At 64.8% G+C, this 57,671-nt stretch carries 47 protein-coding genes (2 of these 47 only partly in view); 32 read left to right on the top strand and 15 right to left on the bottom strand.

What is annotated here, in order from left to right; genetic code table 11:
• From narH to IGS58_RS14270, 8 genes are all read left to right on the top strand, one after another.
• Positions 1-802: the 3' portion of a nitrate reductase subunit beta gene (gene narH, locus IGS58_RS14305; RefSeq protein ID WP_034781611.1), read on the top strand. The gene continues 749 nt to the left of window position 1, outside the view; 802 of the gene's 1,551 nt are visible here — the last part of the coding sequence; the start codon falls outside the window, past its left edge; its stop codon occupies positions 800-802.
• 9 nt (positions 803-811) lie between these two features.
• The gene (narJ, locus tag IGS58_RS14300; RefSeq protein WP_230521804.1) at positions 812-1,468 is read left to right on the top strand and encodes a nitrate reductase molybdenum cofactor assembly chaperone; all 657 of its coding nucleotides are present in this window, start codon (positions 812-814) and stop codon (positions 1,466-1,468) included.
• A gap of 27 nt (positions 1,469-1,495) precedes the next feature.
• Positions 1,496-2,182 (top strand): respiratory nitrate reductase subunit gamma, encoded by a 687-nt coding sequence (narI, locus tag IGS58_RS14295; protein WP_070256335.1) that lies wholly within the window; start codon positions 1,496-1,498, stop codon positions 2,180-2,182.
• Between the two features lie 15 nt (positions 2,183-2,197).
• Positions 2,198-2,944, top strand: a complete 747-nt coding sequence (locus IGS58_RS14290) for a peptidylprolyl isomerase (protein WP_034781603.1) — start codon at positions 2,198-2,200, stop codon at positions 2,942-2,944.
• A gap of 102 nt (positions 2,945-3,046) precedes the next feature.
• Complete coding sequence (moaA, locus tag IGS58_RS14285; protein WP_230521803.1) at positions 3,047-4,033, top strand: GTP 3',8-cyclase MoaA; 987 nt, start codon at positions 3,047-3,049, stop codon at positions 4,031-4,033.
• Positions 4,034-4,077: 44 nt separating this feature from the next.
• The gene (locus IGS58_RS14280) at positions 4,078-5,964 is read left to right on the top strand and encodes a type IV pili methyl-accepting chemotaxis transducer N-terminal domain-containing protein (protein ID WP_329957990.1); all 1,887 of its coding nucleotides are present in this window, start codon (positions 4,078-4,080) and stop codon (positions 5,962-5,964) included.
• 23 nt (positions 5,965-5,987) lie between these two features.
• On the top strand, positions 5,988-6,650 hold the full coding sequence (locus IGS58_RS14275; RefSeq protein ID WP_034781594.1) for a response regulator: 663 nt from the start codon (positions 5,988-5,990) through the stop codon (positions 6,648-6,650).
• A gap of 133 nt (positions 6,651-6,783) precedes the next feature.
• Positions 6,784-7,995 (top strand): NnrS family protein, encoded by a 1,212-nt coding sequence (locus IGS58_RS14270; protein ID WP_230521801.1) that lies wholly within the window; start codon positions 6,784-6,786, stop codon positions 7,993-7,995.
• Here IGS58_RS14270 and IGS58_RS14265 read toward each other — a convergent pair.
• From IGS58_RS14265 to IGS58_RS14245, 5 genes are all read right to left on the bottom strand, one after another.
• Positions 7,992-11,438 (bottom strand): response regulator, encoded by a 3,447-nt coding sequence (locus IGS58_RS14265; RefSeq protein ID WP_230521800.1) that lies wholly within the window; start codon positions 11,436-11,438, stop codon positions 7,992-7,994. The two genes, IGS58_RS14270 and IGS58_RS14265, sit on opposite strands and share 4 nt — an antisense overlap.
• Positions 11,439-11,535: 97 nt before the next feature.
• Complete coding sequence (locus IGS58_RS14260; RefSeq protein WP_230521799.1) at positions 11,536-12,984, bottom strand: response regulator; 1,449 nt, start codon at positions 12,982-12,984, stop codon at positions 11,536-11,538.
• Complete coding sequence (locus IGS58_RS14255) at positions 12,981-13,343, bottom strand: Hpt domain-containing protein (protein ID WP_230521798.1); 363 nt, start codon at positions 13,341-13,343, stop codon at positions 12,981-12,983. The genes IGS58_RS14260 and IGS58_RS14255 overlap by 4 nt, the downstream gene beginning before the upstream one ends.
• Positions 13,344-13,378: 35 nt before the next feature.
• Positions 13,379-14,005 (bottom strand): response regulator, encoded by a 627-nt coding sequence (locus tag IGS58_RS14250; RefSeq protein ID WP_230521797.1) that lies wholly within the window; start codon positions 14,003-14,005, stop codon positions 13,379-13,381.
• 128 nt (positions 14,006-14,133) lie between these two features.
• Positions 14,134-14,778 carry a hypothetical protein gene (locus tag IGS58_RS14245; protein WP_230521796.1) on the bottom strand — a complete coding sequence of 215 codons (645 nt, stop codon included), beginning with the start codon at positions 14,776-14,778 and terminating at the stop codon, positions 14,134-14,136.
• Positions 14,779-15,103: 325 nt separating this feature from the next.
• Between IGS58_RS14245 and IGS58_RS14240 the strand changes: the two genes are divergently transcribed.
• Complete coding sequence (locus IGS58_RS14240) at positions 15,104-17,554, top strand: membrane-bound PQQ-dependent dehydrogenase, glucose/quinate/shikimate family (RefSeq protein ID WP_230521795.1); 2,451 nt, start codon at positions 15,104-15,106, stop codon at positions 17,552-17,554.
• Between the two features lie 78 nt (positions 17,555-17,632).
• Here the strand turns inward: IGS58_RS14240 and IGS58_RS14235 are convergent, their stop codons facing one another.
• Positions 17,633-18,724: a hypothetical protein gene (locus tag IGS58_RS14235; protein ID WP_230521794.1), complete on the bottom strand. Its 1,092-nt coding sequence runs from the start codon at positions 18,722-18,724 to the stop codon at positions 17,633-17,635.
• Between the two features lie 21 nt (positions 18,725-18,745).
• Positions 18,746-22,225 (bottom strand): DUF748 domain-containing protein, encoded by a 3,480-nt coding sequence (locus IGS58_RS14230; protein ID WP_230521793.1) that lies wholly within the window; start codon positions 22,223-22,225, stop codon positions 18,746-18,748.
• 247 nt (positions 22,226-22,472) lie between these two features.
• Between IGS58_RS14230 and IGS58_RS14225 the strand changes: the two genes are divergently transcribed.
• From IGS58_RS14225 to IGS58_RS14185, 9 genes are all read left to right on the top strand, one after another.
• The gene (locus tag IGS58_RS14225) at positions 22,473-24,617 is read left to right on the top strand and encodes a TonB-dependent siderophore receptor (RefSeq protein ID WP_230521792.1); all 2,145 of its coding nucleotides are present in this window, start codon (positions 22,473-22,475) and stop codon (positions 24,615-24,617) included.
• Positions 24,618-24,671: 54 nt separating this feature from the next.
• A complete protein-coding gene (locus IGS58_RS14220) occupies positions 24,672-25,067 on the top strand; it encodes a DUF2946 domain-containing protein (RefSeq protein WP_230521791.1) in 396 nt (131 codons plus the stop codon).
• A gap of 89 nt (positions 25,068-25,156) precedes the next feature.
• Positions 25,157-27,241 (top strand): TonB-dependent receptor, encoded by a 2,085-nt coding sequence (locus IGS58_RS14215; protein ID WP_230521790.1) that lies wholly within the window; start codon positions 25,157-25,159, stop codon positions 27,239-27,241.
• 219 nt (positions 27,242-27,460) lie between these two features.
• On the top strand, positions 27,461-27,682 hold the full coding sequence (locus IGS58_RS14210) for a hypothetical protein (protein WP_070256308.1): 222 nt from the start codon (positions 27,461-27,463) through the stop codon (positions 27,680-27,682).
• 99 nt (positions 27,683-27,781) lie between these two features.
• The gene (locus tag IGS58_RS14205; RefSeq protein WP_230521789.1) at positions 27,782-28,687 is read left to right on the top strand and encodes an EcsC family protein; all 906 of its coding nucleotides are present in this window, start codon (positions 27,782-27,784) and stop codon (positions 28,685-28,687) included.
• Between the two features lie 156 nt (positions 28,688-28,843).
• Entirely contained in the window at positions 28,844-29,149 is a 306-nt protein-coding gene (locus IGS58_RS14200) for a hypothetical protein (RefSeq protein ID WP_139144138.1), read from the top strand.
• 290 nt (positions 29,150-29,439) lie between these two features.
• Positions 29,440-30,759, top strand: coding sequence for a D-serine ammonia-lyase (locus tag IGS58_RS14195; RefSeq protein ID WP_230521788.1), 1,320 nt, complete (start codon positions 29,440-29,442; stop codon positions 30,757-30,759).
• On the top strand, positions 30,759-31,670 hold the full coding sequence (gene dsdC, locus IGS58_RS14190) for a DNA-binding transcriptional regulator DsdC (protein ID WP_230521787.1): 912 nt from the start codon (positions 30,759-30,761) through the stop codon (positions 31,668-31,670). The genes IGS58_RS14195 and dsdC overlap by 1 nt, the downstream gene beginning before the upstream one ends.
• Before the next feature lie 43 nt (positions 31,671-31,713).
• A complete protein-coding gene (locus IGS58_RS14185) occupies positions 31,714-32,529 on the top strand; it encodes a ferritin-like domain-containing protein (RefSeq protein ID WP_230521786.1) in 816 nt (271 codons plus the stop codon).
• Between the two features lie 6 nt (positions 32,530-32,535).
• On the opposite strand, the gene IGS58_RS14180 is transcribed toward IGS58_RS14185, so the two are convergent.
• The gene (locus IGS58_RS14180; RefSeq protein ID WP_230521785.1) at positions 32,536-35,922 is read right to left on the bottom strand and encodes a hypothetical protein; all 3,387 of its coding nucleotides are present in this window, start codon (positions 35,920-35,922) and stop codon (positions 32,536-32,538) included.
• Positions 35,923-36,187: 265 nt separating this feature from the next.
• Here IGS58_RS14180 and IGS58_RS14175 point away from each other — a divergent pair, with 265 nt between their 5' ends.
• Positions 36,188-36,418: a hypothetical protein gene (locus tag IGS58_RS14175; RefSeq protein ID WP_230521784.1), complete on the top strand. Its 231-nt coding sequence runs from the start codon at positions 36,188-36,190 to the stop codon at positions 36,416-36,418.
• On the opposite strand, the gene IGS58_RS14170 is transcribed toward IGS58_RS14175, so the two are convergent.
• Positions 36,372-37,487 (bottom strand): DNA topoisomerase IB, encoded by a 1,116-nt coding sequence (locus tag IGS58_RS14170; RefSeq protein ID WP_230521783.1) that lies wholly within the window; start codon positions 37,485-37,487, stop codon positions 36,372-36,374. The two genes, IGS58_RS14175 and IGS58_RS14170, sit on opposite strands and share 47 nt — an antisense overlap.
• Before the next feature lie 92 nt (positions 37,488-37,579).
• Here IGS58_RS14170 and IGS58_RS14165 point away from each other — a divergent pair, with 92 nt between their 5' ends.
• A complete protein-coding gene (locus IGS58_RS14165) occupies positions 37,580-37,963 on the top strand; it encodes a YkvA family protein (protein ID WP_052140069.1) in 384 nt (127 codons plus the stop codon).
• On the opposite strand, the gene IGS58_RS14160 is transcribed toward IGS58_RS14165, so the two are convergent.
• From IGS58_RS14160 to IGS58_RS14145, 4 genes are all read right to left on the bottom strand, one after another.
• On the bottom strand, positions 37,960-38,130 hold the full coding sequence (locus tag IGS58_RS14160) for a hypothetical protein (RefSeq protein WP_230521782.1): 171 nt from the start codon (positions 38,128-38,130) through the stop codon (positions 37,960-37,962). The two genes, IGS58_RS14165 and IGS58_RS14160, sit on opposite strands and share 4 nt — an antisense overlap.
• Positions 38,131-38,221: 91 nt before the next feature.
• Positions 38,222-39,403, bottom strand: a complete 1,182-nt coding sequence (locus IGS58_RS14155) for a serine hydrolase domain-containing protein (protein WP_230521781.1) — start codon at positions 39,401-39,403, stop codon at positions 38,222-38,224.
• Between the two features lie 107 nt (positions 39,404-39,510).
• On the bottom strand, positions 39,511-40,806 hold the full coding sequence (locus IGS58_RS14150; RefSeq protein WP_099387623.1) for a cation:proton antiporter: 1,296 nt from the start codon (positions 40,804-40,806) through the stop codon (positions 39,511-39,513).
• Between the two features lie 49 nt (positions 40,807-40,855).
• A complete protein-coding gene (locus IGS58_RS14145; protein WP_230521780.1) occupies positions 40,856-41,971 on the bottom strand; it encodes a mechanosensitive ion channel family protein in 1,116 nt (371 codons plus the stop codon).
• 259 nt (positions 41,972-42,230) lie between these two features.
• On the opposite strand from IGS58_RS14145, the gene IGS58_RS14140 reads away from it, so the two are divergent.
• The 3 genes from IGS58_RS14140 to IGS58_RS14130 are packed head-to-tail and all read left to right on the top strand — an operon-like array spanning position 42,231 to position 47,092.
• Positions 42,231-44,498: an alpha,alpha-trehalose-phosphate synthase (UDP-forming) gene (locus IGS58_RS14140; RefSeq protein ID WP_230521779.1), complete on the top strand. Its 2,268-nt coding sequence runs from the start codon at positions 42,231-42,233 to the stop codon at positions 44,496-44,498.
• A complete protein-coding gene (otsB, locus tag IGS58_RS14135) occupies positions 44,498-45,259 on the top strand; it encodes a trehalose-phosphatase (protein ID WP_230521778.1) in 762 nt (253 codons plus the stop codon). Before IGS58_RS14140 ends, otsB begins: the two co-directional genes overlap by 1 nt.
• 3 nt (positions 45,260-45,262) lie before the next feature.
• Entirely contained in the window at positions 45,263-47,092 is a 1,830-nt protein-coding gene (locus tag IGS58_RS14130; protein ID WP_230521777.1) for a glycoside hydrolase family 15 protein, read from the top strand.
• 72 nt (positions 47,093-47,164) lie between these two features.
• Here IGS58_RS14130 and IGS58_RS14125 read toward each other — a convergent pair whose 3' ends face one another.
• The gene (locus IGS58_RS14125; protein ID WP_070256268.1) at positions 47,165-48,085 is read right to left on the bottom strand and encodes a LysR family transcriptional regulator; all 921 of its coding nucleotides are present in this window, start codon (positions 48,083-48,085) and stop codon (positions 47,165-47,167) included.
• Between the two features lie 119 nt (positions 48,086-48,204).
• Between IGS58_RS14125 and mdcA the strand changes: the two genes are divergently transcribed.
• From mdcA to mdcH, 9 genes are read left to right on the top strand one after another with little or no spacing between them, the layout of a single operon-like run.
• Positions 48,205-49,878 (top strand): malonate decarboxylase subunit alpha, encoded by a 1,674-nt coding sequence (mdcA, locus tag IGS58_RS14120; RefSeq protein ID WP_092604754.1) that lies wholly within the window; start codon positions 48,205-48,207, stop codon positions 49,876-49,878.
• On the top strand, positions 49,878-50,768 hold the full coding sequence (locus tag IGS58_RS14115; protein WP_442908364.1) for a triphosphoribosyl-dephospho-CoA synthase: 891 nt from the start codon (positions 49,878-49,880) through the stop codon (positions 50,766-50,768). The genes mdcA and IGS58_RS14115 overlap by 1 nt, the downstream gene beginning before the upstream one ends.
• Entirely contained in the window at positions 50,755-51,063 is a 309-nt protein-coding gene (locus tag IGS58_RS14110) for a malonate decarboxylase subunit delta (RefSeq protein ID WP_230521776.1), read from the top strand. Before IGS58_RS14115 ends, IGS58_RS14110 begins: the two co-directional genes overlap by 14 nt.
• Positions 51,060-51,914, top strand: coding sequence for a biotin-independent malonate decarboxylase subunit beta (locus IGS58_RS14105; RefSeq protein WP_230521775.1), 855 nt, complete (start codon positions 51,060-51,062; stop codon positions 51,912-51,914). The genes IGS58_RS14110 and IGS58_RS14105 overlap by 4 nt, the downstream gene beginning before the upstream one ends.
• The gene (mdcE, locus tag IGS58_RS14100; RefSeq protein WP_230521774.1) at positions 51,911-52,723 is read left to right on the top strand and encodes a biotin-independent malonate decarboxylase subunit gamma; all 813 of its coding nucleotides are present in this window, start codon (positions 51,911-51,913) and stop codon (positions 52,721-52,723) included. Before IGS58_RS14105 ends, mdcE begins: the two co-directional genes overlap by 4 nt.
• Positions 52,724-52,777: 54 nt before the next feature.
• Positions 52,778-53,206, top strand: a complete 429-nt coding sequence (gene madL, locus IGS58_RS14095; RefSeq protein WP_230521773.1) for a malonate transporter subunit MadL — start codon at positions 52,778-52,780, stop codon at positions 53,204-53,206.
• Positions 53,199-53,963 carry a malonate transporter subunit MadM gene (gene madM / locus IGS58_RS14090; RefSeq protein ID WP_034781494.1) on the top strand — a complete coding sequence of 255 codons (765 nt, stop codon included), beginning with the start codon at positions 53,199-53,201 and terminating at the stop codon, positions 53,961-53,963. Before madL ends, madM begins: the two co-directional genes overlap by 8 nt.
• A complete protein-coding gene (locus IGS58_RS14085; RefSeq protein ID WP_230521772.1) occupies positions 53,963-54,580 on the top strand; it encodes a malonate decarboxylase holo-ACP synthase in 618 nt (205 codons plus the stop codon). Before madM ends, IGS58_RS14085 begins: the two co-directional genes overlap by 1 nt.
• Positions 54,577-55,515, top strand: coding sequence for a malonate decarboxylase subunit epsilon (gene mdcH / locus IGS58_RS14080; protein WP_230521771.1), 939 nt, complete (start codon positions 54,577-54,579; stop codon positions 55,513-55,515). The genes IGS58_RS14085 and mdcH overlap by 4 nt, the downstream gene beginning before the upstream one ends.
• On the opposite strand, the gene IGS58_RS14075 is transcribed toward mdcH, so the two are convergent.
• On the bottom strand, positions 55,512-57,671 hold the 3' portion of the coding sequence (locus tag IGS58_RS14075) for a TonB-dependent receptor (RefSeq protein ID WP_230521770.1). The gene runs 171 nt beyond the window's last position; the window shows 2,160 of its 2,331 coding nt (coding positions 172-2,331); the start codon falls outside the window, past its right edge; the stop codon is at positions 55,512-55,514. The two genes, mdcH and IGS58_RS14075, sit on opposite strands and share 4 nt — an antisense overlap.

The raw sequence follows: 57,671 nt of genomic DNA, 5'->3' as shown, positions 1-57,671 counted from the left end.
CGAAGCGGGCCAGCCGACCGTGTGCTCGGAAACGTGCGTGGGCCGCATCCGCTACCTGGGCGTGCTGCTGTACGACGCCGACAAGATCGAGGCTGCCGCCTCCGTGCCGCAAGAGCAGGACCTGTACCAGGCGCAGCTCGATCTGTTCCTCGACCCGCACGACCCGGCCATCATCGCCGAGGCGCGCCGCCAGGGCATCCCGGACCTTTGGCTGGAAGCGGCCGTCAAGTCGCCCGTCTACAAGATGGCCGTCGAGTGGAAAGTGGCGTTCCCGCTGCATCCCGAGTACCGCACCTTGCCGATGGTGTGGTACGTGCCGCCCCTGTCGCCGATCCAGGCGGCCGCCGAATCGGGCAAGCTGGGCGTGAACGGCATGCTGCCGGACACGCAAAGCCTGCGCATTCCCGTGCAGTACCTGGCCAATCTGCTGACGGCCGGCGACCAGCCGCCCATCGTCACGGCACTGGACCGCATGCTGGCCATGCGTGCCTACATGCGCAGCAAGACCGTCGAGAAGGTGGAGAACCTCACGGTTCTGAAACAGGTGGGCTTGACCAAGGCGCAGGTGGAGGACATGTACCACATCATGGCCATCGCCAATTACGAAGACCGCTTCGTCATCCCCAGCAGCCACAAGGAAATGGCCGAGGACAGTTTCAACGAGAAGGGTTCGTGCGGCTTCAGCTTCGGCAATGGCTGCTCGGACGGCACCAGCGAGCCGACCTTGTTCGGCAAGAAAAAGCACGGTTCGGCCATCTTCATGCAGATGCCGAAGTCGCGCAAAACGGCGCCAGGCGCTTAAGGAGCTCATATGGAACACGCTATGCATCACTACCAAGTCCTTTCTCGCCTGCTGCTGTATCCCGAGCCAGAGCTGATCGCGCACCTGCCGCAGCTCGGCGCCGCGCTGGCGGCCGTGCCGGAGCAGCACGCGCTGCTGCGGCCCTTGCTGGCGCACCTGGAAAGCAGCAGCCTGATCGACCTGCAGCAGCAGTACGTGGCCACCTTCGACCGCAATCCGTCGCACTCGCTGCACCTGTTCGAGCATATCCACGGCGAATCGCGCGACCGGGGCCAGGCCATGGTCGACCTGATGGAGGAATACAAGCGCCACGGCCTGCAAATGGTGGGCGACGACTTGCCCGACTTCGTGCCCCTGTTCCTGGAGTTTCTGGCACAGCTCGACGAGGAAGTCTCGGCACCGCTGCTGGGCGATGCCGTCCACGTGCTGGCGCACATCGGCCGCAAGCTGACGGCCAACGGCAGCCCGTACGCGCCCGTCTTCACGCTGCTCGAACGCCTGAGCCCCGTGGCGGCAGAAATGCTGGCCGAACCGCCGGTGCGCGACATGGACGAAGCGCTGGAAACCTTCGGTCCCGGTGCGGACGGCGTCGAGCCGTTGCTGCGCCAAGCGCCGGGCGGCGTCCATCCCGTGCATTTTCACCCGCAGCTGCGGCGCGCCGCTTGAATCGCGTCCGCATGAGGAGAGTACATCATGAGTAATTACTTGCATCAATTTGTGTATGGCATTTATCCATACATCGCGCTGGCCATCTTTTTCCTGGGTAGCCTGATCCGTTTCGACCGCGAGCAATATACGTGGAAGTCCGATTCCAGCCAGCTGCTGCACCGCGGCAGCCTGCGCCTGGGCAATATCCTGTTCCACATCGGCATCATCGGCCTGCTGTTCGGCCATGCGGCCGGCTTGCTGACCCCCGTCTGGGTATGGGATACCCTGGGCGTGTCGCATAGCCTGAAGCAGGGCGTGGCCATGGCGGCCGGCGGCGTGATGGGCGGCCTGTGCCTGGTCGGCATCCTGATCCTGCTGGCGCGCCGCTTCGGCAATGAACGGCTGCGCGCCGTCACCACGGCCGGCGACAAGCTGGTGATGGTGTGGATATTGCTGACCTTGCTGCTGGGCCTGTCGTCGATCTTCGTCTCGGCTTCGCACATGGATGGCCACATGATGGTCTTGCTGATGAACTGGGCGCAGCACATCGTGACCTTCCGCGGCGACGCGGCCAGCTTCATCGTCGATGCGCCGCTGGTGTTCAAGCTGCACCTGTTCATGGGCATGTCGCTGTTCGTCATCTTCCCGTTCACCCGCCTGGTGCACGTGTGGAGCGGCTTTGGCGCCATTGGATATCTGGGCCGCGCCTATCAACTGGTGCGCCGCCGCTAAGAAAGGAGCTACATCATGGGAATCTCCGTCAATGGCATCGATATCGACGATGCCGACATCGCGCAGGAGCTGCCGCATCACGACGGCGCCGGCAATCCGCTGAAACAGGCCGTGCATGAACTGGTGCTGCGCCGGCTCCTGCTCGACGAGGCCGAACGCCTCGGCGTGCAGGGGGGCAGTACTGACGACCGCATCGAAGCGCTGTTTGCGCAGGAAGTGCGCGTGCCGCCCGCCGACGATGCGGCTTGCCGCACCTTTTATGCGCAGCGCCCGCAGTTGTTCAGCAGCGGGGCGCTGGTCGAGGCGCGCCATATCCTGTTCCAGGTGACGCCCGAGGCGCCGCTGGAGCTGCTGCGCACGACGGCGCAAGCCGTGCTCGACGCCCTCAAACTGGCGCCCGAGCGCTTCGGCGAACTGGCGGCGCAGTATTCGAACTGCCCGTCGGGCGCCCTGGGGGGCAACCTGGGCCAGCTGTCGCCGGGCCAGAGCGTGCCGGAATTCGACGCGCTGCTGTTCCGCCTGGAAGAGGGCGCGCTGGCCGGCCATTTGCTGGAAACGCGCTTCGGCTACCACATCGTGCAAGTGTTGCGCCGGGTCGAAGGCCAGGCCATCGCCTATGAGGCGGTGCAGGCGCAGATCGCCGACCGCCTGTCGCGCGCCGCGTGGCAGCGCGCCGTGCACCAGTACCTGCACTTGCTGGTGGGGCGCGCCGAGATCGCCGGTGTCGAGCTGGAAGGCACAGCCAGTCCGCTGGTTCAGTAAGCTGAAAGGCGTAGTCCGAAAGGCGTAGGCCGCTAGGCCTTCTGGGGCACAGCCAGATCGTGCCCCAGCCTTTACAATCAAGAAAGAAACAGGAGTAGCGTCATGGGTAGCGTCAAGTTGCAGGACCGTTTTGGCCGTTCGATCGATTATGTGCGGCTGTCCGTTACCGACCGTTGCGATTTGCGCTGCAGTTACTGCATGCCCAAGGGCTTTCGCGGCTTCGAGGAACCGAAGGACTGGCTGACGTTCGACGAGATCGAGCGCCTGCTGGGCATCTTCGTTCGCCTCGGCACGCGCCGCGTGCGCCTGACGGGCGGCGAGCCCCTGTTGCGGCGCAACCTGCCGCAACTGGCGCAGCGGCTGACGGCGCTGCCTGGCCTGCAGGACCTGTCGCTGTCGACGAATGCCACCCAACTGGGCAAACATGCCGTGGCCTTGCGCGCGGCGGGCGTGGACCGCATCAACGTCAGCCTGGATTCGCTGGACCGCGCCTGCATGCAGCAGATCACGGGGCGCGACAGCCTGCAACCGATTCTGGATGGCTTGATGGCGGGCAAGGCGGCCGGTTTCGACCCGATCAAGATCAATATGGTGGCCATGCGCGGCGTCAATGACGGCCAGATCGAGGCCATGGCGGCGTTCTGCATCGAGCAGCAGTTCATCCTGCGCCTGATCGAAGCCATGCCCATGGGCAGCACGGGCCGCAATGCCTGCTACATGCCGCTGGGCCCCGTGCGCGAGCGCCTGGCGGCCCGCTTTGGCCTGGTGCCGCAGGCGATGGAGCTCGGTGGCGGGCCGGCGCGCTACCTGGCGACAGCCGACGGGCGCTCGAACATCGGCTTCATCACGCCCATGTCGCAGCATTTTTGCGCCACCTGCAACCGCGTGCGCCTGTCCGTCGATGGTACCCTGTATCTGTGCCTGGGCCAGGAAGAGAAATTCGCCTTCGGCCCCATGCTGCGCGGCGGGGCCACGGATGCGGAGATCGAAGCGGCGATCCGCGCCGCCATCGAACTCAAGCCGCAGCAGCATGATTTCAATACGCAGCCCGATAAAATCATCCGGTTCATGGCACAGACGGGCGGCTGAGGCAGTTTGCATTTACATTCAAGGGCGGTATGAAATTCAAGGCGATGTTTTCCTCCTGGCAGAAGCTGTCGACCAAGATCGTCGGCGCGCTGCTGCTCATGCTGGTGCTGGCCCTGAGCGCCATCGGTTGCACCCTGTTTTTGTCGTGGCAGCTGGAAGGCAGTTCGGCCGCCATCAACGAGACGGGCCGGCTGCGCATGCAGACCTACCGCCTGACCCTGCTGCTTGCCAGCGACGCCCGCGAACAGGCGCGCCAGCAAGTGATGCTGATCGACGAGACCCTGGCCAAGATAGGCCACGGCGACCCGCAGCGCCCCTTGTTCCTGCCTCCCAGCACGGCCATCAAGTCGGAATTCGAGCGCATCGGCGTTGCCTGGCGCGGCGCCCTGCGTCCGGCTGCGCTGGCAGCCGATTCCACCGCGCGCGCGCGCCAGTTCGAGCATGACGCCGATACCTTCGTGGGGCAGGTGGACCAATTGGTGCGCCTGATCGAGCACGATAGCGAACAGCGCACCTTCTGGCTGCGCGCCTCGCAGCTGATCCTCGTCGGCATGGCCGTCATCGGCACGGTTAGCATGATTTACCTGATGTTCATGCTGATCATCGAACCGGTGACGCGGCTGCGCCTGGGCATGCAGCGCATGAAGGAGCGCGATTTCAGCGTGCGCCTGGCAGTGGAAAGCAATGACGAATTCGGCCAGCTGGCCAGCGGCTTCAACCAGATGGCCGACCGCCTGCAGGCGCTGTACGGCAACCTGGAAGAGGGCGTGCGCAGCAAGACGGCCACCCTCGAATACCGCAACCGCGAATTGGCGCTGCTGTACGAAAGCGCCGCCTTTTTGCAGTGCCCGCAGCCCCTGGAAGACATTTGCGGCGGCTTCATGCAGCGCATCGTCGACTATTTCGAAGCCGACGGCTCCACCGTGCGCGTGCTCGACGCCGAGCGGGGCAACCTGCACATGGTGGTGCACCACGGCCTGTCCGAGGAGCTGGTGGCGTCCGAGCATTGCCTGAAGGTGGGCGACTGCCTGTGCGGCACGGCCGTCGAGATGAAGGTGGCGAAGGTGCACGACATGCGCCGCATCGACAAGGCGCACGAGCTGCGCTGCCACCGCGAAGGCTTTGCCACCGTCTCCGTCTTCCATATCCACGCGCACGAACAGCACCTGGGCTTTTTCAACCTGCATTTCCGCCATGCGCGCGTGTTTTCCGCGCGCGAGCTGGCCTTGCTGGAAACCCTGGGCCAGCTGCTGGGCATCGCGCTGGAAAACCTGCGCCTGGCCGCGCGCGAGCGCGAAATGGCCATTTCCGAAGAGCGCAACCTGGTGGCGCAAGGCCTGCATGACAGCATCGCGCAAAGCCTCAATTTCCTCAACCTGCAAGTGCAGATGCTCGACGACTCCGTGCGCAACGCCCGTTTCGACGAGGTGGCGGGCATCGTGCCGGCCCTGCATGCGGGCGTGAAGGAAAGCTACGAGGACGTGCGCGAGCTGCTGGCGAACTTCCGCAGCCGCCTGATGGAGGATGACCTGATTGGCTCCCTGCGCGCGGCGGTGGACAAATTCCGCCGCCAGACGGGCATCGAGGCCGATCTGCTGGCCGACGTCGACGGCGCGCCATTCCCCCGCGAGCAGCAATTGCAGTTATTATTCATCGTGCAGGAAGCGCTGTCGAACATCCGCAAGCACGCCCAGGCCAGCCACGTCGAGGTGCGCCTCGCCGATCACCAGGACTTTACCTTGACGATCAGCGATAATGGCGTCGGCTTCGATGCTGCCGCCGTGCTGGAAAAGGGCGACAGCCATGTCGGCATCCATATCATGCGCGAGCGCGCACAGCGCATCGACGCCACGTTCGACGTGCATGCCTGTCCCGGCGGCGGCACGACCGTCGAACTGCACCTGTCGCGCGAACAGCGCCGCGCCGCCTAAGTAACTACCTGAAAGTACAAAAAATGGAGACTCCCGATAAACCGATCACCGTCATGCTGGTGGATGACCACGCGCTGTTCCGCAGCGGCATACGCTCGCTGCTGCAGCGGCATACGGACTTTTCCGTCGTGGGCGAGGCGGCCGATGGCGTGGAAGGCATCAAGCGCGCCATCCAGCTGCAGCCCGACGTGGTACTGCTGGACCTGAACATGGCCGGCATGTCCGGCGTGGAAGCGCTGCAACTGATGCAGCATGACTGCCCCGACACGGCCATCGTCATGCTGACCGTGTCGGAAGACGCGGAAGACCTGGCGACGGCCCTGCGCGCGGGCGCCTGCGGTTACCTGATCAAGAATATCGATGCCGACTACCTGGTGCGCGCCATCCGCCGCGCGGCCGCCGGCGAAGTCGTCATTGCCGAAGCCATGACGGGCAAGCTGGTGGCGCAGCTGCAGGCGGGCACGCGGCGCGAGGAACCCGTGTCGGAACTCGACAAGCTCACTCCGCGCGAAAAGGAAATCATCGACTGCCTGTCGCGCGGCGAGAGCAACAAGGGCATCGCCCGCACCCTCGACCTGGCCGAAAGCACGGTCAAGATCCACGTGCAGAACGTGCTGAAAAAACTCAACCTCACCAGCCGCGTGCAGGCTGCCGTGTATGCGGTCGAGCACCGCCAGGGCAAGTAGCCCGGTAGAAGGGTCTGGCCCGCCGGGTCGGACCCAGGCCCACTGCCATCTATTTCGCTAGTTCTTTTTGCCGATAGCCGTCCTTGTGTTTTTAAAGTAGTATATTGAATGTATCTTTAAAAGCGAACCCATCATGGCCATCACCCCGATCAGCGAACCATCTCCTTCTGCCGCCGCCGCTGGCGCGGCGCCCTGGCATGCCGGCCACGCCGTCTGGCAACTGGGTTTCCGCCCGTTCTACCTGCTGGCGGCCGTGTTTGCGGCCATCAGCATTCCCCTGTGGCTGGCCAGCTATTTCGGCGTGCTTGCGGGCGGCCTGCACGTAGGGCTGGGCTGGCATATGCATGAAATGGTGTTCGGCTTCGCGCTGGCCGTCGTCGTTGGATTTTTATACACGGCGGGGCGCAACTGGACGGGCTTGCCCACGCCGCACGGCGCCCAGCTGATGGCGCTGGCGGCGTTGTGGCTGGCGGGGCGCGTGGCCATGCTGTGCGGCGCCGGCCTGGTGGCAGCGCTGGTCGACTGGCTGTTCCTGCCGCTGGCCGCCTGGCCCCTGTATCGGGTGCTGCGCCGCTCGGGCAATACGCGCAACCTGTTCCTCGTCGGCTTGCTGGCCTTGCTGGCGCTGGCCAATGGCCTGTTCCACGCGTCCGTACTGGGCTGGCTGCCGCTGTCGCTGTTTGTGCCCGTGCAGGCGGCCATCTTCATCATCGTGCTGATCGAATCGGTGATCGGCGCGCGCGTGATTCCCATGTTCACCCGCAATGGCGCGCCAGGCAGTACGCCCGTGGCCAGTCCGAAACGGGCCTTGATCGCCGTGGCCTGCATGGCGGCGGCTGCGATCGCGTGGCTGGCTGGTGCGCCGGCCTGGCTGACGGCGGCGCTGGCCTTCTGTGCCGCCGGCGTCTCGCTGGCCAACCTGCTGGCATGGCAGCCACAGCGCACCTTGCGCGTGCCGCTGCTGTGGATCCTGCACCTGTCGTATGCGTGGATCGGCATCGGCTTTGCGCTGCTGGCGCTGGCCAGCCTGCACCTGCTGCCGGCCAGCGCCGCGTTTCACGCGCTGACGGTGGGGTCGATGGCGGGCCTGATCATCGGCATGATGACGCGCACGACCCTGGGTCACACGGGCCGCCCGTTGAAAGGCGGCAGGGCGGAAGCGGCGATGTACTGGCTGATCCAGCTGGGCGCGCTGGCGCGCCTGCTGGCCGCCGTCGGTCCCGTTTCGCTCTCCATGCCGCTGCTGCTGGCGGCCGGCGCTTGCTGGTCGCTGGCCTTTGGCCTGTATGCGTGCGTGTATGCGCCGTACCTGTGGCGCGCCAGGGTGGATGGCCGCGAAGGCTAGGCCGGCAAGCCTGTCATTGGCGCGGGCGTCTGGCCGGACGGCGTCTGTGCCGTGAAGGCGGCGGCGGCCTCGATGGCCTGCGCCAGCGCCTGTTCCAGTGCATCGAGGGCGGCGGCCGCATCGTCGCCGGCGTGCAGCAGCTGTTCCGCATGCCGGGCCGCATGCAGGGTGGCAGGCAGGGCCAGGCTGCCGGCCACGCCCGCCAGCTTGTGCGCCAGCGCGGCGGCGTCGCTGCGGGCATTGGCCGCCAGCAAGGCGCGCATGGCGTCCACCGTGTTGCGATAAGTGCTGCCAAAGCGCGACAGGTGCTGGCGGTAGGGCGCTGCATCGAGCCACTGCGCCATCCCCTGCGCCAGGTCGATCGCGGGCGCCGCGCCGTTTGGCGGCACGGGCATCGCCATTTCGGCCATGGACGGCGGCAGGGACGGCAGCCCTTGCGCATGGCGCCGGTGCGCGCGCGCGATCAGGGCTATGGTCTGCGGCACGTCGAACGGTTTGCTGATGAAATGGTTCACGCCCGCTTCCAGCGCCGCCGCGCGCTGTGTCTGGAACGCCCCAGCCGTCAGTGCCACTACGGGCAGGTCCTGGAATTGCGGCAGCTGGCGCAGCGCGCGCGTCGCCTGCAAGCCATCCATGACGGGCATCTGCACATCCATCAGCACGATGTCGACGTCGGCGGGGTGCGCCAGCAGCCAGTCCAGCGCCTGCCGGCCATCGCAGGCGAAAGAGGGCACGGCTCCCTGGTCGCACAGGATATGCTTGACCACGTCGCGGTTGATCTCGCTGTCGTCGACCACCAGCACGCGCACGCCGGCCAGCTGGCGCTCTTCCAGCGGAACGAGACTGGCGTCCAGGCCGGCGGCCCTGGCGCGCTGCTGGCGCGCCTCCATCGTCGCGTTGTACAGGCTGGAAGCGGTCACCGGTTCGTTGAGGATGGCATCGGCGGCATTCGCCGGGTCGGTGCACCGTCGCGTTGGTGCTGTCGCCGGCGCGCCGCTGGCTGCCAGGATGACGACGGGGCAGTCCTGCGGCGGCAAGTATTCGCGCAGCGCGCGCGCCGTGGCTTCGCCATCGAGCCCCTGCATGCGCGCGGCCAGCAGCACTACGCCGGGCCGCGCATCCCCGGCGCAGGCCAGCGCATAATCGAGTGCCGCCTGGCCGCCGGACACGGCATGCACGTGCCAGCCCAGGCCGCGCGCCACGGCGCCCACCGCCTCGCGCGTGCCAGCGTTGCCATCGGCCAGCAAGACGCGCAGGTCCTGCATGCCCTGCATGTCGGGCGTTGACAGGGCGCCGGCGGGCAGCAGTTGCAGCGGCACCGTGAAACTGAATGCGCTGCCCTGGCCCAATGCGCTTTTCAGGTGCAGGGCGCCGCCCATCAGGCGCACCAGCTGGCGGCAGATGGTCAGGCCCAGGCCCGTGCCGCCGAAGCGGCGCGTGGTGGAAGTGTCGGCCTGGGCGAAGGCGGAAAAGATCGCTTCCTGCACTTCGGGGGCGATGCCGATGCCCGTGTCGCGCACGCAAAAGCGCAGCACGGCGGCGTCGCCGTCCCGGCTCTCCAGCGCACTCGTCAGCTCGACCGTGCCTTGCGCGGTGAACTTGATGGCATTGCTGGTCAGGTTGACCAGCACCTGTTCCAGCCGCAGCGCGTCGCCCAGCACGTGGTCGATGCCATCGGGCAGCGGCCCGATCCGCACCTCAACCGGCTTGTCATGCGCGGCCACGCCCATGCTGGCGGCAATCTTCTCGATCACTTCGGCCAGGCGGAACGGCGCCTGCTCGATGGTCATGTGGCCCGCTTCGATTTTCGAGACGTCCAGCACGTCGTTGATGATGCCCAGCAGCGACTGGCCGGCGGCGCGGATCTTGCGCGTCATCAGCAGTCCTTCTTCATCCTGGCTGCCCCTTTCCAGCAGCCAGGCCATGCCGAGGATGGCGTTGAGCGGCGAGCGGATTTCATGGCTCATGTTGGCGAGGAATTCCGCCTTGCTGCGGTTGGCCGCCTCGGCGCCATCGCGCGCCAGCAGCATGGCCGCCTCGGCCTGCTTTTGCGCGGAAATATCCTGGGCAAAGATCAGCGTGGCCGGCCCATCCTTGAGCATCACGCGCGTGCTGGTCTTGAGGATGGGCACGGGCCGGCCCTGTTTGTCCACGCCGACGGCTTCAAACATCTGTTCGCTGGCCGAATCGGCCTCGATCAGCGCCTCGTTGCTTGCCAGCGCCACTTGCGAGGCGGGCGTGAGCATGGCGCGCCAGGGCAGGCCGCTCAGGTCATCCTCGAGCGCGTAGCCGTGCAGGTGGCGGTAGCGGGGATTGGAATACACGAAGCGCCCATGGCGCAGGATGGCGATCGCCACGGGCGCATCTTCGATCAAGGTGCGAAAGCGCGTTTCGCTGTCGGACACGGCTTGCATGGCCTGGCGTTCCCTTTCCTGCTCCACCTGCCAGGCGGCTTGCTGCCGCCGCCGCCGCTGGCTCCAGAACAGCAGGCTGGCCGCAGCCAGGGCCAGCATGGCAAAGCAGAGGGTGTAGCCCAGCGCCTGCCGCCGCAGCGGGGCGGCGATGGCCGCTTCTTCGCGGCTCAGGCCGATGATCAGGGCGCGGTCCATGTGCAGCTCAGGCGGGGCGATGGTCGCCATGGCCATGACGCGGGGGGCGGCGGAGGCACCGGCCCCGGCCCCGGCAATCTCGACGCCGCTCAGCACGCCCGCCTGGTAGCCGCTGTCGCGGAAGCGCCGCAGGAAGCTGCCGGGCAGGTCCACATTGCCGCCATTGGCGCTTTTGGCCGGATAGTTCAGGAATTGCCGGCCGTCGCCATGCACCACCACGGCCCAGACATCGGCCGCATACATCGCGGTGCGGAACTTGGCCGTGAAGTATTCGCGGTCGAAGGTGGCCACCACGACGCCGGCAAAGCGGCCTTGCCGGTCCTGCACCATGCGCGACGCCGTGATGACCAGGTCCCGCCTGAAGGACAGGAAAGGGGCCGAGATGTACAGCATGCGCGCATCGGGCGCGTCGCGCGCCGTCTGGAAGTAGCCGCGGCGCGAAAAATCCTGGCCGGCCAGCTCCGGCATGTTGGTGGCGACCGGCTTGCCGCTGGCATCGATGACCAGCATGGTGCGCACGCCCGGCATGGCGTCGACCAGCGCGGCCAGGCGCCGTGGCAGGGCTTGCCCCGCGTCGGGTGCGGTGCCGGCGGCAAGATAATCACGGATCACGCCGTCGAGCACCTGATTCGTCGCCGCCAGGTCGACTTCGATATTTTTCGCCAGCAGGGCCGTCAGCACGCTCAGCCGTTCACGCTCGGCCGCATCGTGCCGTGACGCCTCGGCCAGGTGCGCGTAGGCGAGGGCGGCAGCGACGATCAGCAGCCCGAGGAGCAAGAACAGCCATTCGATCAATCGCCTGCGCAACGCCGCCGCATCTGTGTGATAGCTCATGTGGCGATGCTATACCTGATATGCACGGAGAACAACTTTTACGCATGACTACGCAGGTGATAGTGTGGCCAATTTGCCGCCAGGCGGCAGCCGCCGGCTAGCGCGCCAGCCAGCGCTCGACCATTGCGCGCAGCTGGGCGGCCGTGAAGGGCTTGGCCAGATAATCGTCCATGCCGGCCGCCACGCAGCGCTGCCGGTCGTCTGCGGTGACGCCGGCCGTGAGGGCGATGACGGGCAGGCGTGGTGCGCCGCTGGCCGCTTCGCGGGCGCGCAGGGCCTGGCACGCCTCGTAGCCGTCCATGACGGGCATCATGCCATCCATCAGGACCAGGTCGTACTGTTGTTCTGCCAGCGCCTGCAGGCCCAGCGCGCCGTTCTCCGCCGTGTCGATGCTGTAGCCGCAGGTGCCCAGCTGCAGGCATACGAGCTGGCGGTTCAGCGCCGTATCCTCGACCAGCAGGATGCGCGCGCCCGGCGCCGGTGCCGGTGCAGCTTCGGATGCGGATGGCGGCGCTGTCGCGGGCGCCATGGCCGCGTCGCGCTCCTGGCGCCGCAGCAGGGACATGATCAGGGCGATGGCAGCGGCCAGCACGAGCAGGCTGACCACGGCCGCCCCGCCCATGGTGCGCAGCATGCGCCGCCAGCCCGCCAGGTAGACCTCGTCCGTCACCGTCACGTTGATGGCCAGCGGATAGTCGCGTACCAGCCGTATGCCGGCCAGGCGGTTGACCGCGCGTCCCTGGTCGGCCGCGCGCGGCGAGTCCACTTGCAGCACGCCATCGGTCTTGCCCTGTTCCAGCAGGCGGTAGGTGCTGCCCGTCAGGTTGCGCTTGCCCATCATGGCGGGCACGGCCGGCCAGCGGGCCAGCAGCGTGTAGTCGCTGCGGTACAGGGAAAAGGCCGTGTGTTCGCCGATGCTGGTGCTCTGGAAGAATTTGCTGAAGAAGTCGCACGACAGGCCGACCAGCACCACGCCCAGGAAGCGGCCGTCCGGCCCGCTGATGCGCCGGCTGATATAAAAGGTCCAGGCGCCATTGCCCTTGTTTTGCACGGGCGCGCTGACATGCATGCCGCCGTCCGGGTGGCGCCGGTGATACTCGAAGTAGTCGCGCTCGTCGAGGCGGATGGGCGGCGCGGGAAAGGCGCGGCTGAAGGCCAGCAGGCTGGCATCGCTGCCGACGATGGACACCACGTCCACTTGCGGCACGCCGCCGATCTTGTGCAACAGCATCTGGTGCATGGCCGGGGTGCCGGCGGCGGCGGCCAACGCGGCGGCGTCCGCGGAGGCGCCGGCGTCGATTTCGTTGCTGACGCTGTCGAGCACCAGGCTGGCCGCCGTCATGCTCTGTGCCGTGTTTTCCGCCAGCAGCAGCGACAGCTTGGACAGGTCCTGTTTCCAGTCATCGACGGCTTCGCGGTGCAGCAGCACGCCGGAGACGACGATGCTCAGCGCCAGCAGGCCCACCAGCACCAGGCCCGCGACGGCCGCCGTGGTGCGTGGCCGGTAGCGGTGCGCCAGACGCAGCAGGGCCTGGCGCGCGTTCATGCCTGCGCGCCCGTGTATTCAAGCATGCTGCGGCGTACCTCCTGCTCCACTGCGCCGACCAGCGCTGCTGTTTCAGCGAGCCAGCCCGGCGCCGCCACACCCTGGTGGCGCACCAGGTGCTCCAGTTCCGCCAGCCGCGCCACCAGGGTACTGGCGCCCAGCAGGACCACGGTGCCGCGCAAGGTATGGCAGCTAAGCACGATGGCTTGCGCCGCGCCGCCGCGCACGGCCTGCTCCACGCGGGCAAACATGGCTGGCGACGTATCGAGGTAGGTCTGCGACAGGGCGCGGAACATCTCCAGGTCGCGGCCGGTGGCCTGGAACAGCACGGCAGGATCGATGTGGCGATAGGCTGGCATGGCGGCTCCGGCAAGAGAGGGGAGGCGGTGGCGGGCTAGGCGGCCAGGCTGTTGCGCCGCGCATGGCCGGCGCAGCAGGCGCGCAGATAGCCGCGCAGTTCGTCGTAATTGACGGGCTTGGCAAAGAACACCACGCCGGGCGGTACGCCGCCCCGTTCCTCCAGTTCCTCCGGCGTCAGGCTCGACAGCATGGCGATGTGCATGTCCGCCAGCAGCGGGTCGCCCAGGATGGTGCGGATCACCTCGTAGCCGTCGATGCCTTCCATGATGATGTCGGCCAGCAGGATGTCGGGCTGGTCGCGGGCGATTTCCATCAGCGCCTGGTAGCCGTTTTCGCAAAAGCGCAAGCTTGCCTGCAAACCCCATGCGCCGATCTGCTTTTCATACAGCGCGCGTTCGATCGGATTGTCTTCGATCACCAAAATCGAGGGCGGGCGGCCCGATGGGGCGGGGCGGCTGGCCCGTGCCGCGCGCTGGTCCTGGCCCGGCTGGCCGGGATTGCCCTTGTAAGCCTCGACCGCCGCGAGGGGAATGCGCCGGTGGCCACCCTTGGTCTTCCAGGCTTCGATAACGCCGGCCTCGACCAGTTGCTGCACCGATGTGACCGAGATGCCGAGGATTTCGGCGGCCTTTTGGGTAGTGCAAACGTCTGCAGTGTGCATGATGGGTTCTATGGTCGCGGATGAAGTTAAAGGGAATGATACGCAATCGCGCTGAAGAAATCAATTTTAACGAATTAGATGAATTCACTAAAAACCTTGCATGCCGGGGACCGCGGCCTGATGCACGCTCATGGCCGGCTTGCTACGCCGCCGCAGTCATCGGCCTGCGCCGCGCCCGCCGTTTGCAGGGCCGTGACGGCTTGCGACAGCGCATCGAGCGCCACCAGCAGTTCCGCGTGCAGGCGGCGCAGCGCGCCGATATCGTTGGAAAAGCCCGCATGCACGGCCTGGCGCGCCAGCGCCTGCAATGGGAGCAAGCCCATGGCGTGGCTGCCGTCGAGAATTTCCTGCGCCAGCACTCTTGCCGGGGCCGTCCGCTCGCAGCGCAGCGCATGGGCGATGCCTGCCAGGCGGTCGCGCGACTCGGCCACGAACAGCGCCAGAATCTCGCCCTGCAGGCGCCGGTCGTGGCCGAACATGGCGTCCAGGCGGGCTGCCTCGAATGGCGGCGTATCCGGCGCCTTGGGCGCTTGCGGCGGCGGTGCGCTGTCAGCCACTTTGGCCGGCGCCGCCGCCTTGCGCGTTTGCAGCAGCGCATGCAGATCGGCCGGCGTGCCGCCAGCGCCCGGCGCGCGGCCAGCCTGGCGCCAGCGGGTGCGGCGCCAGAGCAGGGCGGCCAGCAGCAACAGCAGGCCTGCCAGCGCCAGCGCCGGACGCATCAGCGACAGGTCTTCGCAGCGAAGGAAGGGGTGAATGGCAAGGAATGCGTTCATGGCAGTGCTCCAGTGCGGTCTATGCAAGTGATCCTGCGTGATGACTGACCTGAAATGCTTGGCTTGGATGTTTTCATTTTACGATAAAAAATCGTTTTATTCGAGAAATTTGTTGTTTATTTAGTTTATTCATTTTTTTCATAAAAAATCATATGGTTGTGGCGGGCTGTACGCTCAGCTCGTGTATAAAAAGCCACACGGCATGCATCGGACGCTGTGGCGTGTGGCACGCTTTGCCAATTAGTGAAAAAATGCAATTTCCTTGATCGCCATCAAATACGGTGCGCAGGCGCGTGCCGCCGACTGACTCTTGTAAAGGAGCATCATGACTGCCTCTGCCCGGCCTGGACCCTTGCTTGTCATCACCGCAGTCATCTTCATCTTGCTGGGCCTGGCGCTTGCCGGCGGCGGCGCCTGGCTCGTCAGCCTCGGCGGTTCCTGGTATTACGTCGTGGCAGGTATCGGCATGATAGTTGCCGGTGCGCTCGTGTGGAAAAGGCGGCGCAGCGCCCAGCTGTTTCTCGCGCTGCTGCTGTTCGCCACCTTGATCTGGTCCGTGATCGAAGTGAAGTTCGACTGGTGGCAATTGCTGCCGCGCCTCGATATCTGGTTTGCCGCCGCCGTCTGGCTGCTGCTGCCGTTCATCGACCGCCGCCTCGATCCGCCGTTGACGGCCGGGGCGAAACCGCGCGACGCGGGCAAGAGCGCCCTGGCCGCCGCCGTGGTGCTGACGGCCGCCGTGGGCGTGTTCTCGCTGTTCCAGGATTACTACACCTTGCATGGCGAAGTGCCGGCCGAGAACATGGCGGCCACGCCGCAAGGCGATTTCGCGCCCGGCGTGGCACCCAACGACTGGGCCGCGTATGGCCGCTCCGGCTATGGCGACCGCTACGCGCCGGCCGCGCAGATCACGCCGGCCAACGCTGCGCAGCTGAAACAGGCGTGGGTGTACAACACGGGCGACTTCAAGGGGCCGAACGATCCGGGCGAGATCGCCAACGAAGTCACGCCCCTGAAGGTGAACGGCATGCTGTACCTGTGCACGCCGCATAACATCGTCATCGCGCTGGACCCGGACACGGGCAAGGAGATCTGGCGCCACGATCCGAAGATCAACCGCGACGCATCGAGCTACCAGCACATGATCTGCCGTGGCGTGGCCTATTGGGACGTCAACGCGGGCCGCGCCAAGGGCGACCCTGCGCCCGAGGCTGCCGCCATGGAATGCCCGCGCCGCATCCTGGCGCCCACCATGGATGCGACCCTGATCGCCGTGAATGCCGATACGGGCGAAGCGTGCAAAAGCTTTGGCGAAAACGGGGTGATCGGCCTGTACCACGGCATGGGCATGAAGAAGCGGGGCTTTTTGATGCCGACGTCGCCGCCGGCCGTGGCGCAGAACGTGGTGGTGATGGCGGCCAGCGTCACCGATAACTTTTCCACGGAAGAGCCGTCGGGCGTGATCCGTGGCTACGATCCCGTCACCGGCAAGTTGATGTGGAACTGGGATGCCTCGAACCCGGACGACACGGCGCCGATTGCCGATGGCAAGACCTACACGAACAACTCGCCCAATTCCTGGGGCGTGTCCAGCGTCGATGAAAAGCTGGGCATGGTCTATATTCCGATGGGCAATGAAACGCCCGACACGTGGGGCGGCAACCGCAATCCCCATGGCGAGAAATACAATAGCGCCATCGTCGCGCTGGACCTGGCGACGGGCAAGGTACGCTGGGTCTACCAGACCGTGCATCACGATATCTGGGACATGGACATCGGCGGCCAGCCCACCCTGGTCGACATCGACACGCCGAAAGGTAAAGTGCCGTCCGTGGTGGCCACGACGAAACGGGGCGATATCTACGTGATCGACCGGCGCGATGGCAGCCTGGTCGTGCCGGCGCCGGAAAAACCCGTGCCGACGAATAACCCGGCTCCCGGCGACCGCTTGTCGCCCACGCAGCCATTCTCGGCTCTCACTTTCTTGCCCGAGAAAAACATCAGCGAAACGGATATGTGGGGCACGACGCCGTTCGACCAGCTGGCGTGCCGCATCATCTTCCGCCAGCACCGCTACGAAGGCCCGTTCACGCCGCAGACGGTGGCCGAAGGCAAGATCAAGGGCGCCATCATCTCGCCGGGCCCGCTCGGCATCTTCGAGTGGGGCGGGGCGGCTGTCGATCCCGTGCGTCAATTGCTGCTGGTGAACCCCGACTACATGGGCTTCCTGGAACGCCTGGTGCCGCGCGCGCAAGCCAATGCGAAGGGCGGCACGGGTTCGGAAATGGGCTTGCAGCCGCAGACAGGCGTGCCATTCGCCGTGGAAATCAAGCCCTTCCTGTCGCCGCTGGGCTTCCCGTGCCAGGCGCCGCCGTGGGGCTATATCGCCGCCGTTGACTTGCGCACCATGAAAAAAGTGTGGATGCACAAGAACGGCACCACGCGCGACAGCGCCCCAGTCCCCATCGCCTTGCCGCTGGGCGTGCCCAGCCTGGGCGGCATCAGCACCACGGGCGGCGGCGTGGCATTCCTCAGCAGCACGCTCGACTACTACATCCGCGGCTACGACGTGCGCAACGGTAAAACCGTGTGGAAAGCCCGTCTGCCGGCCGGCGGCCAGGCCACGCCGATGAGCTATGTCTCCGACAAGACGGGCAAGCAATACGTGGTGGTGATGGCCGGCGGCCATGGATCATTGGGCACGAAGATGGGCGATAGCCTGGTGGCGTTTGCCTTGCCGGACGAGGCGGTGAAGGAGGCGGGGAAAGCGAAGTAGCGATGGTTATCCGCGGCATGGACTGGCAATGCCGCGGATCAGTGCCAACATGGCCAGTGGCCATGTTGGCACCCGACGCTACTGCAAGCGGCGATTCAAGACGATGAGTTCGGTATTCTGCGCGCCATCGTCTGCCATCGGGTAGAGCACGACCGCATAACCATGCTCCGTGGTCTTGTTGATGCTGGAAATGATCAAATTGTCACGCTGAATGGACAAAAGCTCGTTTGTCAGCAAATTCCTGTAGCCCTGTTCACCTTTGCTATAGAAAATTTCCAATAACTCATCATTTTTCGTGGTCAACCAGCCGTTTCCAAACTCGCTATTGAAACGGGTGACGAAAGTGTCGTCAGCGATTTTGACTGGCAGCCATGTATTGAACAGTGGATCGGCAAAGTCTACCAATTCAATGATTTCGCTTGCCCCAGCCGCATCTATTTTTTCGATAATGATTTTATCGTTGTCTTGCGCCAGCAGATAAGAATCATGGTCGAACGATGAGCTTAGGATCTGCAAAACATCGAAATCCTTCGCGTCGATTTCCCGCGAGCGCAGGACGTTGCCTTTTTCATCGATCTCCCGGTGCAGGAGAATGCTGCCGTCATTGGCCAGCAAATCAATCGTCTTGTCGCAAATGACAATTCGATTATTTGCGGGTAATGGAATCTTGACATTGTGTTTCTTCTTCAGTTTTCCATTGATAAATTCGATGGCCAATATTTTGTCAGGTTTGTTGGCGTAGAAATCCACATCGTGAAATATCGAATAGGCCTCCGTTGTTCCAATGAAGTTTCCTGTGTATGGTCGATTCCCCTTTGGTAATTCCACATCCTCACGATGAAAGATGGGAATGCTGATTTCCAGTTCTTTGTCAGGATGATAGGGGATGACGGAGACATAGTTTTCCTGATCCGGACTCAGGAACAGTGTCGGCAAGATGCCATCATCCTCGACGTAGTTGTCGATACTTCCATCAATCTCGACAGTCGTATAAATCAGCTTATACGTGCCATTTTTGTCGTACACATAGTTCGCCAGCAGTGTCTTTTCACCAAATGCAATGCTGTCTTTTGTCGATACGCCGACTTCGGTTAACAACGTTGTCATGGTGCCCCAGTCGCCCTGGGTAATGGACGATGTATAGGGTGGTACCTTGTCGAGGTTTTTCATGCGCCAGCGAATCTCCGTGTCTTATTGTGCTGCCAATCCCAGCTTCAAGCCCACCAGCTTGCCCGGCGCAGCCTCCGTTTTTTCCGGCGCGCCCGCGCTGACCCTGGCAGCCGGCGTGCCATCCTGCTGCAGGGCTGCCAGGATGGCCGCGCTGCGCTGGGTGCCCAGCTTGCTCAAGGCGTCGGCAGGCAGGTGCTGCCTCGCTTCCAGCTGCTCGCGCAAGCCGTTGTAGAAAGCGCCCGTGTCGGCCACTTGCGGCTCTCCCTCGATCAGTTTGCCCAGGCGTTGCAGGACGGGGATCTTGGCCGCCGCCGGGGCGGAGGCGCTGGCGGATGCCGCCGCTGCGGCCGCTGTGGCTGGTACGGCCGATTCCGCCGCCTTTTTCTGCTTGTCCAGCTCGGCCTTGCCGAAGCGTTCGCCGTACAGGTCGCGCAGGGCGCCGCGTATCTTGCGCTCGCCCAGGTTCAGCGGTCCCGGTTCCTCGCCCGCTTCCAGCTTGATGCCGGCCTTGGCGGCGACGGCGCGGCGCACGGCCTGGGCGCGCAGGGCGGCCGCGTCCGTGTCGCTGTACTGACCCGGCACGGCCAGCTTCAGCTGTTCGCGCTTGGCCAGGATTTGCGCCACCTGCTTGAGTTTTTCCCGTTCCGGCGGCAGCAGCACGGCGCTGCCCGCATCGAAGTCGATGGATTCGAGCTTGTCGGCGCTGATGCCCAGCAAATTGCCCAGCGCGCGGAACGGCGCCGTGACGATTTTCGTCAGCACATTGCCCACGGCTTTCCAGATCAGGGCGCCATAGCTGAATTGCGGGTCGTTCATGTCGCCCGACACGGGCAAACCGAGGTCGATGCGTCCGTCCGAATCCTTGAGGATGGCCAGCGCCAGTTCCAACGGCAGTTTCAATGCGTCCGGACTGTCGATGCGCTCGCCCAGGGTCAGCTTGTCGAGCACGATCTGGTTGGTGCCGTCGAGCTGGCGGTTGCGCACCTTGTATTGCAAGTCCAGCGAAATCTTGCCTTCAGCCACCTTGTAGCCGGCGAATTTCATCGTGTACGGCGAGGCGGACACCATATCGACATTCTTGAAGACCACGTTCAAGTCCGTATTGTCGGTGGGCGCAAACGGATTGAGTTGGCCACGCACGCGGGCCAGGCCGAATTCGTCGATGCGGCCGTCAAGTTCAATCTGGCTGCGCGCATCGCGCTTCGTCGACAGGCCCGTGACGACGCCATTGAGTTCATAGATCTTGGCGGCGAACTGGGGCCGCAAGCTGAGGTCGGCAAAGTCCAGCTTGGCGTTTTGCAGGCGCACGCGGCGCACGCGCACGGGGAAGGCGGCGTCCGCTGCCGGCGTGGCGGTGGCCGACGGCGCTGGCGCTGGCGCGGCCGGTTCCGGCGCTTTCACCAGCAGGCGCTGCGCGTTCAGGCTGCGGTCGTTTTCGATGATCAGCTGGGCGTTCGGTTCCACCACGCGCAGTTCGGGGATGTCGACAAAATCGGGCCCCACGCTGGCTGTCAGCTTGTCGGCGCGCACGCTCTTCCACGAGGCAAAGCGCTTGCCATCCGTTTCATTGAGCACGAGGCCGGCGATATCCACGCCGCCCACATAGCGTACTTTCGGCGCTTTCGGCACGCCGCCGCCCGTCGTCAGGCGGCCGCTGCCGGAGAGCGAGCCGCCCGCCAGCTTCAGTTTCACATGCTGCGCCAGCAACGGTTGCACGGGCGCCAGGGTCAGCTGTTTCAAATTCAATTGCGCATCGACGGCGCCCGTGCCCGGCACGAACTTGCCATTGGCCGTGAGCAAGCCGCCTTCGCGCAGGCCCACGCCCAGCTCGAACGGCAGCGCCTGTTGCATGTCGTTGCTGACGTTTTGCAGGGACAATCTGGCATCCTGCAGGTTGCCCTTGATGCCAGTGCCCGCATCGTCGAAACGGGCGCCGAACTTGCTCAGCTCCACCTTGTCTACCTTGGTGGACCAGGGCGCGGACGAGGTTTCCTTGTCTGCATCGGCTTTGCCGGAGGCAAACACGGGCAGCTTTTGCGCAATCGCAAATTCGCCCTGGCGGTTGCGCGCCAGGTCGATCTGCGCGCCGCTGGCCGTCACGGCGCCCAGGTGCACGGTATGTGCCGCCAGGTCGATCTTGCCCTCTGTAAAGCCCAATTGGGCCAGCTTGAACGGTGTTTGCGCGCCCCGCTGCATGGCGAGGTCGGCCAGGCTGAAGCTCGCGCCGTCGATCACGGTGGCCATGCCCGCTGGACCTTGTTGCAAGCCCAGTTGCAGCTGCAGTTGCAATTGTTTCGCGTTCAGCTGCAAAGCCGGCGAGACGGTTTCATCGATGGCGGACACGTCCACATTGGCCAGCGCCAGCTGATGCAAGTCCACCTTCCACTTGCCCGGCTTGGATGGTGGGGACGACGCGGCGGAGGCCGCCGGTGCAGGATTGCCCGGCAGCATCAGGTTCGCCACGTCGATCTCGCCCTTGCTGTCGCGCCGCACGGCCACCTTGCCGCCGTACAGATTGATTTTATTCACCGTGACGTTCTGGCGCGCCAGGTCCACGTTCACGCCGGCGATGCCCAGGGTATCCAGCGATGTGAATGGCGCGCCCTTGCCATCTTGCACCAGCGCCAGGTCGCGCAAGGCCAGGCCCGCGCCTTTGACGGTGGCTTCCAGCTTGCCGTCCGCATAGGAAAAGGCGTAGGGCAGGCGCGCCGACAATTGGCCGCTCGTGACTGTGGCGCGCGCATAGGCTCTCAGATAGGCGGCCAGGCCGGGCAGGGAAGCGTCGTTCAGTATCAGTTCGCCTTCGCCACGGATGGGGCTCAGCGACGCCGTTCCGCGCCAGTGCAGCTTGCCGCCGCGCGCCGCATCGGCGCTGAGGCTGTAGCTGCCGTTGGCATCGGGCAGGGTCGAGATATTATCGAGCGTAAAGTTGATCGGCGTAAAGTTGTCCGCATAGCCGGCCTTCTGGTCTTGCCAATCCACTTTGCCTTGTTCCAGCGCAAAGTGGGCGATGACGAGGCGCGGCATGCCGCCGTCGCTCTTTTCCGGATGCTTGCGTTGCCAGGTGGCCAGCACTTCGGCCAGGTTGAACTTGCCGTCCGGCGTGATCGTCAGCTGCGCTTGCGGCGCCGTGATGCGGATTTCCGCCAGGCTCCAGGCGCGGCGCATGATGGATTTCCATTCCAGCTGCACGGCCAGGGCACCGATGGACAGCAGCGGCGCGCCGCTCTTGCCATCCGCGCCGGGCGCTTCCTTGAAAGCGATCTGGTCCGCTTCCAGGCGCAAGGTAAACGGGTTGAAGCGCACGTCAGCGATGCTGGCCTGGCGCGCGAGTTCTTTCTCGGCAAATTTGGGTAACTGGTTTTTGATGACGTAGGGCACCAGCCAGAAGCCGGCCGCGCTGTAGGCGGCCAGGGCGCAGCCTGTGCCGACGGCCCAGCGCTGCCAGCGTTTCCAGCGAAATGTTTTCGTCTGCACGCTTTTGTTGTCGATTGTGTTCACGAACTTACCTTTAATATTCTTGTTAGGCGGCGCAATCTGCGCGCCGTGACTGTCAGTATGCCTCTTTGCGGCCTCGTCTGCAAAATCCAAACGTGTTCAAGTGATAACAGGTGCTCCGGTGATCTTGTTTCTTCTGTAAAACTCACACAAACTCACCTTTTATTGATAATGATTCCCATTACCGGTATCATGGCCACTAACCGTAAGTTTCCATTTGTACATATTTTCTCATTGAAAGCCCGATGTCATGCCTGTCGCCTGTCCCCGCACCCGTTTACTTCCAGTCGCCGCAGCCCTGTCGCTGGCCTTCGCTTCCCACGCCGTGTTGGCGGCCAATGGGGCCAGCGGCCAGGACGACCTGACGGCTGGCGATGAGAAAGTCATGCAAGCGGTGCAGGTGACGGGCACCCGCGCGCAGGGCCTGGTGCCGCTCACCACGGAGGCGGGCAGCTTTCGTGGCGCCAGCATCATGGACGTGCCGTCGACCGTCAACGTGATCACGCGCGAATTGCTGGAGCAGCAAGCCGTGTCCGGCCTGTACGACGCCGTGCGCAATACGGCGGGCGTGACGCGCCAGCAAAACGGCGGCGAGACCTGGGATCAATTGGTGATACGCGGCATCGCCGTGGAAAACCGCACGAATTACCGCCTGAACGGTTCCATGCCCATCATGAACTTTTCGCAAGTGCCCATGGAGAACAAGGAGCGGGTGGAAGTGCTGAAGGGCGCCTCGGCCCTGTATTACGGGTTTACCTCGCCGGCCGGCGTCGTCAACTTCGTCACCAAGCGGGCCGGCAGCAAGCCCGTCACGAGCATGGGCTTGAGCGTCGACGACCGCGGCAGTGCCGTGGCGCATGTCGACGCGGGCCGCCGCTTTGGCGCGCAGCAGGAATTCGGCGTGCGCATCAACGCGGCCGGCGGCACCTTGGGTTCCTGGCTGGATCATGTCGGCAACGGCAACCGCCGTTTCATTTCCACGGCGCTCGACTGGAGAGTAACGAACAGACTGCTGCTGAAGGCGGACCTGGAATACGAGCGCCGCAGGGTGACGGAGCAGGCGGGCGTGGCCTTGCCCACGGCCGTGAAAGGCGTGATCAGCTTGCCGCGCGCCGTCGACCCGCGCCAGCTGATCGGCCCCGACTGGTCAAATTTCGAGGCGCAGACGAAAAACGCGCAATTGCGCGCCGACTATGCCATCACGGATGGCTGGGCCTTGACGGTGGAAGCGGGCCACTCGGAAACGGCGCGCGACCGCCGCCTGGCCATCTTCCGCCTGAACAACGCGGCCGCGCTGGCCACGGGCGCGGGCCGCATCACGGGCAATATTCAGCACAGCGTGACGGCGTCGGACTTGCTGCGCTTTGAACTGGCCGGCAATTTCCACACGGGTTTCATCGCCCACGAACTGACCCTGGGCGCGTCGCGCACGGACAAATCGCAAGACCCGATTTTCCAGAGCAACTACACGATCGCCTCGCAAAACCTGTACAACCCCGTGCCCGTGACGAATGTCGTGTTCGGCCCCAAGCCGACCTCGCCGACGACGGCCGCGCTCGACACGCGCGACACGGGCTTGTACGCGCTTGACCGCATGGTCTTCAGCCCGCAATGGCAAAGCGTCATCGGCGTGCGCCGCAGCAGCTATCAAAGCGACCAGGGCGCCAGCCACTACGACGTCAGCAAGACGACGCCGATGGCGTCAGTGATTTACAAGGCCACGCCCGAGCTGTCGTTTTACGTGTCCACGGCGCGCGGGCTGGAGGAGGGGGAGACGGGGCCGACGGGCACCGCCAACCAGGGCGTCAAGATGGCGCCCGGAGTCAGCAAACAGAAAGAGCTGGGCGCGCGCTGGCTGACCCCAAGCGGCACCTTGCTCTCCGCCGCGTTGTTCGACATCACGCGCCCCGGCTACTACACCAACGCCAGCAATGTATTCACGTCCGATGGCGAACAGCGCTACCGTGGCCTGGAGCTGTCGACCCAGGGCAAGCTGACGCGCCAGCTGTCGTGGCAGACGTCGGCCCAGCTGCTCGACCCCAGGTTTGCGCACATCAACGCCGACTACAACGGCAAGGCGCCGGAAAACGCGTCGAAACGCACGGCCAGCGCCTTCCTTGCCTACGCGTTTGACGCCGTGCCGGGCCTTTCCGTCAACGGCGGCGCGTATTACTACAGCGCCCGTCCCGTCAACGACCTGAACCAGGCTTTCCTCGGCGGCGTGAGCCTGTTCAGCGCGGGCGCCCGCTATGCGAGCCGCGTGATGGACAAGGCCGTCGTGTGGCAGCTCAACGTGGAAAATGCGGCCGACAAGCGCTACTGGGCCGGCGCCGGCACGCGCCTGGCGTCCGGTGCGCCTCGTGCCATCAAGCTGAGCATGAAGGTGGATTTGTAGGACGGTTTGACCTGCGCCCTGTGCGCAGGGTGCTTGCGCTGATACAATGTTGCCATGTTCATCAGCAAAGGCAAGGCAAGCATCGTCCTGTGGATCGCGTGTATCGCCATCTTCCTGGCCACGCTCGCCCCTACGGTGTCGCGCGCGCTGACGGTCGCCAGCGGCCTGGCCGTGCCCAGCCTGGAAATCTGCTCGGTGGCGGGCGGCATGAACATGCTGCCCGCAGCATTCTCCACGGACGCGCCCGATACCTCCAAGGGCGGCATGCGCATGGGCGATTGCCCGTGCTGCAGCATGCATGCGGCCACCCTCGATATTCCCCCAGCAACCCTCGTGCTCGCTTCCGGAGAAATCCTCACGGGCTTGCTGCCCCTGCTGTTCTACCGATCCGCCACGCCCCTGTTCGCTTGGACGCCCGTCCAGCCCCGCGGGCCGCCCGCCGCTTTCTGATCTGTCCCTTTCCCTGAACTGCCTTGCGCCGCGCGTGTCGTGCGCTTGCGTGTGTTCGTTTTACCTATACAGAATCTGAAAGCAGCACCATGAAACATTTACCGTTATTGATTTCCCTCGCCATCGCCATGCCCGCCGTGGCGCAAACCCGCACTGAAGAGGTCTTGCCCGAGATGAAAGTCATCGTCGCGGGCGTCAAGGAAGGCTACCGTCCCGCGGCCGACACGGCGCTGATGCTCAGCAGCACACCCGGTTACAGCGTGGCGGCTGGCGGCGGCGTGTCCGGCTTGCCAGTCGTCAATGGTTTTGCCGATGATCGCATCAAGATTCGCATCGACGGCATGGAACTGACGTCGGCCTGCGCCAACCACATGAATGCGCCACTGTCCTATATCGACCCGCAGCAGGTGCAGCGCATCAAGCTGATTGCCGGAGTGACGCCCGTCAGCGCGGGCGGCGACAGCATCGGCGGCACCATCGAGGTGCAGTCGAACGCCCCCGTGTTCGCCCAGCCCGGCGCAGGGCTGCTCACGCAAGGCAGCTTTGCCGTGTCCGGCCGCAGCGTCAACAACAGCGTGGCGACCAGCGTGAATGCCTCGGCAGCCAATGATATGCTCAGCATCGGCTACAGCGGCGCCTACACGCGCGGCCACAGCTATGAAGATGGGCATGGCAACACCGTGCTGGCCAGCATGGTTGAAAGCATCAACCAGTCCATCGTGCTGGCGGCGAAACGCGAGGGCCAGCAGCTGACCCTGCGCGCCGGCGTGCAGCACATCCCGTACCAGGGTTTTCCCAACCAGTACATGGACATGACGGATAACCACGGCCAGTTCGCCAACCTGGCTTACCAGGGCACATTTGCCTGGGGCGTGCTGGACGCGCGTGCCTACTGGCAGCAGACGGACCACGAAATGGGCTTTTTCACGCCCGAGCGCACGGGCACGATGCCGATGATCACGCATGGACGCAACACGGGCTATGCGCTGATGGCCAGCTTGCCGACCGCTGCGGGCGAGTTGCGCCTGGGCCAGGAGTGGCACGGTTTTCGCCTCGACGACTATTGGCCGGCCGTGCCCGGTTCCATGATGATGGGGCCGCGCACCTATCTGAACATCAACGACGGCAAGCGCGACCGTACCGTGCTGTTTGGCGAGCTGGAGACGCGCCATGGCCAGGATGCGCGCTGGACGAGCGTGCTGGGCTTGCGCGGCGAATCCGTGCGCATGGACACGGGCGACGTGCAATCGTACGGCACCAACATGATGAACATGCCGGACGTGATGGCAGCCAGGGCTTTCAATGCGCGCAGCCGCAGCCAGCGCGACACGAATATCGATGCCTCCGCGCAAGCCACCTTCACGCCCGATGCGGCCAGCAGCTATGAATTCGCGCTGGCGCGCAAGGTGCGCTCGCCCAACCTGTACGAGCGCTACTCGTGGGGCCGCGGCTCGATGGCGATGACCATGACCAACTGGTTTGGCGATGGCAATGGCTATGTGGGCAGTATCGATCTCAAGCCCGAGACGGCTTACACGGCGGCGTTCACGGCCGACTGGCATGGCGGCGGCGAGGAGGGCTGGTTTGTGCGCGTCAACCCGTACTACAGCAAAGTCGACAATTACATTGACGTCGATGTGCTGGCATCTTTCCACCCGTACATGAAAATGGGCGCGAACGGTAATTTGCTGCGCTTTGCCAACCACGACGCCAAACTGTACGGCGCCAATGTGGCATGGCAGCTGCCGCTGGCCAGCAGCACGCGCTGGGGCAGTTTCATGGCCAGCGGCAACGCCGCTTACACGCGGGGCAAGCGCAGCGATGGCGGCGACCTGTACCGCATGATGCCGTTCAACGCCTTGCTGGCCGTCGAGCACAAGCTGGGCGCCTGGAGCAACCGCATCGAGACGAAGATCGTGGCGCGCAAGGAGAAGGTCGACGCGCGCCGTTTCGAACCCGAGACGGGCGGTTATGCGCTCGTCAACCTGCGCAGCAGCGTGTCTCTGGGCAAGATGGCCAGCCTGAGCGCGGGCGTGAGCAACCTGTTCAACCGCGCCTACGCGGACCCGCTGGGCGGCGTGTACCTGTCGGGCTTGAAAACGAACGGCGGGGCGCTGCAAGCCTTGCCGGCCGAGGGCAGGTCGATTGATCTGGGGCTGCAGCTGAAGTTCTAAGGCTGGCAATCCGCGGGCGCCTTCCAGTTGCCGCTGCGGCAGGTGGAAGGCGCCTGCCGAATGCACCGCATCGGCGCTGGCCGGGTGTTTGTGAGAATGTGTGCATGTTTCTTTTCATTAATTTGTTATCCTTTACGGCGCCTGCATCAGGCGTTGCGCACATGGATGCGATGCTGGCCTTATCTGCTGCAATGATGCGGGCTCACAACAAGGGTGTACATGATCGCATTTAAAGATTTTCGTTCCTCCACTTCGGGCAGCCCACTTTCTGATGGCATGGACAGGTCGCTGGTATTGGCCAACGCATGGCTGGAGAAAACCGGCGTTCGCCCCGTCAATATGGAAACCATCATGGAAACCAGGGGTTGGATGGCGATAGCCAAGGTTGAATGCGGTATTAGGGTGTGGTATGAAGCCGGTTCTGCTGTGTTGAAAGCGTAGCAGATTTCACTTGATTCAAGTTATCGGGTAGCGCAGCGGGATGCCCGATTTTATGTTTTGCGATCCCGCCACATTTGCCACTATTTCAGGAGATTTTTTTTGCTGTCAGAATATGAAAAACGCGCTCTTGTGCAGATTCATGCGTGGAAAAATCCACGTCAAACCTGGTTTGACACGGCCATGGGTTACGTCAACAAACCCTTTGCAATTGCGGGGGCTGCAGCCGATAAAATTCCTGGTTTCACAGAAACCTGTGCCAAGGCGATGAATGGTGTCGTGGGCTTGGTGAATGATGCTTCGCAATGGTCCGTCAGGCCACCTGCCATTCTCAAGGAGCTATCCGAAATCTCCAAGCAGGAAATTACACAGCTGGATCAAGTGCAGTTGCTCGATCTGCAAACAATTGATAGGGCAATTGGCTGGCTTGATACGAAATATGAGGGTATCGCCCTGGTGGAGGGCGCCGCTGCGGGAGGGACGGCAGTCATTAGTCCACTGGTTGCCTTGGCCGCCATTCCGGCAGACATGGTAGCGCTGCTGGCAATGAATCTGCGTGCAATTGGAGAATACGGCACCTACTGCGGCTTTGACATGTCATCCCAGGAAGAGCGACTTTTTTCGTTGAATATCCTGGCGCTTGCATCGAGCACTACAGATGGCGGGAAGCAAGCCGCCTTGTCGCATCTGGTGAAAATTGCACAGGAAGTGGCGAAGAAGAAGACGTGGGAGCAGCTGGAAAAAAGCGTGTTTGTTCAGGCAGTCTTGTCCATCGCGAAAGCCCTCAGCATCAATCTGACAAAAGCCAAATTAGCGAATGTCATTCCCGTTGCCGGCGCCGCAATCAGTGGCGGATTCAATGCCTATTACACGGATAAAGTATGTAAGGCGGCATTCTATTTGTATCGGGAGCGCTTGCTGGCGATGAAGTCTGGCGCGCAAGCTATCGAAGTGACAGTGACGCCCGCCAAGAGCGATATCTGGAGTGCAGAGGAGGGTGGTGGCTAAGCTGATGCCGCCTCCGTTCGCCACGACGTCAGCTTGTGCCTGTACCACAGACCTTTTATAGTGTCTTGACGACGTTTAATGTGCAGCCTGAAATAATGAGCATTTCAGTCTTCAGGTCAATTTTAGAGAAATAAAATAAGATCTGAAAAGGGAAATATGCATACGCACGCTCACAAGACACAAGATCAGGCAGGCAAATCGCTTGCGCGCGAACCGACTCACACGCAAGAGGCAGGCAGTAGCTACCATCAACCGATGCAATCGATGGATTTTCATACGCTGGCGTACAGCAGCCATCAAGTCGCACAGCCAACTCAAAATGGTGGCAATGGAATGGATCCCAAAAATGTTTTCGCTCAGGATGGGGGGACGAATAACAGCAAGTACAAGGCATTCGAAAACCGTATGCGCAATGCACTGAATTTGTATGATGCCAAAGATAAGGTGACATTTGTCTGCTAACTGGCTGGTAGCAATATAAAACAAGGCGTGATCGCCGATGCCGGGATGGATACTGCCAGCGATATCTCGTCTGATGATGACAGCTGATTCAAAAGGCCGGAGCCCGGGTTTTGCGCGGCGAGGCCGCAAGTGTGCCCGGTGAACCGGCCGGATAGGTGTCCCTGGGTATGCTATCGCCCCCACCAATCCCCTCACAGGTGATTCTTCGTCACCCATTGCCTGATCAACCATCCTTTGCCAGCGGCGCCCGGATGCGGTCTAATCATGGCTTGTTCCTTCACGAGGTTGCCATGCTGCCCACTTCCGCCATCGCCGCGCTGCGCGAAAAATTTCCCCTGATTACAAAATTGATGGCCTTGCAGCCCTTGAGCTGGTTCAATCCCGCCATCGCGCCGGCGACCGAGGCCTTGCACGACGTGGGCTTGACGGCGGCCGACGTGGCCGACGCCAGCGCGCGCCTGGCGCGTTTTGCGCCCTACCTGGCGAAGGCGTTTCCGGAAACGCAGGCCAGCGGCGGCATCATCGAGTCGCCCGTCGTGCCGCTGCCAGCCATGCAGGCGGCGCTTGGCATGCCTGGCGGTCGGCTGTGGCTCAAGCAGGATAGCCATTTACCCATTTCCGGCTCCATCAAGGCCCGTGGCGGCATCTATGAAGTGCTGAAACATGCGGAAATGCTGGCGCTGGACGCGGGTTTGCTGAAGGAGGGCGACGATTACAGCTTGCTGGCCAGCGACGCCGTGCGGGCCTTCTTTGGCCAGTATGCGATCGCCGTCGGTTCCACGGGCAATCTGGGCTTGTCGATTGGCATCATGAGCGCGCGCCTGGGCTTTCGCGCCACCGTGCACATGTCGGCCGATGCGCGCCAGTGGAAGAAGGACAAATTGCGCAGCCACGGCGTCACTGTCGTCGAGTACGCGACTGACTATAGCGTGGCCGTGGAAGCGGGCCGCAGGCAGGCGGAGAATGATCCGGCTTGCCACTTTGTCGACGATGAAAACTCGCACGATCTGTTTCTCGGCTACGCGGTGGCGGGCCAGCGCCTGAAAGAGCAATTCGCGGCAAGCGGCGTCACGGTCGATGCCGCGCACCCGCTGTTCGTGTACTTGCCGTGCGGTGTGGGCGGCGGCCCCGGCGGCGTGGCATTCGGCTTGAAGCTGGCCTTTGGCGACCATGTCCACTGCGTGTTTGTCGAGCCGACCCATTCGCCGTGCATGCTGCTGGGCGTGCACACGGGCTTGCACGATCGGATCAGCGTGCAGGAGATCGGCATCGACAATGTCACGGCCGCCGATGGCCTGGCCGTGGGACGTCCGTCCGGCTTCGTCGGACGGGCCATGCAGCGGCTGATCGACGGCTACGCCACCGTCACGGATGAAGAACTGTACCGCTTGCTGGCGACGCTGGAGCAAACGGAGCAGCTGCGCCTGGAACCGTCGGCCGTGGCCGGTTTCGCGGGTATTCCTTTCGTGCTGGCCGCGCCGCAATATCAGCAGAATCTGACGCAGGCCACGCATCTGGTGTGGGGCACGGGCGGCAGCATGGTTCCCGAGGCGGAAATGGCCGCCTACGTGGCGCGGGGCCGCGCCTTGCTGGCGGCCGGAGCCGCCTGATGCCGGCCGGCGCGGCGCTCACGGCCAGCCAGTTCGCCAACCTGCACACCTTTCTCGTGGCGGCGCGCCATGCCAGCTTCGCGCTGGCGGCGCAGGAACTGGCGCTCACGCCCAGCGCCGTCAGCCACCGCATCGCGCGGCTGGAAAGCAGCCTGGGCCTGCGGCTGTTCGAACGGCTGACGCGGCAAGTCAAGCTGACGCAGGACGGCGAGCGCATCTTTGCCGCCCTGCAAACGGGCTGGGACGGCCTGCAGGCGGCCATTGCCGGCAGCGACACGCTGGCGGGCAGCGTCACCGTGCATGCGCGTCCCTCGGTGGCGCAATGCTGGCTGGTGCCGCGCCTGGCAGGGTTCGCTGCGCAGTATCCTGACGTGTCGATCGATTTGCGCGTGGGTAATGACAGCGTGGACTTTCGCGCCGGCCAGGTTGACCTGGCCTTGCACTATGGCGATGGCAGCTTTCCCGGCCTGGCCTCGCGCAAGCTGATGGACGAATGGCTGGCGCCCGTCTGCAGTCCCGCCTACGCGCGCGACCACGGCCTGCTGGAGACGCCACATCACTTGTCCGGCGCGACGGTGCTGCACGATACGCTGGCCTGGCCCGCCTGCGCGCCCGATGCCGAGTGGCGCCTGTGGCTGGACAGGCAGGCGCCAGACGTGCGTTTGCCTGCGCGCAGCCTGCGCTTTGACCGTGCCGACCTGTGCGCGCAGGCGGCCATCCACCACGCGGGCGTGGCCATGGGCCGGCGCCGGCTGGTGCAGCCGTGGCTGGACAGCGGCCAGCTGGTCTTGCCGTTTGGCGAGTTTGCCTTGGCCAGCCCGCAGGCGTATTACCTCGTGCACAGCGGGCGCGCCGCGCTGCCGGCACGCGTGCAGGCCCTGTTCGACTGGCTGCTGGGGCAGGCAATTTGATACACTGCGCGCCTTGTTCAAGAACGCGCACGAAGGAAGCACCATGCACGCATCATCTCCATTGACCCCCACGCCGCCACAGGAACTGCGCACGTATGCGCTGGCCTGCCTGCTCGAACCGGACCCGGCGACCAAGGTGGCGATGGTGGCGGCCATGGCCGAAGCGCAGCTGGCGCTTGATGCGCAGGCGCCGCTGGCACCCACCGGCCCCGTGCCTGGCCGTCCCGAGCGTCCGGAGCTGGTGCCGCCGCGCCTGGTGGGGCGGCGTTCGATGATCACGCCGGAAGGGCGCGCCATGCTCGTGCATGCGCTTGCGCATATCGAATTCAACGCCATGAACCTGGCCCTCGACGCCCTGTGGCGCTTCCCGGACTTGCCGGCCGAGTACTACACGGACTGGCTGCGCGTGGCGAAAGAGGAAGCCACGCACTTCGCCATGCTGCAGGCGCACCTGCAGGTGCTGGGCCACACGTATGGCGACTTCCCCGGCCACGACAGCCTGTGGGAAATGGTCGACAAGACGCGTGGCGACGTGCTGGCGCGCATGGCGCTGGTGCCGCGCACCCTGGAAGCGCGGGGGCTGGACGCGATTCCGCCGCTGCGCGCCAAGCTGGCGCAGGCGGGCGACATGGCGGCCGCCGCCATCCTCGACATCATCCTGCGCGATGAGGTGGGTCACGTGGAAATCGGCAACCGCTGGTACGGCTACCTGTGCCAGCAGCGGGGCCTGGAGCTGCGCGCCACGTATGCCGAGCTGGCGCTGCACTACGAAGCCCCGACCCTGCGCGGCCCGTTCAACCTGGAAGCGCGGCGCCGGGCGGGGTTTTCGGAGCTGGAACTGTCCGATTTGCCCGCCTGACCCCGCTTAAGGATGGGCCGTGATGCTGATGTGCCAGTGGCTCAGGTGTCCGGTTTCAATGTGCACTTTTGCCGGCTTGGTCCAGGTACCCGCGCCGGGGATATTGTCGGCCGGGGCGGCGGAAAAACGCCCGTCGACGAGGGCCAGCTTGATGAAGCTGGGGCCGATGTAGATGACGCGCGTGCTGGCCGGCGCCGCTTCCTGGTCCAGCATGGCGCGGTTCGCCGCGATCCACGCCAGCAGGGCTGCCAGTTTCGGCTTTTGCGCGGGGTTGGCCGCCACTTCCGCCTTCGCGTCGAGGATCAACTGGTGGATGGCGGCGCCATCGTTCTGGCCGCCCAGCGCGTCCGTGTAGCCGCCCGCGCCGTCCGCGTAGCGCAAGTCGATCTGCTGGCCGTCGCTGTGGCCGCTATGGCCGAGGATGGAACGGCCCGTTGCCGTCTGCGTCACATGCTGGCCGCTGATGTCGTCGAAGCGGTAGGGCTTGCCCGCCAGCCAGGTGATGGCCAGGCGCGTGGCCCACGAATCGCCGCCGTCGTCGCGCGTGCCGTAGCGCCGCGCCGCCAGCGCCGCCTCGTTGTTGGCCAGGTACAGGGGGATGTAGGCCGTGCCTCCCTTGAACTCCACTTGTCCCCCTTCGGCCGGGTCGGAGCTGGCATCGACATTGTCGATGCGGCCCTTCAGGCGCAGCGTGACGACGGCCTTCTTGTCGAGCTTGGCGCCGGCAAAGGCGGGCAGCACCAGGCTGGGGAATTTCACTGTGCCGGCAGTCTTGGTATTGGTCTGGGACAATAAATTCTCCGTGCTGAAGGCGGGATCGTCGCCGCCGGACGAAATGCCGATGTTGACTTCCGTAATCGTCGCCGCCGCCGGCGTGTAATGCAATTCCAGCGGCAAGGTGTGCGTGGCCGTGGCTGCTCCTTGCGAGACGGATACATACGGTCCCGCCAAATTGCCCGTCAGCTTGATCGGCTGCAACACGGGATGGGCGGCCTTATTGGGCGAGAGGAATTTTGCCTGCGTCACCTTCAATCCCTTGCACACGAGGCTCAGTTCCACCGTCGTCACGGTGGCCAGGGCGCTGTCGCCGATATTCGTGGCGCTGACATTGCCGCCCAGGCTCAAAGCCCCGGCCTCGCTTTGCTTGCTGACGTCGACGCACTCCGTCCTGACGATGGTGCCCTGCGTGAAGTGCGTCTGGTTGACGGCGCCCGTGGCGGCCAGGTTGACCCCGGGCAACCCGGTCACGGCGTACGACCAGGTATCGTTATACTGGCTTTGCGCCGTCGTGTAGGTGGGATACTCGGCCGTGCTGACGGTGATTTTCACGCCCACGTTTTTCGTGCCCTTGGGCACCGTAAAGGCGACGGGTGAAGTGATGGTCTGGTTTTGCGCGGCCGCCGTGGCCGTGAAGGTCTTGCTGCCTTCGTCATCCTGCGGCGTGACGTCGCCCGCGGCACGGGGGCTGGCGGATACCGCGCGCGCGGGCGGCCCGGCGCCATCCTGCGCGACGCTGCCTGCCACATAGGTCTTCGCCCCGGCGCGCAGGGCCCGGCCGGCTCCGTACGGATAGACGATGCCGACGTTGACGGTGCTGCTGCTGTCGAAGGCGACGGCGCTGACGCTGACCACGTTCGGGTGGACGAGGTCGTTCAAGGTCAGCTGGTAGGTATCGGGCAGCACGCCATCGAAGTGGAAGGCGCCCGTGGCGTCGATCACGGCCACCTGGCGCTGATGGTTGTTATAGCCGGTCAATAGCATTTTCTTGCCGGCCAGTCCTGTGGCATTGCCGCCCGCCGGCGTGCGCAGCTGTCCTTGCAGCACGATGCCGGACTTGATGACGATCAAGGCATAGCTGGCCGTGAATTCACCATCCTGCGAGACGAAATTGAGGTTCAGGTCGTAGCTGCCGTTGGGCAAGGATGCCAGCAACTGCTGCATGGCCGTGGCGCTGATGCTGAAGGTGCCACTGGCCGCATCGAACGTCCAGTAGGTCTTCAGGCTGATGGCCACGCCATTCGGGGTGGACAGCAGGCCATCGCTGTCGTCCTGCAGGACCATGGGGGCCGCGCCCACCAGGCGCAATCCCAGGGTGCCCGGCTGCAGGCGGTTGTTCGGCCCCAGTCCCGTGATGGCCAGCACGGGCACCGTGGAGGGGAGGTTGCCATTGTCATCCGGCTCCACATAGGTTTCCACGGCCGTGGGCAGTTCCGTCTGGATCAGCAGGTCCAGGATGGTGATCTTGCCGCCCTTGCTGAGGGAAAATTGCGCGTGCTGGTCCACGCCCGTGTCGCCGGGCGTGGAAAAGCGCAGGCTGCCGTCCTGCAGCAGCACGTCCGTGACGGCGCCGCTGGCCTTGACGCTGTCGGCGCCGTCGGGAAAGCCCAGCCCGGCCAGCGGCAGCACGACCACTTGCGCGGGCCGCACGGGGTCGAGGAAGATGCCGGCGCTGGTGCTGAAGGTCCATGTCAGACCGGCGCTCTGGAAGGCGATGCTGCGCTCGATGCGCAAGGTGATGGTGTCCGCGGGCGCGACGGTGGCGCCTGCGCCGATGTTGCCGGCAAGTACGTCGCCATCGATGATGGCGGTGCCCGCAGGCGCGCTGGCCAGCACGGCTTGCACATTGCTGGCCGCCTCGCTGCCATTGTTGCGGATGTGCACACGGTAGGTGTAGTCCCAGGCCGTGCGGCTGACGCGCTGTTCCGCCACTTTTTCCAGCAAGGTGACTTCGAGGTCTCCGGCGGCCTGGGCAGTGAAGGTGCTGGCAGTCGCGGCGGCGGTCAGCATGACCTTCGGCGCGGGCGGCTGCGTGGGATCGTCCGGTCCGCCGCAGGCGCACAGGCTCAGGGCCAGCAAGGGGGCCAGTGCGGCGCCCGCCAGCCGCCTGTGCCGCAGGCAGGCCACGGCCAGCACGCCGGCCAGCAGCAGCCATGGCGTGGACGGCAGGGCGACGGCCGCCGGCTGCGTGGCGCCCGCTTCGAGCTCGATGAAGGAGACGGGGTCGAGGATGGAAAACGGCTGGGCGCCGGGGCTGCCCGCGCCCAGGTAATCGAAGGTGACGGAAAATCCCGTGGCCGTGGCGCCGGGCGCGATGCCGCCCGCCAGCGCCAGCGCGTCGAGGTAGCCGCTGGCGGGGATGGCGGGGTCGGGCTGCACCAGCAGTACGTCCCAGTCTGGCAGCGTGGAGATGCTGTGCAGGTTGGCATACTGGTCCACGCTGAAGAACAAGGTGAATTCCTCGATGGGCACGGACAGGGTGGTATTGCTGACCGTATAGTCGTAGCGCCACTGCGTGCCACCCAGCGATGTTGCCGTGTAGCCGATGCTGGCGGCGTGCGCGGCAGACATTGCGCATAGCAGCAGCGCCAGCAGTGCCTTTTTGATAAAGCTCATGATCGTTCCCCCATTGACTGGCGCCAAGCGTGCCCAGGCAGGAGGTCAAGCAGGAAGCATTCCCGAACAATTTTTTCTGTAAAAACAAGGGCTTGGTCGAGGCGGACCGGAGCGGGTGTCAAATCTGCCGACACGGGACGTTATGGCTGAGCGCTGTCAGCGCTGTCCTACCCGTCTTGTCGAAACTGTCTGATTGTATGCCTTGCGGAAACACGCGATGATCGTGTTCATGCTGCAACAGCCAACCATTCCGACGGAGTATGCGATGCAAAAGCCAGACCAGTCCATTCACGTGAACAAGCCGTTCCTGCTGATCTGCCTGTTTACTTTCTCGACCCTGGCGGCCACCTTGACCAATACGGGCGAGGCGCCGGCCAGTGATGCCGTGCCGGCGCCCGTGGCGCGCGAGGCTGGCCATGGCACCTTGCCCATCTGCAGCAGCGATGCCCTCACACTGTCGGCCCAGTGCCAGCCGCAGCCCGCGCGCCAGGCTTGAGCGCCCCTTGGTTGACGGCCTGCGCCTGCAGGCGCTGCTGCAGCAAGGCCAGCACGGCTGCTTCTTCCGGCGCCAGAGCCTGTAGGTCGTCCTGCATTTGCTGCCGCGCCCGCGCGCGCATGCCTTCCAATAAGCTGCCATCCAGATACGATTCCAGCACGGCCGGGTGCACATAGCACTTGCGGCAGATCGTCGGCGTGTTGCCCAGCTTTTTAGCCACGGACTCGATCGCCTGCACGATGTTTTTCTTGGCTTGCGTATCGGAGTCGACCTGTTCGAACGCTTGCAGGGCCAGCGCGGCCAGCAAGGTGCCGGACCAGGTGCGGAAATCCTTGGCCGTGTAATCTTCGCCCGTCACCTCGCGCAGGTAATCGTTGACGTCGCCCGAGTCGATGCCGTGGCGCTCGCCCTCCGCATCCACATATTGAAACAGTTCCTGACCCGGCAGTTCGCGCATGCGCTGCAGCACCCTGGCCAGGCGCCGGTCGCTCAGGCGGATATCGTGGCGCACGCCGCTCTTGCCCTTGAAATGGAAGGCTACGGCGCTGCCGTCGACCTGCACGTGGCGCGTGCGCAGCGTGGTCAGGCCGAACGATTTATTTGTGCGCGCATATTCTTCGTTGCCGATGCGCATCATCGTCAATTCCAGCAGGTGCACGATGGTGGCCAGCACTTTTTCACGGGGCAAGCCTGGCAACTGCATGCCGCGCGCGACGGCGGCGCGGATGGCGGGCAGGGCGCGGCCAAAGCTGAGCATGCGCTCATATTTCGCTTCGTCGCGCACCTGGCGCCAGCGCGCATGGTAGCGGTACTGTTTTCGTCCGCGCGCGTCGCGTCCCGTCGCCTGCAGGTGGCCGTTGGCGTGCGGGCAGATCCACACGCCCGTCCAGGCCGGTGGAATGGCCAGTGCCTTGATGCGCGTCAAGATGGCGGCATCGCGCAGGATCGACCCGTCCGCGTCGCGGTAGCGGAACTTGCCGGGCTTGCCCAGGCGGGCGATGCCGCCCTGGTGGTCGCCCGTGTAGCGCAGGCCGGCGGCGCGGGCCGTGGTGGTGGCAGATATTTCCATGACGATAGCTTACCTTGCAGGCCGCGCACCCGCCGCGCCGTTATGCTAAGGTGCGCATTCGTAACGCCGTGCGCGGCAGACAGGAGCAGCAGATGTTTGGCAGAAAAAAGAATCTGGAAGAAGACCACGCCCCCCAGGCCGACAAACAGTATGAAAAGAAATACACGGATGACAGCTTCTGGGACAAGGTCGTCAAGTTCGCCAAGACGGCGGGACGCGAAGTCATCGAGAAAGCCCTGTGGCTGTACTACGCGGCGCAGCAGCCGAACACCCCGCTGTGGGCCAAGACGGCCATTTATGGCGCGCTCGGCTATTTCATTTCGCCGATCGACGCGATTCCCGACATCACGCCCGTCGTCGGCTATGCGGACGACCTGGCCGTGCTGGCGGCGGCCGTCGCCACGGTCGCCACCTACATCACGGCCGAGGTCAAGGAACGGGCCGCCGAGAAATTGCGCGGCTGGTTCGGCGTCTAGGCACCGGGAGCGGGCTGGCCCGGTTGGCCCTTGACGGCATTGCGGTAGCGGGCCCTGGCCTCGGCCCTCTTGCCCGCTTCGCTGGCGATGTTCTGCGCCCTGATGCGGGCTTTTTCACTCTTGCTGCGCTGCTGCGCCACGTCCTTGTTGCCGATACGGTTAGTCATGCTGGTCTCCTCGTTGAGTGTCAAGTCTGACCAGCACAGCATACTTTCTTGCCCGCGCGCCACCGTGCGTCCGCTCACACAAGCGGCATGCCTACCTCGCTGGCGCGCCGCTGCCGCCATGCGCCAGCAGGCGCAGCACGACTTCTTTCTGGAATGAGCGAAACTCCTTGTCGGCGCTGACGTTGGCGAAGGCCAGCACGGCAGTCTTGCTGGCCCGGTCGACGCAGACGACGGACGCGGCGCCCGGGTCGCCGCCGCTGTGCGTGGCCAGCGGCTTGCCGTCGACGTCGCGCAGCTGCCACACCAAAGCCTGGCGTACGGACGCATCGGCAGGCACGACGGGGGCCGCTTGCGGGGCGAAAAACAATTGCAGGGTGGAATCTTGCAGGTAGCGGTGGCCATCGACCCGGCCGCCATTGCTGAAGATGGCCAGGAAACGGGCAAAGTCATGCACCGAGCTGCGCAGCAAGCCGGCCGGCCAGTCCGGATAGCCGACGGGTGGCAGCACTTGCAGGCCAGGTTCCTTGTGCGCATACGGCTGAGCGACGACGGCGCGCCGCGGCAAGCCGGCCAGGTTCCAGGCCGTGCTGTCCATGCCCAGCGGTTCGAACAGGTGCTCGTGCGCAAAGGCGTCCAGGCCATCGGGGTTCAAGCGGCCCACCAGATAGCCGAGCAGGGCGATGCCGACATTGCTGTAGCGCCATTCCGTGCCGGGCCGGGCGGCAAACGACACATCCGCGTCATACCAGGCGCCGCCGCGCGACAGATAGCCTTTGACGAAGTCGCGCAGGGGCAGTCGCGGGTCGCCCTGCACGGCAAACGCCGTCGTCTTTTCGTACACGGCGTCGGAAATGCCCGAGGTGTGGCTGAGCAAATGCCGGAAGGTGATGGGCACATCGGGAAACTTCGGATGCATGAGCGGGAAGTCCAGGTGGGCCGCCACCTTGTCGTCCAGCTGGAAGGCGCCTTGTTCCAGCAGCATCATGATGGCCGTGGCCGTCACGAGTTTGCTGACGGAGGCGACATGGAACACCGTGTTGGCATCGGCTTTCTTGCCGGCCTGGATGTCGGCCCAGCCATAGCCGCGCGCGAATATGGTGCGCTCGCCGCGCACCACGGCCACGCTCATGCCTGGCGTTTCCGTGCGGGCCAGGCCATCGCGCATGAAGCCGTCAAATGCCGTTTCCCACGCCAGCCTGGCCGGATCGGTGGCGCAGCCCGTTTGCAGCAGGGCTAGTGAGACGCCCAGTCCCAGCACGCTTCTTCGTTTCATTGCTTCTCTCTTTTGCCATTTTGAATGATCTTAACAATATTTCTGCCAGCCATAGGGGCAATTGACAAAAACATTGCTACACAGCAATGGTAATGGGGCGCCGGCGCCTATTTGCGCCAGTAGCGCTCCAGCAGGGGTTTGACCGTCAGGCCGTGCGCGACGATGGACAGGATGACGACGACCAGGGTGATGTCGGCCAGTTCGCGCGCCAGGCCGCGCGGCAAGCCATGCGCGATGGCATAGCTGAGGTAGTACAGCGAGCCGATGCCGCGCACGCCGAACCACGCGGCCAGCCCGCGCAGGCGCATGCCGGTGCCCGACGCCAGCAAGCCAAGCATCACGCTGGCCGGGCGCGCCACCAGCAGCAGGAACAGCGCTACGCTCCACGCTTGCCAGTTCCAGGCGGCGGCCGTGACAGCGCCGCCCAGCAACAGCACCAGGGTCAGTTCGGACAGGCGTTCCAGGTGTTCCTTGAAGACAAGGGATTCGCCGCTGACGGTCAGCGGCACGTCGCTGCCGTGCGGCTTGGTGGCGGACACGGCATGGGTTTCTTCCGCCTGCAGCAAGCCTTGCCGGTCTTTCGGCGCGCCGGCCAGCCGCAGTTCCGTCTGGCGCAATGCCACGCCGGCAAAAAAGACGGCCAGGAAGCCCCACGCGTGCAGCCAGGTAGTCAGGCCGTAGACGAGGGCGATCAAGCCCAGGGCCGCCAGATCGTCCAGCATCGCGTGTTTCGGTTCCTTGGCGCGCACCTGCCAGCCCAGCCAGGCCAGCAGCGCGCCGCCGGCCGCGCCCAGGGCCATGGCGCCTGCGCTGGCCCAGACCAAATCGCGCCACAGCCAGGTGGCGCCGTGCGGCCCCAGTTCATGCAGGCCCAGCAAGCCCAGGCCCAGCATGACGAAAGGAAATCCGCTGCCATCGTTCATGCCCGCCTCGCTGGTCAGGATGAAGCGCAATTGCTCGCTGTCGCCCGCATGGCGCAGCTGCACGTCGGTGGCCAGCACGGGGTCGGTGGGTGCGAGGATGGCGCCCAGCAGCACGCCGGCGCCCCATGGCAGGCCCAGCACCCAGTAGGCGAACGCGGCCACCAGGGCCACGGAAATAGCCATCGACAGCCACGCCAGGCGCAGCGACGGCAGCCAGCGCGCCAGGCTGAATGGCACGGGCATCTTGACGCCGGCGGAAAACAGGGAGATGAGGACGGCGATTTCCGTCAGGGTTTCCAGCAGGGGCGCTTGCTGCACCAGGTCGAACGCAAACAGGCCGAGGAACATGGGGCCCAGCAGCAGGCCCACGCCCAGGTAAGCCATGGCCGAGGTCAAGGGCAGACGCGCGATGCCGTCGGCGCCCAGGCCACGCGCCAGCATCAGGCAGCCGATCAGGATGAACCAGGCGGTGGTGCTCATGCGAACCATTGTAGCGGCGCGCGGGCAAGGGCAGCGCGCCGCAGGTTTTTCAAGCCTTGTGCAGTGACACGCTGTCGTTCTGCGCCTGCATGGCGTGCAGCTCGATGGGGTCGTGCGTGGAGCGCAAACGGGGCAGGCCGTGCGGGTAGTGTGCCGTAATAAATGCCAGCATCTGCTCGCGCACGATACAGCGCAGCTCGAAGGCCAGGCCTGAATCTGCCGCGCTGATCAGAAAGCGCACGCGCACGGCCCGCTCGTTCGAATCTGTCGCCTGCACCGTGCAGACCCGGCCATCCCATTGCGTGGCGGATGCGCAGATGCGCGTCAGTTCCGTGCGCAGCGGTTCGAGCGGGATGCTGAAATCGAGCCACAGGAACACCGTGCCCAGCAGGGTGGACGAGCTGTGCGTCCAGTTCTCGAACGGATTTTCTATGAACCATTGCAGCGGCACGATCAGGCGGCGCTCGTCCCACACGCGCACGACGACATACGTACCCTTGATTTCCTCGACCTTGCCCCATTCGCCGTTGACGATCAGCACGTCATCGATGCGAATCGGTTGCGAAAACGCAATTTGCAACCCAGCAATGAAATTACCGAGCACGGGACGGGCGGCGATACCGGCCACCAGGCCCGCCACGCCGGCCGAGGCCAGCAGGCTGGCGCCGATCTGCCGCGCGCCGGGCAAGGTCAGCAGCACGAAGGCCAGGCCCAGGATCACGACGATGGCGTGCGCGCTGCGCGTGAGCACGCGGGCCTGGGTGATCAGGCGGCGCGCGCGCAGGTTGTCAGCCACGTCGACGGGATTGACTTCGGAAATCGTGATGGAGAGGGCCTGGATGCACTGCATGGCCAGCCAGGTCAGCGCGATGATCAGCGCCACGCTGGTGATATGCGACATGGCGACCAGCCCCGGCGTGTCGTCGGGCGCGCCGGCCAGCACCATGCGCAGGCCGAAGACGATCACGCACAGCTGGCTGGCGCGGAAGGCCACGCGCGTGGCATTGGTGGTGAACGGGCGGCCATTGGCCAGTCTTTTCAGCAGGCTGATGCCGGCTCGGTGCACGCCGATGGCGACCACGGTGACGAGCAGGGCGGAAACGAACACGGTCAGTGCCGAGCGCAGCGGGCCTCCCATCAGCGAGTGGAACGTGCTGAGATCCATAGGCGAAAACTCCTTGAAATTGGTGGGGGGGATGTCGGAAGCGGGTATTTTACGGGCAGATGGCGTAACGGGGGCGTGCGTTGCCGTACGGATAAGACCTGCGTCAACGTGGATACTGGAAGAAATTGCTGCGCTGCGCCATGCCATGTTGACGTTTCAATACGGAAAGCAAACGGGCGTCGCCGCAGTGGAAACATAGTCATACTTGCCATGCTTTTTGTTTTTGCAAAGGAAAACGATGATAGTACGATCACTCCGAATGTCCTTGCGCTTCATCCTGCCACTGGCTCTGGTGCTGGGATTGTTTGCTTATATTGTGGTACCCCTGCTCGACAATATCACCCTGCGCTGGTATGTGCGCGACCTCGACAGCCGGGCAGAATTGCTCGCCGGAACCCTCCGGCCCTCGCTCACCGAATACCTGCCCGCGCAAGATGCCACCCGCATCGGCGAACTGTTCCAGGGCGCCACGCGCGACGAACGCCTGATCGCCATCGGCTTTTGCGACAACGCGGGCCACCTGGTTTACCAGTCCGCGCAATACCCCGCTTCCATCGGCTGCTGGAGCACGCCTTCCACTGGCGGCCTGTACAAATCCCTGGCGCAATTGCCGCAAGGGCAAGTCCACATCAGCGAAACGCCCGTCATGCAGGATGCATCCCAGCTGGGACGTCTGGTGCTGGTGCAGGACATGAGTTTTGTCGAGCGCCGCAATACGGATACCAAGCGCTTCATCTTTGCTTTCCTGGCCGTGCTGGCCGTATTGATTTCCCTGATGACCGTGTTCGTGGCGCACCTGAGCTGGCGCGGCTGGCTGTCGGCCGTGAAGGATATTCTACGGGGCGAATTGCTGCCGAAAAGTAATGGCGCAGTGGCCGCCGCGACGGCGCCCGCCGCCGCGCCCGCGCCGCCGCCGGAAATGCAGCCGCTGATCGGCGACTTGCGCGAATTGCTGCAGGAATACCACCTGGAACGCCAGGGCGACAACGGCTGGTCGTCCGACTGGACGCCGGACAAGCTGCGCGCCTTGCTGGAAGCGGACTTGCAGGGCGACCAGGTGCTCGTCGTGTCGAACCGGGAACCGTATATCCACACGAAAACAGATGCCGGCATCACCGTGCAGCGTCCTGCCAGCGGCCTGGTGACGGCCGTGGAAGCCGTGATGCGGGCCTGCTCCGGCACGTGGATCGCGCATGGCGCCGGTTCCGCCGACCGCGAGACGGTCGATAAGCTCGACCACGTGCCCGTGCCGCCCGACAATCCCAGCTATACCTTGCGCCGCGTGTGGCTGACGGAAGAGGAAGAGCAGGGCTACTATTATGGTTTCGCCAATGAAGGCATGTGGCCGCTGTGCCATATCGCCCACGTGCGCCCCGTGTTCCGCTCGTCCGACTGGGAGCAGTACGTGAAGGTCAACCGCCGCTTCGCCGACGCCGTGATCGCGGAGGCGAAGACGGACAACCCCGTCGTGCTGGTGCAGGATTACCACTTTGCCTTGTTGCCGCGCATGGTGCGCGAAGCCTTGCCGAAAGCGACGATCATCACTTTCTGGCATATCCCCTGGCCGAACTCGGAATCGTTCGGCATTTGCCCTTGGCGCGAAGAAATCCTCGACGGTTTGCTGGGCAGCACCATCCTCGGTTTCCATACGCCATTCCACCGCAAGAATTTCCTGGAAACGGTGGACCGCTACCTGGAAACGCGCATCGAGCCGGAAGCGTCGACCATTTCCTATGGCGGCGAAATGACGCAGGTCGAGGATTACCCGATTTCCATCGCCTGGCCGGAAGACAATCCGGCGCAGCCCGACGTAGCCACCTGCCGCGCGCAGATCCGCAGCGAGCTGGGCGTGGCGTCCGACCACTTGCTGGGCATCGGCGTGGACCGCCTCGATTACACGAAGGGCATCGTCGAGCGCTTCCAGGCCGTCGAGCGCATGCTGGAACAGCAGCCTGGCATGGTGGGCAATTTTACCTTTGTGCAAATCGCCGCCCCCAGCCGTGCTTCGCTCGATGAATATCAAAGCTTCGACGCCCGCGTGCGCAAGATGGTCGAGCGCATCAACCGCCGCTTCGGCAGCGGAGACTATGTGCCCATCCTGCTGAAAGCGGAGCACCACGGCCAGGACGATTTGCAGCGCTATTTCCGCGCTTCCGAAGTGTGCATGGTGACAAGCTTGCATGACGGCATGAATCTGGTGGCCAAGGAATTCATCGCCGCGCGCGACGACGAGCTGGGCGTGCTGGTGCTGTCGCAATTCACGGGCGCCGCGCGCGAGCTGCATGAAGCGCTGATCATCAACCCGTATCACATCGAGCAGGGCGCCGATGCCCTGTACCGCGCCCTCGTGATGCCGCCCGTGGAGCAGCGCGAGCGCATGAAGAGCATGCGGGCCCGTGTGAAACATTTCAATGTCTACCGCTGGGCCGGGCGCATGCTGCTGGACGCGGCCCGCTTGCGCCAGCGCGATAAGGTCATGACCAAGATCGACGCCCACAGCCGCATCAAGCGGCGCAAGGGGATCTGATGGACGATACCCCTGACGATAGCGCGGCCTTGCTGCAACTGCTGGGTACGCCTGGCACAGCCGTCTTCCTCGACTTCGACGGCACCCTGGTCGACCTGGCGTCCACGCCCGATGGCGTGCGCCTGGAAGCGGGCGTGGTTGAAGCGCTGGCGCTGCTGGCCGAGCGCCACGGCGGCGCGCTGGCCCTCATTTCCGGGCGTCCCATAGTCCAGCTCGATGCCATGCTGGCGCCCTTGACCCTGCCGGTTGCCGGCGTGCATGGCGTGGAGCGGCGCGGCGCCGATGGCGTGCTGCATGTGGCGGCCACGCCCGATGTCTCGCCCGTGCTGGCGTGTGCGCAGGCGTTGGCGGCGAGGTACCCCGGTTTGCTGGTGGAGCAGAAGCGCGGTGCCGTGGCCCTGCATTACCGGCTGGCGCCCGAACTTGAGCAGTTATGCTGGCAGGAAATGACCGCAGCCGTGCAAGCGTGCCCCGGGGTACTGCTGTTGCATGGCAAAATGGTCCTGGAAGCCAAGCCGGCCGCCACCGACAAGGGCGGCGCCATCGCCGCCTTCATGCAGGAAATCCCATTCGCCGGCCGCCGGCCCGTGTTCGCGGGCGACGATACCACCGACGAGGCAGGCTTTGCCTATGTTCAACTAGCAGGCGGGCAGGGCGTGAAAGTGGGCAAGGGCCCCAGCGCCGCCACCCTGCGCCTGGCCAGCCCGGGCGCTTTGCGCGCCGCGCTGCTGGCCGCGTCCGTATCGCCTTTCAAGGAGTAGCCGATGACCATATCCACTGAACAAGCTGATGACACCCCCGGCGGCGCGTCCGCGCAAGCATCCCTCAACTGCGGCGTGGTGGGCAATTGCGCCTTCAGCGCCCTGATCGACCAGGCGGGGCAGGTCGTCTGGTCCTGCCTGCCCCGTTTCGATGGCGATCCCGTCTTCAACGGCTTGCTGGACGCCACGGAAAACGGCAGCGTGTGGGCCATCGACATTGAAAACTTTGCCCGCAGCGAACAGTTTTATGAGCCGAACACGGCTGTGCTGCGCACGCGGCTGTACGATACGGATGGGCGGGGCGTGGAAATCACGGATTTCGCGCCCCGATTCCTCAGCCGCGACCGCATGTTCCGCCCGCTGATGCTGATCCGCCGGGTGCGGCCGCTCGATCACGCCGTGCGCATCCGCGTGCGCCTGCGCCCCCGCTACGACTGGGGCCGCCTGGCGCCGCAAATCACGCAGGGCAGCCACCATATCCGCTACGTGGGGCCGGAACAGACCTTGCGCCTGAATACGGATGTGTCGCTCAATTATGTGCTGAGCGAAACGTATTTCGTGCTGGGCGGCACCGCCAACTTCCTGCTGGGCCCCGATGAAACCCTGGCCGGCGGCATCGACGAGACGGCGCGCATCTTCGAAAAGGAAACCATCAACTATTGGCGCACCTACACGCGGCGTCTGGCCGTGCCGCTGGAATGGCAGGACGTGGTCATCCGCGCCGCCATCACCTTGAAATTGTCTTTATATGAAGACACGGGCGCCATCATCGCCGCCATGACCACCAGCATCCCGGAAGCGCCCGGCAGCAGCCGCAACTGGGACTACCGCTATTGCTGGCTGCGCGATGCCTTCTTTGTCGTGCGTGCATTGAACAGCCTGTCGGAAGTGGGCACGATGGAAGAGTATTTGCGCTGGCTGACGAATATCGTCGCCCGCTCGAAAGGCGGCCACATCCAGCCTCTGTACGGCATCGGGCTGGAAGAGCAATTGCCCGAATCCATGCTCGACCATTTGCCCGGCTACCGGGGCAATGGTCCCGTGCGCGTCGGCAACCAGGCGCAGGAACACTTCCAGCACGATGTGTACGGCAACATCGTGCTCGGTGCGGCCCAGGCTTTCCTCGACCACCGGTTGTTCCACCGGGCGGGAAAAGCCGAGTTTGCCGCGCTGGAAGCCGTGGGCGACCAGGCCTTCAAATTGCATGCGGAACCGGACGCGGGCATGTGGGAGCTGCGCACGCGGGCGAGGGTCCACACCTCGTCCATGCTGATGAGCTGGGCCGCCTGCGACCGCCTGGCCAAGGTCGCGCACAAGCTGGGCCTGGACGACCGGGCCGACCACTGGAACAGCCGCGCCGTGCTGATCCGCGAACGCCTGCTGCGCGAAGCGTGGAGCGAAGAGCGCCAGGCCTTCGCGGAAAGCCTGGGCGGACGCGACCTGGACGCGTCCGTGCTGCTGATGGCGGAAGTCAACTTCATCGACCCCATGGACCCCCGTTTCATCGCCACCGTCGACGCGCTCGAAGCATCGCTGTGCGACGGCCCCTACATGCGCCGCTACGAGGCGCCCGACGATTTCGGCAAACCGGAAACGGCCTTCAACATCTGCACCTTCTGGCGCATCGACGCCCTGGCGCGCATCGGCAGGAAGGATGAGGCACGCAAGATCTTTGAAACAATGTTAATGGCGCGCAACCACCTGGGCTTGCTGTCGGAAGATACGCACCCGGTGACGGGGGAGATGTGGGGGAACTTCCCGCAGACTTACTCGATGGTGGGACTGATCAACTGCGCGGTGCGGTTGTCGGCGCCTTGGGATAGTGCGATTTAAGTTCACCCCCAAGGCAATTTCCGGGGTCGGACCCTCAGGGTCCGACCCCAGCTTTTTCACTGCTCGGGGTAATCACGCGCCAGCAGGCTCGCGCCGCCCATACAACCTGCACTCCGCCGCCAGCGCCAGCAAGTTCGGGTCGCGCTCGCGGCTGCTCAGCATCAGCAGGGTGATTTGCTGGTGCGAGCCGTAGCGGGCGTCCAGCGGAATCAGTTCGATGCGCGAGCTGAAGGCGCGCACGCGGCCGGGCAGCAGGCTATAGCCGATGCCGCCGCTCACCAGGTTGATCAGCGAGAAGATGTCGCCCACGCGCATGGCCGTGTCGGGCACGAATCCCGCCAGCTCGAATGCGTGGTTGAAGCTTTGCGAGGTCACGAAACCCTCGTTGAGCGTGACGAATTTGTCGTCGCGCAGCGCCTGCAAGTCCACCGAGGCGGCGCCCGCATAGGGCGAGGCCAGCGGCGCGGCCAGGAAGATGTCGTCCTGGAACAGGGGCACGGCCACCAGCCCGGCATGCTGTTCGTCTTCCTGCACGCCGACGATGATGGCGTCCAGCCTGCCGTCGGCCAGGCTTTGCAGCAGTTCGCGGTTCGACCCCAGGGTCAGGTCGATGTCCAGGCCCGGCCGGCGCAGCTTCAGGGCGATCACCAGTTGCGGGATGCAGTGCAGGGTCAATGAATAGAGGGAGCCGATCTTCAGGCGCACGGGATTGATGCCCGACATTTCGCGCACCTTGCGCACGCCTTCCTCGCACTCTGCCAGCGCGCGCCGCGCCGATTCGGCAAAGGTGTAGGCCGCATGCAGCGGGATCAGGCTGCGGCCCTCGCGCTTGAACAGGGGACAGCGCAAGCCGTCTTCCAGCGAATGCAGGGCGCGGTGCACGCTGACCGTGCTCTGGCCCAGCGCATCGGCCACGCGGGCCAGGTTGTTCAATTCCATGAAGCTGAGAAACACTTCCAGCTTTTTCAGGGTAATTTCTTCATTGATGGCCATGATCACCGTGATTATCGTGAGTTCATTAACTTCAGGGTAATGAACATGGTAGCAGGTTGATTGTCGCGGTGACGCTTTCGTTCTATCGTCGGGGTTCGATAGCTCATTCCGGAGGCAAGATGTCAACCGCCACAGCAGCGCCAGGGCAGCGGCAAAAACAATGGGACACGCGGCGCACCGAGAAGCGCCGCCGCCTGGAGGCCGTGCGCCAGTACGCGAGCGGCCCCGTGCTGCAACAGGGCGACATGGTCGCCGTGCTCGAAGCGCTGCTCGCGCCGGGCGACCGCGTCGTCCTCGAAGGCAACAACCAGAAGCAGGCCGATTTCCTCGCCCGCATGCTGACCCAGGTCAATCCCGACAAGATCCACCATCTGCACCTGATCATGCCCAGCGTCAGCCTGCCCGAGCATCTGGACTTGTTCGAGCGGGGCATCGCCCGCAAGCTCGATTTCTCGTTTGCCGGCACGCAAAGCCTGCGCATCGCCCAGTTCCTGCAGGATGGCTTGCTGGAAGTGGGCGCCATCCACACCTACATCGAGCTGTATGCGCGCCTGTTCGTCGACCTGACGCCCAACGTCGTCATGGTGGCCGGCTACATGGCCGACCGCCAGGGCAATCTGTACACAGGCCCCAGCACGGAAGACACGCCCACCCTGGTGGAATCGGCCGCCTTCCGCGACGGCATCGTCATCGCCCAGGTCAACCAGATCGTCGACGATGTCAGCGACTTGCCGCGGGTCGACGTGCCCGGCTCGTGGATCGATTTCGTGGTGCAGTCCGACAAGCCGTTTTTCATCGAGCCCCTGTTTACCCGCGACCCGCGCGTGATCAAGCCCGTGCACGTGCTGATGGCCATGATGGCGATCCGCGGCGTGTATGAAAAACACCAGGTGCAGTCGCTCAATCACGGCATCGGCTTCAATACGGCCGCCATCGAGCTGATCTTGCCCACGTATGGTGAGCAGCTGGGCTTGAAGGGCAAGATTTGCCGCAACTGGGTGCTCAACCCCCATCCGACCCTGATCCCGGCCATCGAGACGGGCTGGGTCGAGAGCGTGCACTGTTTCGGCGCGGAGCTGGGCATGGAAGGCTATGCGGCCGCGCGGCCCGACGTGTTTTTCACGGGCCGCGACGGCTCGATGCGCTCGAACCGCGCCCTGTGCCAGCTGGCCGGCCAGTACGCGGTCGACCTGTTCATCGGCGCCACCCTGCAGATGGATGGTCTGGGCAATTCGTCGACCGTGACGAATGGCCGCCTGGCCGGCTTCGGCGGCGCGCCCAATATGGGCCACGATCCGCATGGCCGGCGCCACCCGACGCCGGCCTGGCTGGACCTGATCGAGACGGACGATCCTCTCGCGCGCGGCAAGAAGCTGGTGGTGCAGATGGTCGAAACGTTCCAGGACGGCGGCCAGCCGACCATCGTCGAATCGCTCGACGCCGTGGCCGTGGGCCAGGCCAGCGGGATGCCGCTGGCGCCCGTGATGATCTATGGCGACGACGTCACCCACGTGCTGACGGAAGAGGGCATCGCCTACCTGTACAAGGCCCGTTCGCTCGACGAGCGCAAGGCCATGCTGGCGGCCGTGGCCGGCGTGACGCCCATCGGCCTGCGCCACGACCCGAAGACGACGGCCAAACTGCGCGCCGACGGTTTGATCGCGCTGCCCGAGGATATCGGCGTGCAGCGCGGCGCAGCCAGCCGCTCGCTGCTGGCCGCAAAAAGCATCGCCGACCTGGTCGAATGGTCCGACGGACTGTATCAACCACCCGCCAAATTCAGGAGCTGGTAATGATGACAATGATGACCACAATGACGACGACAGTGCCGGTGCAGGTACTCCCTGCGGCGCTGGCGCGGCAGGTGCTGCAGGCGCTGCTCGATGAAGTGACCCTGACGCCGAAACCGGGCCTCGTCGATTTGCGCAGCCGTGGCGCCCATGCGGACCTGAACTGGGCCCTGATGTGCCATTCGGCCTGCGTGCTGGAGCCCGTGTTTCAAGCCATGGCCGACGCTGGCGCACAGAGTGAAGACGACGACCTGCTGCGCGAGCGCATCGGCGCCATCGGCCGCGATGGCGAGGCGCTGATGCTGGCAGCCACGGGCGGCGTGAACACGCACAGGGGCGCCATCTGGGCGCTGGGCCTCTTGGTGACGGCGGCGGCGCAGCAGGGGGCTAGGGGCGCATCGCTGGCACCGCAGGCCGTGGCGGCGCGGGCCGGCGCGCTGGCCCGTTTGCATGACCGCGGCGCGCCTGGCGTTACCGGCAACAAGGGCGAGCTGGCATGCCGCCAGTATCGGGTCGATGGCGCTCGAGGCCAGGCCCGCGCCGGTTTTCCCCTGGTGACGGGCGCCGGGTTGCCCGCCTTGCACGCCTCGCGGCTGCGCGGCGACAATGAAACGACGGCGCGGCTGAACGCCTTGCTGGCCATTCTCGGCCAGCTGGACGACACCTGCGTGCTGTCGCGCGGCGGCGAGCCGGCCTTGCTGGCACTGCAATCGGGAGCGGCGCGGGTGCTGGCCGCCGGCGGCGCGGCCACTGCCGCCGGTACCGAGGCGCTGCTGGCGCTGGAAGCGGTGGCGCTGGATCGCGGCGTGTCGCCGGGCGGCGCGGCCGACTTGCTGGCGGCGACCCTGTTCCTCGACCGATTGACAGAAGGAGAAGCGCATGGAAACGCGTGAGTATACATTCCCGGCAGGACGGCCGGCGGCAGGGCGGGCCCTGGCCGGCGTCGTCGGTTCGGGCGACCTGGAAGTGTTGCTGCAGCCTGGCGACGATGGCGTGACCCGCATCGTCGTCAACACCTCCGTCGACGGCAAGGGTGCCGTGTGGGATGCGCTGTTGCTGCGCGTCTTCGGCGGCGAGCCGCTGCCGGCGGCGGTCATCGTCATCAACGATTGCGGCGCCACGCCGGGCGTGGTGCGCATGCGCATCGAGCAGGCTTACGAAGAATTGCAAGCGGGGAGGGCGGCATGAGCACATTGCAACAACTGCTGGAGCGCGACAGCTTCATCGAACGGGGTGCGCGCAGCCGGGCCAGGGCCTTGCTGGACTCTGGCAGCATGCGCGAACTGCTCGACCCGTTCTGCGGCATGGCTTCGCCCTGGCTGCCGCAGCAAGGCGTCACGGCGCAGGCGGACGACGGCGTGGTGGTGGCCAAGGGCCTGTTCGACGGCCAGCCGGCCGTGGTGCTGGCCATCGAAGGCGCCTACCAGGGCGGCAGCATGGGCGAGGTGGGCGGCGCAAAGATCGCCGGCGCGCTGGAACTGGCGGCGCGCGACAACCGCAATGGCGTGCCGACGCGCGCCGTGATCCTGTTCGAGACGGGCGGCGTGCGCCTGCAGGAAGCCAACCTGGGTCTCGCTGCGATTGCCGACATCCATGCCGCCATCGTCGACCTGCGCCGCTACCAGCCCGTGATCGGGATTAGTGCCGGCACCGTGGGCTGCTACGGCGGCATGTCGATCGCGGCGGGCTTGTGCAGCTATCTGGTCGTCACGCGCGAGGCGCGCCTGGGTCTCAACGGTCCGGCCGTGATCGAGCAGGAGGCGGGCGTGGACGAATTCGACTCGCGCAACAAGCCCTTCATCTGGAGCTTGACGGGCGGCGAGCAGCGCTTCCACAGCGGCCTGGCCGACGCCTATGTGGAAGACGACACGGCGCAGATGCGCGCCACCGTGGCCGCATTGTTCGCACGCGGCGTGCCGGTGCAGCACCGCAGCGACCAGGCCGACGTCTTCCTGGCCCGCCTGGCGCAAGTCGACGCTGGCCCGCAAGCCACGCCGGAAGCCGTGCGTTTGATCTACAGCAAAGGAGCAGCAGCATGAACGCCATCACCGATACGAGCCGCGGCGCCGTCTGGCTGGCGGCACTCACGAACAACGCTGCGCCGCTGGACGGCTACCCGCTTTCCGTGCGCGTGGTCGACGCGCCGCTGGCGGGCGCGCCGGCGCGCTACCTCGCCGTGCTGCCCGACCCGGACAACCGTTTTGCGCGTGCCCGCACGGGAGAAATCGGCCTGGCCGAGGCGTGGCAGCTGGCGCGCGCCGTGCAGCAGGTTGTTGATGAGGACCGCGCGCTGGCCGTGAAACGGCCCATCGTCGCCGTCATCGACGTGGCCAGTCAGGCCTATGGCCGGCGCGAGGAAGCGTACGGCATCCACCAGGCGCTGGCCGGCGCGGCGGGGGCTTACGCCGAGGCGCGCCTGGCGGGCCATCCCGTGATCGGCCTGATCGTCGGCAAGGCCATGTCGGGCGCCTTCCTCGCCCACGGCTACCAGGCCAACCGCCTGATCGCGCTCGACGATCCGCAAGTGATGGTGCACGCGATGGGCAAGGCGTCGGCGGCGCGCATCACCCTGCGCACCGTGGCAGCGCTCGAAGCGCTGGCCGCGACCATCGCGCCGATGGCCTACGACATCAGGAACTACGCCAGCCTGGGACTGCTGTGGCAAACATTGCTGGTGGCGCAGCCCGATGATCCGTCGGCGCAGGATACGGCCGCCGTCGACGCCTGCCTGCAGGCGGCTCTCTGCGATATCCGCGCCGACCCGCAGCGGGATCTTTCCAGCCGCCTGGGCGCGCCGCACCGCCAGGCATCGGCAAGAGTCAGGGAGGTATTGCAGCAGCAGTGGTAGGTGAAACAACAGAGAAGACACCAAGTCATTCCTATTCCTATAACGGAGACAATCATGATCATTTACGGAACCGCATTGCTGGCACTGTGCCATTTGCTCGGCATCTTCCTGGGCGACCTGCTCGGGCAGCTGATGGGCGTCAAGACCAACGTGGGCGGCGTGGGCATCGCCATGCTGCTGTTGATCTGCGCCCGGCTTTACATGCAGCGCCGCGCATGGCTGCCGCAGATGACGGAGCGGGGCGTCGAATACTGGGGCGCCATGTATATTCCCGTGGTGGTGGCCATGGCGGCGCAGCAGGATGTGGTGGCGGCCCTGCGCGGCGGGCCGGTGGCCGTGCTGGCCGCCATCGGTTCCGTGCTCGTTTGCGGCGCCGTGATTTCGCTGATTAACCGTTCGGAAAGCCCTGCCGCCATCGCTGCTGCTGAAGTCGACCGCGTGCAAGCCGACTCCATGTTGATGAAGGAGCACCGTCATGCTTGAAATCTTTGAAAAAGCCGCCATCCACAATGGCCTGGTGACGGCCTTCGCCTTTGTCGGCCTGATCATGCTGCTGTCGATCGCCCTGTCGAAGTACCTGACCTTCGGCCGCGTGCACGGCTCGGCCATCGCCATCGTGATCGGCCTGGGCCTCGCTTACTGGGGCGGCGTGCATAGCGGCGGCCACAAGGGCCTGGCCGATTTGTCGCTGTTCGGCGGCATCGGCCTGATGGGTGGCGCCATGCTGCGCGACTTTGCCATCGTCGCCACGGCCTTCGAAGTGCAGGCGACGGAAGCGCGCAAGGCTGGCCTGATCGGCTTGGTGGCGCTGGTGCTGGGCGTGGTGCTGCCCTTCCTCGTTGGCGCCGGTGTCGCCTATGCCTTTGGCTATTCGGACGCCGTCAGCATGACCACCATCGGCGCCGGCGCTGTCACGTACATCGTCGGCCCCGTCACGGGCGCGGCCATCGGCGCCAGTTCCGACGTCATGGCATTGAGCATTGCGGCGGGCCTGATCAAGGCCATCCTGGTGATGGTGGGCACGCCCGCCGCGGCGCGCTTTTTGCGCCTGAAAACGCCGCGCTCGGCGATGGTGTTCGGCGGCCTGGCCGGCACCGTCAGCGGCGTGTCGGCCGGCCTGGCCGCCACGGACCGCAAGCTGGTGCCGTATGGCGCGCTGGTGGCCACGTTTCACACGGGCCTGGGCTGCTTGCTGGGACCGTCCTTGCTGTTCTTTGCCGTCAAGGCGGTGGTGGCCTGATGGAAGCCTGGCGCGCGCATGATTTGCTGTGGCTGGACGGCGTGCCGGAAGGCGCATCCTTGCCCGCCTGGCTGGACGCGGCCTGGCTGCGGGCCGCGCCGCTGGTGGTGCGGCGCGCCAGCACGGCGCCCGGGCGCATTCCCGTGGGCATGCGCGGTATGCTGCGCAGCGAGCGGCATGCGTGCGAAGTGGACGCGGCCGACGTCGTGCGTAGCGTCACGCCGGAAATGCTGGCGCGGCTGGCGCACACCCCGTCGTCCGGTTTTGACTGTACTGCGCTCGATGCGCTGCGGGAAGTGGCGCCGCTGCTCGACGCCACGGGCTGGGCCTGGGGGCCAACGGGCGGCGTGGGATTCGCCCTGGCGAGCAGCTTGCCCGTGCTGCGCGCCGACAGCGACCTCGATCTCGTGCTGCGCATCGCCGCGCCGCCGGACGCCGCGCAGGCCGGCGCCTTGCGCGCCATCGCGGCGACTGTCACGGCGTGCCGGCTGGATCTGCAGATCGACACGGGCCATGGCGGCTTTGCGTATGCCGAGTGGGCGGCGGGCCGGGGCAAGGTCTTGCTGAAAACGGATCACGGTCCCGTGCTGACGGCCACGCCATGGGAGATGGCATGAGCGTGCTATTTACCTTTCCCGGCCAGGGCGCCCAGTATCCGGGCATGCTGCATGCGCTCCCCGACGACCTGGCTGTGGCTGGGGCTTTGGCCGAAGCGGCGGACGTGCTGGGCCACGATTCCCTGGCGCTGGACACGGTTGTCGCGCTGGCGTCGACGCGGGCGGTGCAACTGTGTTTGCTGATCGCGGGCGTGGCCATGGCGCGTTCCCTGGCGGCGCGCGGCGCGCGGCCTGACATGCTGGCCGGTTTTTCCATCGGCGAGTATGCGGCGGCCGTCGTCGCCGGCGCGCTCGATTATGCGGATGCCTTGCGCCTCGTGGCGCGGCGCGGGGAGCTGATGGAGCAGGCATATCCCAACGGCTACGGCATGGCGGCCATCATCGGGCTTGATCTGGCGCAACTCGAACCCGTGCTGGCCGAGGTGCACGGCGCCGCTACGCCCGTGTATGTCGCCAACCTGAATGCGCCGCGCCAGATCGCCATTGCCGGCAGCGAAGCCGCCTTGCAAGCCGTGATGGCGCTGGCCCTGGCGCACGGCGCCAGCAAGGCCAAGCGCTTGGCCGTCGGCGTGCCGTCGCATTGCCCGTTGATGGAGGCCGCCGCGGGCGACATGGCCGCCGCCTTCGAGGGCGTGGCCCTGCGCCGGCCATCGCTCGTCTATCTGAGCAGCAGCGCGGCGCGCGCGCTGTTCGACCCGGCCCGCATCCGCGACAGCCTGGCGGCAAACATGGCCCAGCGCGTACAGTGGAGCAGTACCGTGCGCCTGGCGTGGGAGCGGGGTGCCCGGCTGGCGCTGGAAATGCCGCCCGGCAGCGTCCTTACGCGGCTGACGGCGCCCGACTTCACGGACGGCGTGGCCATCTGCTGCGACGGCAACCGGGGCGACAGCCTGCTGGCGCTGGTACAGCGGGAGCGCAACGGCGCCGTGCCTTAAAGCCTGGCGCTCAATCCAATCTGGAATCCACGGCCCGGCAAGGGCGCGATGTATTTCAGTGGAGAATTGTGCGGCCGGGCATCGTCATCGAGCAGATTGGTGCCGCTGATGAACACGTCGATGCCTGCAAACGGCGAGTTCGGCACCTGCAGCGCGCGGCTCACCTGGAAGTTCACCATGGTGTAGCCGTCGAGCGGCACTTCCTCGCTGACGCTCTTGCCCAGGTACTTTTGCTTGTCATACCGGGTGCCGGACAGCCTGGCCTTCCACCCCATGTTTTCCCACAGCAGATTCGCGCCATAGCGGTTGGTGGGCATGTTGGACAGATACGCGCCATCGTTGTGCGCGCGCAGCTTGTCGGGGTTGTCCGCCTTGTTCTTGACCAGGTCGGCAAATGCGGACAGGTTCAGTTTTCCGTAGCTGCCAAGCTGTATGACCTGGGAGGCGTCGATCTCGAATCCCTTGACCGTCGTATCGGTCTGCTTCCAATATTTCAAAGGCAGGCGATTGGCCATCTGGGCTCCCGAGTGGCCAAGGTAGAGATAGTTCTCGTACTTCATGACATAGCCCGTTGCCGACATGGCAAAGCCGCGATTGCCGAACAGGGCAGTGAGTTCGGTACTTCGAGCGCGCTCCGCCTTCAAGTCCTGGTTGCCTTCTTCCTGGGTCATGATCGAATAGTGACGGTTGCTTGCATACAACTCATTGACGTCGGGTGCTCTTTCCGAAGAGGCATAGCGCAGCTTCGCGCCGAACAGCTGGCCCAGCTTGGCCGAGGCCCCCAGGCTATAGCTGTTCAGGCTGAACGACCTGTCCTCGAGTTTGGCATTTTTTGCATTCCTCGATGTCTTGAATCCGCTCTTGCGGAGCTCGTGGTCCACTCTTTCATGGCGGAAGCCCGCGTCGAAGGTGGCCCAGTCGACATCGAGGCTTTCCTTGACGAACAGCGCGCGGCTGGCCGTGCTCGCATCGGGCAGGTAAAGCTGCGGGCCGCTGCCGGCGATATCCCTGGCTTTATGGCTGAGGCCAAGCAAGCCGCTCAAGGGGCCTGCGCGCCGGTGCGCCAGCAGGAGCTCGGCCTGATTGGTGTCGAACTGGTAGTCATTCGCCTTGGCCGCACCGAGGCGTTCTCCCGAGGCATTGTTCAGGCGGGACACGCGTAGTTGCGCGCTTTCAATGTACGCGACGGGGTCGAGCAGATTGGCTTCCAGCGCATATTTATCTTGCTGTATCACCACGCCTACGGGCAGTCCTTCGTCATAGTTCGCGCCGAAAGACTTGTTTTCCATGGAAAAACCCGGCACGCCATACTCGCTATTCTTGGTATCGATGCTGACGGCCACGTAGCCACGGTTGAAAAAGTAGGTGCTGCCGACGGCAAAGTGGGAATTGCTGGCATAGCTGTTGCCCAGGGTGCCGTGGTAGTCGGGGGTCACGTCCTTGTTGATCTTGTTCTGGGTCGTCGACGGCGTACCGGGCACGTAAGCGGGGTTGGCCGGATTGACGTAGGTCTTGCGCTGCCAGACGGACGTCGGCTGATTGGTATAGAAGGAAAAGTCTCCATCTGCCCAGTCCGGATTTTCCGTCATGAACTGGTCGATAAACGGTTCTGAAGCCTTGTTGTAGATTTGCTGAATGCGCGCTTCCTTCTGGCAACTGTCGGCCAGGAAGGTATTCACGCCGCCCTTCAAGGGAAACAGCTGGCTGTTGCACACGCTGGCCTTGCTGTTGCCGGGAATATCGTAATGCCCGATCTTCTGGAAGGACAGTTGCAGATTCGTCGAGAAGTGCTTGCCATCGTTGAAGTTCATGCGCAAGCCCTGGGCATTGGCATCGTTGAAACCCTTGCGCAGGACAAATTCCAGGTCCTTTTCCTTGCTTTCCATCTTCCTGGAAATGAGGCCGGAATCCACGTCGACGCTGCCGCCAATCGCATTGCCGCCGAAACGCACGGCGTCCGACGATTTGTTGACGGTCGCGCTGCGCGCAAACAGCGGATCGAACGGGATGTTGATGTCGCCGCTGAGCGCATTCATGCCGAGGATGGACTGGCCATCCTCGAGGATCTGCACGCGGCTGCCGCTCAGGCTGCGTATCACCGGCGCGCCCGCATTCGGCCCGAAGGCGCTGCTTTGCACGCCCGAGACATGTTCGAG

The organism is Janthinobacterium sp. EB271-G4-7A (assembly GCF_020858075.1).
Lineage (GTDB): Bacteria > Pseudomonadota > Gammaproteobacteria > Burkholderiales > Burkholderiaceae_D > Janthinobacterium > Janthinobacterium lividum.
This window is presented reverse-complemented; position numbering and strand designations above follow the sequence as displayed.

Bases quoted from the DNA above. Each gene is read 5' to 3' on its own strand.
- IGS58_RS14270 (WP_230521801.1), top strand. From the start codon at position 6,784: ATGGCCATCACCCCGATCAGCGAACCATCTCCTTCTGCCGCCGCCGCT.
- madL (WP_230521773.1), top strand. From the start codon at position 52,778: ATGATCATTTACGGAACCGCATTGCTGGCACTGTGCCATTTGCTCGGC.
- IGS58_RS14165 (WP_052140069.1), top strand. From the start codon at position 37,580: ATGTTTGGCAGAAAAAAGAATCTGGAAGAAGACCACGCCCCCCAGGCC.
- narI (WP_070256335.1), top strand. From the start codon at position 1,496: ATGAGTAATTACTTGCATCAATTTGTGTATGGCATTTATCCATACATC.
- IGS58_RS14160 (WP_230521782.1), bottom strand. From the start codon at position 38,130: ATGACTAACCGTATCGGCAACAAGGACGTGGCGCAGCAGCGCAGCAAG.
- IGS58_RS14170 (WP_230521783.1), bottom strand. From the start codon at position 37,487: ATGGAAATATCTGCCACCACCACGGCCCGCGCCGCCGGCCTGCGCTAC.
- IGS58_RS14155 (WP_230521781.1), bottom strand. From the start codon at position 39,403: ATGAAACGAAGAAGCGTGCTGGGACTGGGCGTCTCACTAGCCCTGCTG.
- IGS58_RS14115 (WP_442908364.1), top strand. From the start codon at position 49,878: ATGATGACAATGATGACCACAATGACGACGACAGTGCCGGTGCAGGTA.
- IGS58_RS14220 (WP_230521791.1), top strand. From the start codon at position 24,672: ATGTTCATCAGCAAAGGCAAGGCAAGCATCGTCCTGTGGATCGCGTGT.
- IGS58_RS14225 (WP_230521792.1), top strand. From the start codon at position 22,473: ATGCCTGTCGCCTGTCCCCGCACCCGTTTACTTCCAGTCGCCGCAGCC.
- madM (WP_034781494.1), top strand. From the start codon at position 53,199: ATGCTTGAAATCTTTGAAAAAGCCGCCATCCACAATGGCCTGGTGACG.
- IGS58_RS14110 (WP_230521776.1), top strand. From the start codon at position 50,755: ATGGAAACGCGTGAGTATACATTCCCGGCAGGACGGCCGGCGGCAGGG.
- IGS58_RS14210 (WP_070256308.1), top strand. From the start codon at position 27,461: ATGATCGCATTTAAAGATTTTCGTTCCTCCACTTCGGGCAGCCCACTT.
- IGS58_RS14290 (WP_034781603.1), top strand. From the start codon at position 2,198: ATGGGAATCTCCGTCAATGGCATCGATATCGACGATGCCGACATCGCG.
- IGS58_RS14280 (WP_329957990.1), top strand. From the start codon at position 4,078: ATGTTTTCCTCCTGGCAGAAGCTGTCGACCAAGATCGTCGGCGCGCTG.
- IGS58_RS14105 (WP_230521775.1), top strand. From the start codon at position 51,060: ATGAGCACATTGCAACAACTGCTGGAGCGCGACAGCTTCATCGAACGG.
- IGS58_RS14245 (WP_230521796.1), bottom strand. From the start codon at position 14,778: ATGAACGCATTCCTTGCCATTCACCCCTTCCTTCGCTGCGAAGACCTG.
- IGS58_RS14240 (WP_230521795.1), top strand. From the start codon at position 15,104: ATGACTGCCTCTGCCCGGCCTGGACCCTTGCTTGTCATCACCGCAGTC.
- dsdC (WP_230521787.1), top strand. From the start codon at position 30,759: ATGCCGGCCGGCGCGGCGCTCACGGCCAGCCAGTTCGCCAACCTGCAC.
- IGS58_RS14175 (WP_230521784.1), top strand. From the start codon at position 36,188: ATGCAAAAGCCAGACCAGTCCATTCACGTGAACAAGCCGTTCCTGCTG.
- narJ (WP_230521804.1), top strand. From the start codon at position 812: ATGGAACACGCTATGCATCACTACCAAGTCCTTTCTCGCCTGCTGCTG.
- IGS58_RS14140 (WP_230521779.1), top strand. From the start codon at position 42,231: ATGTCCTTGCGCTTCATCCTGCCACTGGCTCTGGTGCTGGGATTGTTT.
- otsB (WP_230521778.1), top strand. From the start codon at position 44,498: ATGGACGATACCCCTGACGATAGCGCGGCCTTGCTGCAACTGCTGGGT.
- IGS58_RS14215 (WP_230521790.1), top strand. From the start codon at position 25,157: ATGAAACATTTACCGTTATTGATTTCCCTCGCCATCGCCATGCCCGCC.
- IGS58_RS14275 (WP_034781594.1), top strand. From the start codon at position 5,988: ATGGAGACTCCCGATAAACCGATCACCGTCATGCTGGTGGATGACCAC.
- IGS58_RS14130 (WP_230521777.1), top strand. From the start codon at position 45,263: ATGACCATATCCACTGAACAAGCTGATGACACCCCCGGCGGCGCGTCC.
- IGS58_RS14145 (WP_230521780.1), bottom strand. From the start codon at position 41,971: ATGGATCTCAGCACGTTCCACTCGCTGATGGGAGGCCCGCTGCGCTCG.
- IGS58_RS14185 (WP_230521786.1), top strand. From the start codon at position 31,714: ATGCACGCATCATCTCCATTGACCCCCACGCCGCCACAGGAACTGCGC.
- IGS58_RS14150 (WP_099387623.1), bottom strand. From the start codon at position 40,806: ATGAGCACCACCGCCTGGTTCATCCTGATCGGCTGCCTGATGCTGGCG.
- IGS58_RS14265 (WP_230521800.1), bottom strand. From the start codon at position 11,438: ATGAGCTATCACACAGATGCGGCGGCGTTGCGCAGGCGATTGATCGAA.
- IGS58_RS14260 (WP_230521799.1), bottom strand. From the start codon at position 12,984: ATGAACGCGCGCCAGGCCCTGCTGCGTCTGGCGCACCGCTACCGGCCA.
- IGS58_RS14255 (WP_230521798.1), bottom strand. From the start codon at position 13,343: ATGCCAGCCTATCGCCACATCGATCCTGCCGTGCTGTTCCAGGCCACC.
- IGS58_RS14085 (WP_230521772.1), top strand. From the start codon at position 53,963: ATGGAAGCCTGGCGCGCGCATGATTTGCTGTGGCTGGACGGCGTGCCG.
- IGS58_RS14250 (WP_230521797.1), bottom strand. From the start codon at position 14,005: ATGCACACTGCAGACGTTTGCACTACCCAAAAGGCCGCCGAAATCCTC.
- moaA (WP_230521803.1), top strand. From the start codon at position 3,047: ATGGGTAGCGTCAAGTTGCAGGACCGTTTTGGCCGTTCGATCGATTAT.
- mdcE (WP_230521774.1), top strand. From the start codon at position 51,911: ATGAACGCCATCACCGATACGAGCCGCGGCGCCGTCTGGCTGGCGGCA.
- IGS58_RS14195 (WP_230521788.1), top strand. From the start codon at position 29,440: ATGCTGCCCACTTCCGCCATCGCCGCGCTGCGCGAAAAATTTCCCCTG.
- IGS58_RS14200 (WP_139144138.1), top strand. From the start codon at position 28,844: ATGCATACGCACGCTCACAAGACACAAGATCAGGCAGGCAAATCGCTT.
- IGS58_RS14125 (WP_070256268.1), bottom strand. From the start codon at position 48,085: ATGGCCATCAATGAAGAAATTACCCTGAAAAAGCTGGAAGTGTTTCTC.
- mdcH (WP_230521771.1), top strand. From the start codon at position 54,577: ATGAGCGTGCTATTTACCTTTCCCGGCCAGGGCGCCCAGTATCCGGGC.
- IGS58_RS14180 (WP_230521785.1), bottom strand. From the start codon at position 35,922: ATGAGCTTTATCAAAAAGGCACTGCTGGCGCTGCTGCTATGCGCAATG.
- IGS58_RS14235 (WP_230521794.1), bottom strand. From the start codon at position 18,724: ATGAAAAACCTCGACAAGGTACCACCCTATACATCGTCCATTACCCAG.
- mdcA (WP_092604754.1), top strand. From the start codon at position 48,205: ATGTCAACCGCCACAGCAGCGCCAGGGCAGCGGCAAAAACAATGGGAC.